This window comes from Pseudomonas sp. HP_12 (assembly GCF_055283955.1).
The window spans coordinates 1-53,686 of record NZ_JBTOQG010000022.1 but is presented as its reverse complement, the minus strand read 5'-3'; the positions used below and the strand labels follow the sequence as shown (position 1 = coordinate 53,686).

The following is a 53,686-nucleotide window of genomic DNA, read 5'->3' as shown; positions in this document are numbered from 1 at the left end:
CAGTTGTTAAAGAGCGGGTGGTTAAGATCTTTCGTCTCAACCGAGGCGCGCATTCTACAGCGTCTCTTGTTTCTGTCAAGCGGTTATTTTAAGAAGTTTTCAAAGTTTCCTCATCAACTTCAACCACTTGCGCTTCGTTCGACTTAACGTCTCACGTCAGCGGGAGGCGAATTCTACAGCGTTACAATCTGCTGTCAACTGCCTTTTTCACCGCTGTCGATTCAAGCATCTGAACCGAAGCATCCCTCGCTGCTTACTTCGTCCAACTCGTTGATTATCAAGGAGTTTTCCGTTTCGTCTGCGCCGGAAGTGGCGCAAATTATAGACAGATCCAGAGGGGCGTCAAGCACTTATTTCAACAGACAGAACAATCACTGATATTTGGCGCCTTTGCTGCTTAACAGACCGCTATCCATGGGTTCTTATAGGAGCGTTGCGCTTCTTTAACCGCTCTCTATAGGGATCCAGAAAGCAGCCGCTCGCACGGCCATCGGCGTGATACACGATGTCACTGGCATTTGTCTCACTATTGAGCGATGTTTAGCCGGCGCGCCTTGACATGGTGCCGCCCCTCCACATGGACGTGACCGTTGGTGGCAGCATGCGAATTCTGGATAGTCACTGACCGCAACGTGTTGGTCAGGTAAGGATATGAATGAAGTACTTTTTAATGGCACTGGCAGCATTGGCGGTCGCTGGATGCGCAGCGACGTCTAAACCGGTCATGGGTAAACGCGGCATCCACATCAATTGCTCGGGCCTGTCGTCCTCGTGGGAGCAGTGCTATGACATGGCGACCAACTCCTGCGTATCCAAGCAGTATCGTGTGATCGCCAAGTCCGGTGACGGCGCCGAAGACACGGGGGGCTATCCGCTCGGTCTGAATCCGGCTGGCTATACCAGCCGCAGCATGATCATCATCTGCAAGAAGCCGACTAACCCCTAGTCGGCTACCGACAGCGCATCCACCTGCTGACACAGCAGGTCATGGCTGGCGTCCACCACGCGTTGCTGGAGCTCGGGCGTCGCCATCATTCGCGCGACCGTCAGAGCACCAACGCACTGAGCAATGGCTGCCCACGCCAGATCTTCGTCCCCCAGCACTTCAGCCCATGCCTTTTGTAATTCGCACAACCAGTGCTCGGCGCGCAGACGAGCCGGTCCTTCTGCGCGGGCAATTTCGGCGCCCAATGCAGGAATGACACATCCACCCGCAGGATTCTGTACATGCGCCAGTGTCAGGTAATGCCGTAGACACTGCTTGATTCGGTCCCTGGTCAGCGACTCATCGCCACCGAGTAACGCCAGGCTGCGGGTCAACTCGCGCTCAACCACCGCCTGAAACAACGCATCCTTCGAAGAGAAGTGACTATAGAAAGCTCCTCCGGTGAGCCCGACGGCTTTCATCAGACTGTCCACCCCCATGGGCGCGAAGCCTTTCTCTTTCACCAGAGCGGCGCTGCTGTCGAGCATGGCGCGTCGGGTTTGCTCTTTATGGTCGACCGAGTAGCGCATTGTTCCCCCCCCCTTTTACTTAAGTAAGTGCCTTGACGCTCTCGCGACCCTAGCATAACGTCCGTTAAGTAAACGATCGTTTAATAAAGGTATCGTGATGACCATTACATTGAATAACAAGAAGGTCGTTCTGGTTGTGGGTGCAGGCGACGCGACAGGAGGCGCGATTGCCAGACGCTTCGCCCGGGAGGGTTACGTGGCGTGTGTCACTCGCAGGAGCGCCGACAAACTTCAGCCTCTGGTGGACTCGATTCGGCAGAGTGGCGGCGAAGCCCACGGGTTCGCCTCGGACGCGCGCAAGGAAGATGACGTGGTGGCGCTGATTGAGCGGATCGAGACTGAGATAGGCCCGATCGAGGCCTTCGTTTTCAATATCGGCGCCAACGTGCCCTGCAGCATTCTCGAAGAGACGGCGCGCAAGTACTTCAAGATTTGGGAGATGGCGTGCTTCTCCGGATTTCTGAACGCCCGGGAGGTCGCCCTTCGTATGGCCAAACGCAAACGCGGCACCCTTCTGTTCACCGGGGCGACTGCAGGCCTGCGCGGCGCTGCCAATTTCGCGGCCTTCGCCGGCGCCAAGCACGGGCTACGGGCATTGGCGCAAAGCATGGCCCGTGAACTGGGGCCGATGAACATCCACGTGGCTCATGTGGTGGTGGATGGCGCGATCGACACTGACTTCATCCGCACTCAGTTTCCCGAACGCTACGCGCTCAAGGATGAGGACGGCATTCTCGACCCTGAACACATCGCAGAAAATTACTGGTATCTGCACAGCCAGCCCCGGGACGCATGGACGTTCGAGCTGGACCTGCGCCCCTGGAACGAACGCTGGTAAGCCCCTGCGTCAGCGAATCACATGGGCGCACGCCCGCATCTATATAAGAAGAAGGAATGCAATGATGAGCCGAAGCGTGGAGTTTTACTTCGATGTGGGCAGCCCGACCAGTTACCTGGCCTACACCCAGTTGCGGAAGATCTGCGACGAGACGTCAGCGACCCTGATCTATCGGCCCATCTTGCTGGGCGCAGTGTTCAAGGCGACAGGCAATGCGTCGCCCAACGACGTGCCTGCCAAAGCGCGTTACTCCATCAAGGATCTGGCGCGCTTCGCCAAGCGCTATCAGGTTCCCCTCACCTTCAACCCTCACTTCCCGATCAACACGCTCAGCCTGATGCGCGCGTTGACTGCTGCGCAGATGCTCCAGCCACAACGGTTCATTGAATTGCTGGAAATCACTTTCAGGGCGATGTGGGTAGACGCGCTGGACTTGAACGACCCTGGGGTGTTGTCAGCGGCCCTCACAAGGTCTGGCTTTGATCCGGCAGAAATCCTTGGCTGGGTCAGCAACCCCAGCGTCAAAGACCAGCTGAAAGTCAATACCGAAGAAGCCGTTGCACGAGGCGTGTTTGGCGCCCCGAGCATGTTCGTCGACGACGAGCTCTATTTCGGTCAGGACCGACTCGATTTCGTCCGGGAAGCGCTAACCGAATAACCTGCCTGTAATGCCACCGCCAGAGGAGACGGTGGGGTTCAGGGTCAAACCGCCGCTGTCCGACCTTCCAGCCAAGCCAACGCGGCGCCCTCCACGAGTGGACTGAGGCGCTGCCTGACCTGGGCGTGGTATTCGTTCAGCCATTCACGCTCCTCTTGGGTCAGCAGGCCGATTTCCAGGCAGCGCGTGTCTATCGGACAAAGCGTGAGTGTCTCGAACTTGAGAAACTCGCCGAACTCGGTCTTGCCCGCCTCCTGATTGATCACCAGGTTTTCAATGCGCACGCCCCACTGCCCCGGCCGATACGTCCCCGGCTCGATCGACGTGATCATCCCCGGCTGCATCGCGGTTTGCGGCGTGGCGGCGGCTTGATAGGCAATCACCTGCGGGCCTTCGTGCACGTTCAGGAAATAGCCGACGCCGTGACCGGTGCCGTGCCCGTAATTGACGCCCTCGGCCCAGATCGGGGCGCGAGCGATGGAGTCGAGCAGCGGCGAAAGAATGCCCCGCGGAAAGTGCGCACGGGACAACGCGATGACGCCCTTCAAAACGCGCGTGCAGTCACGCTTCTGTTCAGCGGTCGGCGTGCCGATGGGCACCATGCGGGTGATATCGGTCGTGCCGCCCAGGTATTGGCCGCCGGAGTCGATCAGCAGCAAGCCGTCACCCTCAATTTGCGCGTGCTCTTCTTCGGTGGCGCGGTAGTGAGGCATCGCCCCGTTACCGTTGAAGCCGGCAATGGTGGCGAAACTCTGGGACACGTAGCCCGGCCGACGGGCCCGCGCCGCGCTGAGTTTCTCGTCGATGGTCAGCTCGCTGACGGGCTCTTTGCCCAGCGCTGAATCCAGCCAGGCGAAGAATTCGCACAGCGCCGCGCCATCCTGCTCCATCGCCTGACGGATGTGCCGGGTATCAGCAGCGCTTTTCTGCGATTTGAACAGGGTCGTCGGGTTCAAGCCTTCGACCAGCGTCACTTCGCTGTCGAGATAGTCCAGCAGGCCACAGGTGACCCGCGCCGGATCCACCAGCAACCGCGCGTCCTTGGGCACGTTGCGCAGCGCAGTGCCGATGCGGGTGTATTCATGCAGGGTGATGCCGTTTTGCTCCAGGGTGCTGCGCAGTCCGGCGTCGACTTTCTCTGATGCGACAAACAGGTTGATGCTGTTCGGGCCGATCAGGGCGAAGGAGATGAACACCGGGTTGTAGGAGACGTCGGCGCCACGCAGATTAAACAGCCAGGCGATGTCGTCCAGGGTGGCGAGAAAATGCCAATCCGCGCCGCGCTCGGCCATCACCGTGCGCAACCGAGTGAGTTTGTCCGTGCGGCTTTCGGTGGCGTGGGGCGCGGCGTGCTCATAGATTGCCTGGGCCGGCAACGCAGGGCGGTCGCTCCACAACTCCGTCAGAGGGTCGAGGTCGGTGCGAAGGCGCGCGCCTTTTTCGTACAGATTGGCAGCCAGCGTGCGCGACGACGCCACGGCCAACACCGCGCCATCCACCGCGACGACGGAATCCGCCTTGGCCTGCTCGGCGAGCCATTCAAGTGGGCCGTTCTGGCCGGGCTGCAGCTTGACCAACTCGATGCCGCTGCCTGCGAGCTCCTTACTCGCCTGCTCCCAGTAACGGCTGTCTGCCCAGAGGCCGGCGAAGTCCTGGGTGATGATCAAGGTGCCGACGGAACCGTGGAAGCCGGACAGCCACTGCCGCCCTTGCCAGTAACCCGGCAGATATTCAGAGAGATGAGGGTCGGCCGACGGCACCAGCCAGGCGTCGATGCCCTCACGGCTCATCAGGGCGCGCGCCTGCGCGAGGCGTTGCATCGCCACTCCAGTGGTTTTCGACTGCGTATTCATTGAATCTCCTGGTGACCCGAATTGTTTGCGTCGCAGACCCGGATAATGGAGCAGCGATCAAGGCTGAGCAACCGCAGCGCCGCATCCACCCTTGGCCGCAGTAATGACGCGCCGGGGCCACTGCATGGCGCACTGATGAAGTCTTCGGTCATATCAACCACCTCACCCACTTTGATGTATATATAACCGAACACAGTTCTATCTATAAAACCGCAACACCACCGTGATCGCTTAATTACAAACTTACCTCTCACTTGATTAGTTACCCCTCCGCATAAGTACGCGTATATGACGGGATTCAATAATCGAGCGCCATAAAACCGTTACCCCCCATCCGCGCCCAAGTTCTGACGTTGGAAAAACGTCTTCCCGGTAATTTTCGATAGCCAAACAGGGGGTCTCCGGCAGTGCCTAAAAAGCGTCGCGCACCACGACAGGGCAGTGATGTTTTATTGACTCTTTTTAAAATCAATCACTTACGCATGCCAACGATCCGCTTATCAAAAAATTAACAGAATGATGGCGAAATAATTTGACAGAAACTCTGCCTCCGCCGATATATAGGCACGTCCAATGTTTTCCTGTTTTTGCAGTGCGGCCCTAGAGCCGTGCGCCGAGAGCATTCCGACTTAATTACCCTAAGACTGCCCAAAAAGTTGACGATTCAAACGGTGTGAAATCAGCGCCCGTGGGCAGTTTTTGGTTCAAAGAAAGGTTTTTTCGAATTGCTGAATGTGCTCGGTGGGGCGGTAGCTTTGCCCAACGCTTTTGTCAGCCAGTGCTGAATGAAGTCACCGTTTGAATGCACGCCTAATTAGTACAACGGCAGGATCTGCAGATTCGGGCGGTAGCGTGCCTGAAGCGCAATTAACCCCCTGCCCTGCACTCCTCACTCTCAACGAGGGCCTGATGCAATGCCTTTATCTTTCGACATGGATGAGCAGCTGGTTCAGCGACTGGCTGACGAAATCGATACCAACGGCTTTGCAAAACTGAACGCGGCCGTGCCTGACACGGACCTGCAGCAGTTGCGGGCCTGGACTGACGAACAGGCGCAGAAACACCAGGGCGAATACTTTGCCTACCACGGTGAAGCGGCACTGAGCGAAAGCCTGCTGGCGAGTTACTGGTCCGACCCGCGCTTCAAGACGCTGCTCGGTCGCCTCTATAAGCATGCGGCCCGCCGCGACGCTGCCAGTGACCGCATTTTCCCGGTGCTGCGCTGCGTGCAGGGCAATCAGGGCAAGCGCGAATCCAACAGTTTCCACTACGACGCCAGCCTGGTGACCGCACTGATCCCGGTGTTCATCCCCAGTGAAGGCGAAGGACGCGGCGATCTGATGCTGTTTCCGAATATCCGCCGGGTGCGCTCATGGGTGCTGTTCAACGTGATCGAGAAGGCCCTGCTGCAGAACAAGATCACCCGCGGCTGGATCATCAAGGGCATGCAGCGCAACTGGCTCAAGCCGTATGTCCTGCGCCTGGAGCCGGGCAGCGTTTATTTCTTCTGGGGTTATCGCAGCCTGCACGCCAATCAGGCCTGCCGACCGGACGTGAAGCGCGCCACCGCCCTCTTCCACTTCGGCGACCCCCATGCAGGCAGCCTGGCCACCCGGTTGATCCTGAAAATCAATCAGGGCCGTGCGCGACGGATGAGCAGCAAGGCAGGCAGCCCGCCGCCGGCATCCACCCCCAATTGATTTCGCTCGAACCTGGCGTTGGCGGCCTGGCCTCAGACCGGCGCAACCGCATCACTGCCCAGAAAGCATTTTTTAAAAGCTTTGCATCTGAAATGGAGAATTCGATGATCAACGTCACCAAGACTTACCTGGGCGATATCGACAAGTTCAAGGGCTACGTCGAGGGCATTTATGCGCGCGGCTGGCTGACCAACCACGGGCCGCTGGTGTGCGAGCTCGAACAACGCCTCAAAGACTACCTGGGCGTCAAGCACGTCATTCTTACCAACAACGGCACCCTCGCCCTGCAGGTCGCCTATCGCGCACTGGGCCTGAGCGGCAGCGCAGTGACCACGCCGTTCAGCTTTGTCGCCACCAGCAGTTCGCTGCAGTGGGAAGGCATTCGCCCGATCTTCGCCGACATCGACGCGCAGACCTGGAACATTTCGCCCGACCACATCGAGAGCCGCATCGTCTCCGACACCACCGCCATTGTCGGCACCCACGTCTTCGGCAACCCGTGCGCCGTTGAACGCATCGAAGAAATCGCCCGTCGGCGCAATCTGAAAGTCGTGTACGACGGCGCCCATGCCTTCGCCGTGCGTCACGCCGGCCAGTCGGTGCTCAACTGGGGCGACGTCAGCACACTGAGTTTTCACGCCACCAAGCTGTTTCACACCATCGAAGGCGGCGCGATCATCACCAACGATGACGAAACGGCGCGCCGGGTTCACCTGCTGTGCAACTTCGGCATCGTTGACGTCGACAAGATCGACGGCATCGGCATCAACGCCAAGCTCAACGAATTCTCCGCCGCGATGGGCCTGTGCATTCTCGACGACATCGAGAACATTCTTCAGGAACGCGCTGAAATCGCTGACCGCTACACCACCCGTCTGGGCGATTACGTCGATCTGCAGCGGCCGGAAAGCAACAGCGAACTCAACCACAGCTATTACCCGATCGCCCTGCGCGACGAACAACAACTGCTGCGTTTGCGTTCGGCGCTGAACACCAATGGGATCAACCCGCGCCGCTACTTCTATCCGTCGCTGGACACCCTTGAATACCTGCAGCCGCAAGCGGCACAAACCGCCTCTCGTTCACTGAGCGAGCGCGTGTTGTGCCTGCCGATTTACCCGGGCCTGCTGCGCGACGATCAGGACCGCGTCATTCAGACGGTGATCGCTGAAACCCGCACCGCCCACTCGCCGTACCGTGTGCCGTCCCTCGCGCAGGTCATGTAACGCCATCACGCCATTCACCTAGATTCGCCGGAAGGACTTTCGATGCCAACCAAGCGCTCAGTCATACGCAACACTGCGTTGAGCTATGCAGGCCAGGCCTACACGCTGCTCGTAGGGATCCTGATCATGCCGTTCTACCTCGGCCACATGGGCGCCGAGGCATATGGGCTGATCGGGTTCTTCTCGGTGCTGCAAGCCTGGCTGCAATTGCTGGACGCAGGGTTGTCGCCGAGTCTGGTCAGGGCGGTGGCGCATCGACAAGGCAGCGACGGACTGGACCGCTACACCGGTCGCCTGCTGCGTTCGTTCGAGATCATCTTCCTGCCACTGGCGGGTTTCTGCTGCGTGGCGATGTATGCCGGCAGCGAGTGGATTGCCGTGCACTGGCTCAATGCCCAAGAGCTGTCGACGCAGACCGTGGTGCAGTGCATCGCGCTGATGGGCATCGTCATCGCCCTGCGCTTGTTTTCGACGCTCTATAAAAGCGGGATTCAAGGCCTTGAGCAGCATGCATGGCTGAACATCGCCAACGTGATCATCGCCACGCTGCGCTACTTCGGCGGGCTGCTGCTGGTGAGCACGATCTCCAACGACCCGGTGCACTTCTTCGAATTCCAGGCGCTGGTGGGCTTGATCGAAGCGTTGATCTTCGCCGCCCGTGCCTATCAGCAGATGCGGAGGCCGTCGCCGCTGACCGGTTTCGACTGGGATCTGGTCAAGCCGATCATCCCGTTCGCGGCCAGCATGTCCGGCACCGCGGTGCTGTGGATCGTGCTGACCCAGATCGACAAGGTGCTGCTGTCCGAGCTGCTGCCACTTAATGAATACGGTTATTTCTCGCTGGTGGCACTGATCACCACCGGGATCATGATGCTCTCCAACCCGCTGGCGCAGACGCTACTGCCGCGCCTCACGGTGTTGATGGCAGAAGGGCGCCGGGATGACATGCATCAGCTGTACCTGGCGGCCAACCGGTTTGTGTGCACGTTCCTGTTTCCCCTCGCGGCACTGATCGCGCTGCACGCCGACGAGATGGTGTTTGCCTGGTCGGGTGATCGCCCTGCCGCCGAGTGGAGCCGGACGATTCTGCCGTGGTACTCCCTGGGCAGCGCCATCATGGCGGTCAGCGCGTTCCAGTTTTATCTGCAATACGCCTACGGGCGCATGCACCTGCACGTCTGGTACAGCATTGTTTCGGCGCTGATCACCGTGCCGGTGATGTTTCTGGCGATTCGCGGCTATGGCGCTTACGGCGCGGCGATTGCCTGGTTCGTGTTACGGGTGGTGTCCTTCGCCATCTGGCCGGTCATCGTCCACCAACGTTTGGCTCCGGGCATTCACAGCCAATGGCTGCGCGACATCATCCGCATCAGCGTGATGACCGGCGTGGGTCTGGCGATCACCGAGCCGTTGCTGCGGCTGATCGCCACTGACAACCGCATCAGCGTCTTCCTGGGGCTGGCCGTCAGCGGCCTGCTCACGCTGCTGATTGTGGCCGCCAGCTACAAGCCGCTGGTGATGAAGATTTCCGTTCTGTTCAGCAAACCCAGTGTTTAACTCCGAGTACCCAAGCCATGGATGCTATTAGCAATAAGACGAGCTCTTCGCCGTCCGCCGCGCCCTTGGTCAGCATCGTCTGTCCAGCCTACAACCAGGAAGCCTACGTAGCGCAGACGCTGGAAGGCTTTCTGATGCAGCAAACCACGTTCGCCTTCGAAATCCTGGTGAACGACGATGCCTCCACGGACGGCACCGCTCGCATCATTGCCGATTACGTCAAACGCTTCCCGACGCTGATCCGCCCCTTCTATCACGAGACGAATCAGTACTCGCAGAACAACCCGCCGGTGCCGGGTCTGTTCGGCGAAGCCCGGGGCCGCTACATCGCCTACTGCGAGGGCGACGATTACTGGACTGACCCGCGCAAGCTGCAGATTCAGGTGGATTTTCTCGAGAACAATCCGGATTACGTGCTGACCTACCACGACGCGATCCCCTTCGACATCAGCGGCCAATACCCGATTCAGCTGCAAGGCAAGCTGCGCGGGGATGCCACGGCGCTAGAGCTGCAGAAAGCGCGGCCGGTGTCGACGCTGACCACGGTGTTCCGCAACGTCTTCGATTCGTTGCCGCCCGAGCTGCGCGCCGCGCCGCTCAACGATCTGGTCTGGTGGTCGCTGCTCGGTGCCTACGGCAAGGGCAAATTCATGGGTGAGGTCAAGCCGGCCATGTACCGGTTGCACCCAGGCGGCGTGTTTTCCATGCGCTCCAACAAACGCAAATTGCACATGGCGCTGCAGACCTCGGGCGCCCTGGCCAACTACTACAACCGGCTCGGTCATCAGGAACTCTATGAGCATTTCCTGATGGAGCTGGTCGAGTACTCGCTGTCGGCGATCACCCCGAAACGCAAGATGCAGACGCTCCTGGCGGTCGGGCAGAACTTCAGCTCCAACATCAGCAAGAGACTGATGACGACCCTCAGCAAAGGTCATGTTCAATAACGTACTGGTGGTCTGCGTCGGCAATATCTGTCGCAGCCCCATGGCCGAAGCCCTGTTCCGACAGCGCGTGCCGAACGCGCGCATCCAGATCTCGTCGGCCGGCACCCACGCCATGCTCAGCTCCACTATCGATCCGCTGGCCCAGGCCGTTCTGCAGGTCAACGGCGTCCTCGCCCACAAACATCGAAGCCGTCAGATCGATCGGCAGATGCTCCACGAAGCAGAGCTGATTCTGGTCATGGAGCATCGTCAGACCCAGAGCGTCCTCAAGCTGGCCCCCGAGGTACGCGGCAAGACGTTTCTGATTGGCAAATGGCAACAAGCGCTGGAAATCGCCGATCCCTATCGGCGCCCGAAACTAGCCTTTGAACAGACCTACGAGCAGCTTTCGCGTTGTGTCGACGACTGGCTTCCTTATCTTCAGTCAGGAGATCCAAGATAAATGACCGCTATGAACCGTACTTCTCTGGACGAGGTCCAGGACTCCCGGATCGATTTGGCGACTATCTTGCGCACACTTTTCGATCACAAAGGATTGATTGCGTCGATTGTCGGCATCTGCGTCCTGCTCGGCGCCACCTACGCCATTCTCGCCACGCCGATCTTCCAGGCCAACGCGATGATTCAGATCGAGCCGCGCAAAGTCGGCATCGAGGGCCGCACCGAAGTCTCCAGCAAGCCGCTGTCGGTTTCCCAGGCGACCACCGAAATCGAGCTGATCAAATCCCGCGCAGTGCTGGGCAAGGTCGTTGATCACCTCAAGCTGTACATCGTGCAGAAGCCCAAATACATCCCGGGGCTGGGCAGCTACATGGCGCGTCGGTTCAAGCCGGAGCGTGAAGGCGCGCTGGCCGATCCGATGTTCGGCCTGAACAGCTACGCCTGGGGCGGCGAGAAAATCGACATCTTCCAGCTGGAGGTGCCGGACGCGCTGCTGGGCGAAAAGATGACCATGGTGGCGGGCAAGCCTGGCACCTTTACCCTGTATGACGAAGACCGCAACAAACTGCTCAGCGGCCCAGTCGGTCAGACCGTCGAAGGCAGCGGCATCACCCTCCAGGTGGCTGCGCTCAATGCACGTCCGGGCACCGAGTTCACCGTCGTGCGTCAACGCACCCTGACCGCTGCGCTGGATTATCAGGACCGTCTGAAAATCATGGAAGCGGGCAAGGATTCCGGGATCGTCTACCTGTCGATTCAGGACCCGGACCCGGCACTGGCCAAGCGCATCCTCAACGAAGTCAGCCGCCTGTATGTGCGCCAGAACGTCGAGCGCAGTTCGGCTGAAGCCGCCCAGCGTCTGGAATTCCTGCGTTCGCAATTGCCTGCCGTGCGCAAGCAGCTGGAACAGTCGGAAATCGCGCTGAACAACTTCCAGATGGGCGCCAAGTCGGTTGACCTGAGCGTTGAAACCAAATCAGTTCTGGATCAGGTGGTCAAGCTGGAAGGCACCCTGTCGGACCTGAAAATGAAGCGCGTCGACGTCGAGCGTCTGTACACGCCGGAGCATCCGACCTACCGCGCCCTGATGACTCAGATCGGCCAGGTTGAATCCCAGAAAGCCGCGCTGCTGAAGAAGATCGAAGCCCTGCCGGCCACGCAACAAGAGTTGCTGCGTCTGAACCGTGACATGCAGGTCACCTCGCAGACCTACACCCTGTTGCTGGACAAGAGTCAGGAGCAGGACATTCTGCGCGCCGGCAGCATCGGCAACGTCCGCATCATCGACAACGCCGACGCCAACGTCGAAGAGCCGGTCAAGCCGATGCGCAAAATCATCGTGCTGGTCGCCGCCCTGATCGGCCTGCTGCTGGCCGTTGCCACCGTGTTTGTACGCCAGGCGTTCTATCGCGGCGTGGACAACCCGGAAGTCATCGAAAACCTCGGCATGCCAGTGTACGCCTCGCTGCCGTATTCGCGACTGCAGGAGCGCATGGAAAAGGCCGCCCAGAGCCGTTCGGCGAGCAGGGAGCCACGCCTGCTGAGCGTCAGCGCGCCGACGGAGCTGGCGATCGAAGCGTTGCGCAGCCTGCGCACCAGCCTGCACTTCGCCATGCTCGAAGCCCGCAACAACGTGCTGATGATTTCCAGCCCGACGCCGGGCGTGGGCAAGTCGTTCGTCTCCAGCAACCTGGCGGTGATCATTGCCCAGACCGGCAAACGCGTGTTGCTGATCGACGCCGACATGCGCAAAGGCTACCTGCACAAGATGTTCAACCTGACGCCCAAGCACGGTTTGTCGGACACCCTCGCTGCGCGTCTGGGCAGCAAAGAAGTCATCAACCACACCGAAGTGCGCAACCTGGATTTCATCTCCTGCGGTTACGCGGCGCCAAACCCGTCCGAGCTGTTGATGCACGACAACTTCAACAAAATGATCAGCGAGCTGTCGCCGCTGTATGACCTGGTGATCATCGACACCCCACCGATTCTGGCCGTGACCGATGCCACGCTGGTCGGCCGCCAGTCCGGCACCTGCCTGCTGGTGACCCGCTTCGGCCTGAGCACCGCCAAGGAAATCGAAGCGTGCAAACGCCGCCTGATGCACAACGGCATTCTGATCAAGGGTGCGATCTTCAACGGTGTCCTGCGCAAGGCGTCGACCGCCGACTACGACTGCGCCGCTTACGGTTACGACTACACCACGGTCCGCAAGTAAATCGACATGCACGCCAAGGAGACACACATGGCCAGGACCCTTGCAGTGATGCAGCCCTATCTGTTCCCGTACCTGGGTTACTTTCAGCTCATTGCTGCCGCAGACGTCTTCGTCCTGGGAGACGATCTGCAGTATGTTCGGTCCGGCTGGGTCAATCGCAACCGCATCCTGCACAACGACGAAGCGAAGCTGATCAGCTTTCCGTTGAAGAAAGACCGCTTTCAGTTGCAGATCAATCAGCGCCAACTGTGTGATCATTTCAGCGATGAAGCGCCGCGGCTGATCGATCTGCTGGCCGAGAGTTATCGAGAGGCGCCCTGTTTCGCGCAGGTCATGCCCTTGCTGGAGCGGTTGATCCGTTTCCCGCAGCAGAACATTGCGCTGTATGCCGAACACGCAATCCGTGAAATCTGTGCTTATCTGCACATCGTGACGCCGATCCTGCGCAGCTCGGACCTGATATTGGGTAGCGCTGCGGACAAGCAGGAGCGCATTATCCGCATCGCTCACACGTTCGAAGCCACGACGTTCATCACCCCGGAAGGCGGATCGGTCATCTATGACCGTGATCACTTCGCCCGTAACGGCTTGCTGGTGCGGTTCTTCCGGATGAACCCGGTGGTGTACCGGCAGTTCCGGCAACCTTTCGTCGCCAATCTGTCGATCATCGACGTGCTGATGTTCAACTGCGTCGAGCAGGTGCAGCAGATGTTGACCGAATACGGGCTGGACAAGAATCCACCCTCCGCGCGGCCAGGCATGATGCACGGGCTGGCGCAAAAACCTGACGTTGTCCTGACCGGGTCGCACCGGATCGCAGTGGAGTGAAGTGTATGTCTGAAGTCGTCAATAGCGCCTGTGGCTCCGCGCGCTGGTACCTGATCCAGACCAAACCCCGCCAGGAAGCCCGTGCGGCAGAGCACCTGCAACGTCAGCAGTTCGAGTGCTACCGCCCGGTCAAGCACGGTGAGAAAAAACGCGGCTCACGGGCACCGGCCGAAGAAGAGCTGTTCCCCGGTTACCTGTTCATCCACATGGACCAGGCCAGCGACAACTGGTACCCGATCCGCTCGACCCGAGGCGTGGCGCGCATCGTCACCTTCGGCGGCATGCCGGTTCCGGTGCAGGATGCGTTGATCGAGCAGATCCGTCAGCGCCTGCTGGCGCCGCCGGCCAGGGTCACCTTTCAAGAAGGGGAAACGGTGCGGATCACGGCGGAGGGCTTCAACGACGTCGAAGCGATCTTCCTCGCCGCCGACGGTGATGAACGCGCGGTGATTCTGCTCAACCTGCTGCAACGTGAGCAAAAGGTCACCCTGCCGGTCAGCAGCCTGTCGCGGATGCAAGCGCAGGCGTGAGGCGTGAGCCGTTAGCGTTTTCCGTACTGATCCCCACATTCTGACCCACACATCCTGATTCCCACGGGGCTGATGCTTTCAGCCTCTTGACCCCCCTTCGCCCGGAACTCGCCATGACCCAGAAAACCACACTGGTGACGCTCACCTATGGTGATCGTTTCAACTACCTGCACACGCTGGTCAGCCGCTCGCTGGAAAGCCCGCTGATCGATCGCGTGATCATCGTCAGCAACGCGTCCACCGCACCGCTGGATAACCTGCGCCGCACCTGGCCGAATCAGGTCAGCGTGATCTACATGCACGAGAACACCGGTTCCGCGCGGGGCTATTCGGTGGGGATTCAGGCCGCACTGGACGCCGGGGCCGAACACATCTGGCTGATGGACGACGACAACGCGCCGACCATCAACGCCATCGCCACGCTGCATCAGGTGCTCGAAGAACGTAAACGCGTCGACGGCGAAGACAAGGCCGCCGTGCTGGGCTTTCGTCCGACCCATCAGGCGGACATCGCCGCCGGCGTGCCGAACCGCTTCGCCATTCAGCGCCGTTCGAGTTTCTTCGGTTTTCACATCGCACAGCTGCCCTACAAGATCTGGCGCCGGCTGCCGTGGGGCGCGCCGCAAAGCCCGCACCGCAAACTGCCGATGGTGCAATTGCCGTTCGCCACGTACGGCGGCCTGCTCGCCCACCGCAATCTGTATCGCCGCATCGGCCTGCCGCTGGACGCGTTGATGCTCTACGCCGACGACAGCGAATACACCTTCCGCATCACCGCCGGTGGTGGCCGGATCTTTCTGGTGCCGGACGCCTTGCTCGACGACCTCGAAAGCTCGTGGAACATCAAGGCACGCACCAACAACATCTACGAGAGCTTCCTGCTCGGTGGCTCGGACTTGCGCGCCTACTACGGCGCGCGCAATCAGGCCTGGTTCGACAAAAACATCTGGGCCAATTCGTCGCTGCTGTACGGCCTCAACCGCTGGGTGTTCTTCCGCCTGCTGCGGCTGATCGCCAAGCGACGCGGTGCCGAGGAGCGCCTTGGCCTGATCGAACAAGCCATCCGTGACGGTGAGTCCGGGGTACTGGGTCTGAATCAGTCGTATCCACTATGAAAATACTGTTCATCAGCAGCCTGTATGCCCCCCACATTGGAGGCGGCGCGGAAATCATTCTTCAGCGTACCGTCGAAGGCCTGCAGCAGCGCGGCTGTGAAGTCAGCGTGCTGGTGACCGGTCCCGACGCGGGCCTGAACGTCGAAGCGGTGAACGGCGTCAAGGTCTACCGCGCCGGCCTGCGTAACTTCTACTGGCATTTCGGTGCGCAGCGGCCTGGCCGTCTGGCGCGCCTGGGCTGGCATCTGCGCGACCGCTACAACGGCGCGATGCGCAGCTACGTGAAACAGGTCATCGGCAGCGAGCAGCCGCAACTGGTGGTCTGCCACAACCTGGCCGGCTGGTCGGTGTCCGTCTGGGACGAGATCACCGCTGCAAAACTGCCGATCGTGCAGGTGCTGCATGACATGTACCTGATGTGCCCAAGCAGCAACATGTTCAAGCGCGGCCAGTGCTGCCAGCAGCAATGCGGCAGTTGCCAGACCTTTCGCAAGGGCCACGACGCGCGCTCGGCCCAGGTCGCGGCGGTGGTTGGGGTCAGCCGCTTCATTCTGGACAAGCTGCAGCAGCGCGGCTACTTCAGCGCCGCCAGCCCGTACGTCGTGCACAACGCCAGCCCGTTCACGCCGCCGACCGCCTCGCCCCATCAGCGGCGGCAAGCGGATCTGGCGACGAAAAAAGCGCCGTTGCGCTTCGGCTACATGGGCACGCTGTCCCATCAGAAAGGCGTGGCCTGGCTGATCGAGCAATTTCAGCGACTGCCCTTCGACGCCACGCTGCAGATTGCAGGGCGTGGCCAGACGGATGACGAAGCCACGTTCAAGGCGCTGGCGAACTCGTCGAAGATCAGCTTCGTCGGTTACCAGAAGCCTGAAGCGTTCTACCGCCAGATCGACGTCGCCGTGGTGCCTTCGCTGTGGAACGAGCCGTTCGGGATGGTCGCCGTTGAAGCCTGCGCTCACTCGGTGCCGGTGATTGCGAGCCGCATGGGCGGTTTGCCGGAAATCATTCAGGACCCGCTCAACGGTTTGCTGTGTGACCCGCAGGACCCCGACTCCCTGGGCCAGGCGATGTTGCGCTTGCACCAGAACCCGGAACTGCTGGCGCGTCTGAGCGGCCAGGCGCGGGTCAGCGTGGCGTCGTTACTGAACCTGGAGTTGATGCTCGACAGTTACCAAAGCATTTTTGCCCAGACGTTGCTGGACGACACCGCCCAGCGCAACCGGCATGCCCTGCCCCACCCGGTCTGAACACATCGGCATGCCTGCAAGCGATGCCGACATTACCACCGACGGCCCGAGACCTACCTGAGCAAGCGCTCCGGACCGTGCCTCTTCACTGAGACAAGCCATGCTCATCCCTTACCTGACCCGGTTACGACGACCCTCGGCGGTCCTGTTGCTGGGCTTGTTGATCAGCTGCATCACGCGAGCGGACGAAGCGTTCATCATCGGCGTCGACACGCACTTGATGAACAAACCCGGCACCTCCGTCCGCGCGTTCCAACTGCTGAAAGCGGCGGGAGTCGACTCGGTGCGCGACGATGCCTACTGGTCCAGCGCCGAGCCCCGACGAGGGTTATTGAAGATCGAGCCTTCGTGGCAGTCGTTCCTGAGCGCCGCCCAGGAACACCGATTGCGACCGCTGTTGGTGCTGGGCTACGGCAACCCGTTTTACGAGAACTACGCCAAACCGCGGAAACCCTCGGTGCGCGACGCTTACGGCAACTACGCCAGCTTCGTCACCCGCCAGCTCACCGACAGCGTGGACTTCTACGAGATCTGGAATGAGTGGGACAAGGAAAACCCGGTCGATCCGGGGTTCGCCAGGGACTACAGCTTGCTCATCGAACAAACCGCCCAGCGCATTCGCGCCAACCAGCGGCCGATGGTGATTCTGGCCGGCGCCGTCACCAGTCAGGGGATGGACCTGGGGTTTGCCGATCGGCTGGTGGAATCGGGCGTGCTCAACCATGTCGACGGGTTGTCGCTTCATCCGTATGTGTATTGCCGTTCGGATGAGCGCAACACCCCGGAAAACTGGATTGCCTGGCTGCGGCGGATCAGCGAGGACCTGAAGGACAAGAACCGCAACAACGGCCCGGTGCCGCTGTACCTCACCGAAATGGGCTGGCCCAGCAACGACGGGCGCTGCGGCGGTGATGAGAAGACCCAGGCGGCGTTTCTGGCACGCAGTTTCTTCCTGGCGCAGACGATGCCCAACGTCAAGGGCATGTGGTGGAACGGCCTGCTCAACGACGGCCCCGACGGCACTGATCCGGAGCAGAACTTCGGCCTGCTCAATCAGGACCTGAGCATCAAGCAGGCCTACCTGACGCTGAAGGCCATCAGCCCGACGCTGCATCAATTCCGTTACGACGCTGAAAAGAGTCGCGAAATCGACTCGCAATACCTGCTGCGGTTCGCCAAGGGCTCGGAGCAGATCATGGTCGCCTGGACCGCCGGGCTGCCGCGTTCGATCAAGGTCGACGCCAGCAGCGTGCTGCGCGGCAACGTGCAATACATCGACACCCGCCAGCCGCAACGCGGCCTGGTCGACAGCGGTATCCCGTGGAACTGCAACGACGGGCGTTGCTCGGCGCAAGTGCCGATCGATGACTTCCCGAAAATAATAAGCCTGGGCACACGCCCGGCACTGTTTGCCTTGCCCTGAATTCTGCCTTTTTTATTCCGGTCCGCCTTTAGAGCGCCCCTTCATTCAGGGCGCTGATGGCTCTTCACTGAGAGCGCTGATGCCCCTTTCACTCAGGGCGCTGATGGCTCCTGCGCACGACCCCTTTATCTCTTCTACAGGTCGACCACAATGATTGTGATCAATGCACGTTTTCTGACCCAGGAACTGCGGGGCGTTCAACGCTTCGCCGAACAGATCTGCCTGGCCCTCAAGCAACTGCGCGACGACGTGGTGTTTGTTGCCCCCCACGGCATTCAGATGTATGAGAGCGCCAAGGCCCTCGACGTGCAATGCATCGGCAGTCACAGCGGCCACCTGTGGGAACAACTGGACCTGCCCCTGTACCTGCGCCGTCAGGGCAACCCGTTGCTGATTTCCCTGTGCAGCACCGCGCCGCTGTTGTACGGCAATCAGATCGCGACCCACCACGACGTCACCTATGTGCGTCACCCGGAAAGCTACACGCGTACGTTTCGCCTCCTCTACCGGACCATGACGCCGATCATGCTGTCGCGGATCAAGTCGCTGCTGACGGTGAGCGCCTTCTCCAAGGGTGAAATCTCGCAGTTCTACACATTTCCGGAGAAGAAAATCTTCGTGGTGCCCAATGCCGTCAGCGGTGCGTTTCAACCGGGCCCGCCCCTTAAAGAGCAACAGGACTACCTGCTGGCGGTGTCTTCGCCCAGCGCGCACAAGAATTTCAGCCGGATGATTCAGGCGTTTCTGCTGCTGCGCGGCCACGATGATCTGCAACTGCGCATCGTCGGTGGCGCCAGCGGGATCTTCAGCGACGACAACCTGCAACGTCTGGCCAGTCGTGACCCGCGCATCCGCTTTCTGGGGCGCCTGAGCGATGACGAACTGATCAGCCAGTACCAGGGCGCCACGGCCTTTGTGTTTCCGTCGCTGTATGAAGGCTTCGGCATTCCGCCCCTGGAAGCCCAGGCCTGTGGTTGCCCGGTGCTGGCGGCGAACGCGGCGTCGATTCCCGAAGTGCTGCAGGCCAGCGCGCTGTATTTCGACCCGCTGGACATTGACCACATGGCCGCCGCCATGGAACGCATCCTGACGGACATGCCGCTGCGCCAGTCCCTGCGCCGACGGGGGCTGAACAACGTGGCGCGGTTCTCCTGGGAAGAGTCGGCACGACAGGTTTCCCAACGCATCGACGCGCTGCAGAGTCCGGCCAGAGACCGGCGCAGCAGCCAGGGCAGCGATGCCCTGGGTCGCGAATCTTCCAGCAACTGAGGCACTGCCATGAAACGCCTTGCCTATCTCGACGCATTGCGCGGCATCGCCGCCTTGATGGTGGTCTTCACCCATTTGTATGCACCGGTCATCGGTCACGTCTGGGTGCTGGATTACCTGATCGACCCCGGCAAATTGGGGGTGCTGTGGTTTTTCATGATCAGCGGCGTAGTAATTCCCTACAGCCTGAAGCCGGTGCCCGACGGCGCCCGACGCTTTCTGATCTCACGCTTCATGCGGCTGTATCCGGCTTACTGGCTGTCACTGGTGCTGTTTGTGCTGATGCTGCAGTTGACCGGCGCGCCGCTGCCGTCCTGGCCGCAGATCGTCGCCAACCTGACCATGGTGCAGGCGGCACTGGGCTTCGACGACGTGGTCGGCCTGTACTGGACGCTGTTCATCGAACTGGTGTTCTACGGCCTGTGCCTGGCGTTGTTCATCGCCGGCAAGCTGTACGACCTGGCCTTCCGGGCGCGCTGTTCGCTGGTGTTTCTGCTCGCCGCGCTGGCGATGAGCGTTGCCCGCGCGCTGACCGAACACAAACTGCCGGTGGCGCTGCCCCTGGCGTTGTCGCTGATGTTCTTCGGCTCGGTGTGGCGTCAGTGGTTGCTGGCTGAACACAGCCCGGCGCTGACGCGGAACCTGAAGATGCTGTTCGTGGCCTTCGCCGTGCTGTTGCCGCCGACGCTGATCATGGCGTACAGCAAGGACATGGGCACCGGCGAAACCTGGGGCCGTTACTGCTTCACCTACGCCGTGGCCATCGTCAGCTTCGTGCTGCTGACCCGCAGCGTGCGCCTGAACCACCCGGCGCTGGTCTGGCTGGGCGCAGTGAGTTACTCGCTGTACCTGCTGCACCCATCGATGGGCATGCTCAGCGAATTCCTGCTGCGCGGCACCGACGCACCCGGCCTGCTGGTGGCGCTGGTCGCGACGGTGCTGACCCTGGGCGCTGCCCATCTGTGCTTCCGCTACATCGAACACCCGTTCATCCAGCTCGGAAAACGCCTCAATAACCGCAAAGCCGAGACGCAGCCTGTCAGCGTCTGATTTAGCGCCTGCGCACATGGAAAGGCATGGGATGGCCCTCGCGAGCCTGGCTCGACGTGCCGGGCGTCCCTCAGCCGTTAATGCAGAGAATTCCAATGAAAATTGCAATCGTCCACGACTGGTTGGTGACATACGCCGGTGCCGAAAGGGTTTTGGCATCGCTGATCAACATCTGGCCCGAGGCGGATCTGTTCTCCGTCATCGATTTCCTCAGCGACGAGGACCGCGCCCGACTGAGCGGCAAGGTCGCGAAGACCACGTTCATCCAGCGCCTGCCCAAGGCCAAGACCAAATACCAGCGCTACCTGCCGCTGATGCCGATGGCCATCGAGCAACTGGACCTGTCCGGTTACGACCTGATCATCAGCAGCAGTCACGCCGTGGCCAAAGGCGTCCTGTGCGGGCCGGACCAACTGCACGTCAGCTACGTGCATTCGCCGATCCGTTACGCCTGGGACCTGCAGCATCAGTACCTCAAAGAGGCGAACCTGAGCACCGGCCTGAAAGGCAAAGTGGCGCGGATGATCCTGCATTACATGCGCATGTGGGATCAGCGCACGGCCGCGGGCGTCGATGACTTCATCGCCAACTCGCACTTCATCGGCGCGCGCATCACCAAGGCCTACCGTCGCGAATCCACGGTGATCTATCCGCCGGTGGACACCCTCGGTTTCGCGCTGCAGGAACAGAAGCAGGATTACTACTTCACCGCCTCGCGCATGGTCCCGTACAAGCGCATGCCGATGATCATCGAAGCCTTCGCGGCGATGCCGAACAAGCGTCTGGTGGTGATCGGCGACGGTCCGGAAATGGACAAGGCCAAGGCCGCCGCGGCCAACGCGCCAAACGTCACGCTGCTGGGCTATCAGCCGTTCGCGGTGCTGCAGGAACACATGAGCAACGCCAAGGCGTTCGTGTTTGCTGCCGAGGAAGATTTCGGCATCAGCCCGGTGGAGGCCCAAGCCTGCGGCACGCCGGTCATCGCATTCGCCAAAGGTGGCGTGGTGGAAACGGTCTGCGGTCTGGATCATCCGCAGCCGACCGGCGTGCTCTACCCGGAACAGAGTGTGGCGTCGCTGATGGCCGCCATCGAGACGTTCGAGATCAACGGTTCACGCATCACCGCGCAAGCCTGTCGGACCAACGCCGAGCGCTTCAGCGAAGCCCGCTTCGAACTGGAAATGCGCCAGTTCGTCGAGACCCGCCTGAGTGCTGCGCGTCAAAGCCGCCAGCCTGCGCACATCCGGCCGATGCAGATCGCGCCGACGCTGGTCAGCAGCGACCTCTCCGCCCGCGTTGTTCCGATCAAATCCGTCTGAGCGAGCCCAGCCTATGCGCACTCCATTAAGGGGCATCCTGCATGCCCACTCATCGTCGCTGTCCGTCGCTCACCGGCTGCTCGATCTGGCGGTCATCGCGGTCGGCGGTTACGGCGTCAACCTGCTCACCGGCACGCCAATGAGCTCCGAAGCCTGGATGCAGATTCTGCTGGCGGCGGTGGCTTTCCACTGGCTGGCCGAATACAACCAGTTGTACGGCTCGTGGCGTGGCGAGCGCATTGTGCGCGAGCTGCTGAAGGTCGCCAATTACTGGGGCCTGGCCTTCGTGCTGCTGCTGTTCGTCGATTACCTGCTGTTGCAGCCCGACGATCTGGCGGACGACAGCCAGATGGCCTGGTTTGCCGCCGTGCTGGTGGCGCTGTGTGGTTATCGTCTGGCGATTCGCAGCGTGCTGCACGCGTTGCGCGCCCAGGGTTTCAACACCCGGCGCGTGGCGATCGTCGGCACCGGCCATTGCGGCGAACGCCTGGCGATGTCCATCGAACGCGCGCCGTGGATGGGCCTGAACCTGCTGGGCTTCTATGACGAAGCGCCGCAGCAGATCGACCTGGCGCGCATCGGCCGACGCATTCCGGTGCTGGGCGATCTGGATCAACTGATCCAGGACGCCCGCGACGGCAAGATCGACAAGGTGTACATCACCCTCGAACTCGGCGCACAGGCGCGTTTGCAGGAACTGATCAAAGGCTTGAGCGACACCACCGCGTCGGTCTACGTGATCCCGGATGTGTTCATGTTCGAGTTGCTGCATGCCCGCAGCGAAAGCATCAACGGTTTGCCGAGCATCAGCATTTTCGATTCGCCCATGGATGGCGCCTGGAGCGTGGTCAAGCGTCTGGAAGACATCGTGCTGTCGAGCATCATCCTGACCATGATCGCCCTGCCGCTGATGCTCATCGCCCTGGCGATCAAGCTCACCTCCCCCGGCCCGGTGCTGTTCCGTCAACGCCGTTACGGCTTGGACGGGCGGCCGATCATGGTCTGGAAATTCCGCAGCATGAGCGTGCAGGAAAACGGCTCGGTGGTGACCCAGGCCACGCGCAACGACAGCCGCATCACGCCGCTGGGCGCGTTCCTGCGCCGTACCTCGCTGGACGAACTGCCGCAGTTCTTCAATGTGCTGCGCGGCGAGATGTCCGTCGTCGGCCCGCGCCCCCACGCTGTGGCCCACAACGAGCAATACCGCAAGCAGGTGTCGGGTTACATGCTGCGGCACAAGGTCAAGCCGGGCATCACCGGCTGGGCCCAGATCAACGGCTGGCGCGGCGAGACCGACACGCTGGACAAGATGCAGAAACGCGTTGAATTCGACCTGCAGTACATCGAGCACTGGTCGGTCTGGCTGGACCTGAAAATCATCCTGCTGACGCTCTTCAAAGGCTTCGTCAACAAGAACGCCTTCTAAAAAGAAAATCTGCCAAAAACAACAAACATGGCCAAGGGCTAGTAAGCTCGGGGGGAGGTGCACGGGTGCATGAGCGAATGTGATCCGATGTTCGGTGTAAGTAAGGGATGCAAAGAAATCACTGCGGTGCCAGTACGCACCTATTAGGATTAGAAGGAACATTCATATGAAAGTAACGTTAGCGGTCGTGCTGCTTTCCAGTCTGGTGTTGCAAGGCTGCGCATTCGCCCCCGGTCAGTACATGTCTTACAGCGATGTCACCGACAACGACCCCGACGGTCCCCAGGTCACGCTGATCAACATCACCCCTGCCACCCTTGCGCAGCAGCAGAAAACGGCGGACGCCGCGGCCAAACCGCTGCCCCCGGAACTGCTGAACTACAAGACCCCTGAATACGTCGTCGGCCCGGGCGACGCCTTGCTGGTGACCGTTTTCGAACACCCTGAACTGACCGCGCCGGGCTCCCAGGAACAACTGGACGCCAACAGCCGCGAAGTGCTGAACGATGGCACCGTGTTCTTCCCGTACGTGGGTCGTATTCAGGCGGCCGGCAAGACTGTTTCGCAGATCCGCGAGCAACTGCGCATGGGTCTGGCGCCGCAGTACACCGAAGTGAAAGTCGACGTCAAAGTGCTGCGCTACAACAGCCAGCGCGTCCTGCTGTCGGGTGCGTTCAAGACCCCTGGCCCGCAAGCGATCACCAACATTCCGCTGAGCCTGGTTCAGGCCATCAGCCAGGCCGGTCTTGATTTGACCGACGCCAACCTCGCCGGCCTGACCCTGCGTCGCGACGGCAAGGATTACGTGATCGACGTTGACTCGCTGAACCGCAAGGACTCGCAGATCAGCAAGATCTTCCTGAAAGACGGCGACTACCTGCACCTCAACAGCAACTCGAAAAACAAGATCTACGTGCTGGGCGAAGTTCAGCGCCCGCAAGTGATCTCGTTCAGCACCACCAGCGTGAGCTTGCTGGAAGCGCTCGGCACCTCTGGCGGCTTGAGCCCTGACGCGGCCGATGGCGATGCGGTGTATGTGATTCGTGCACAGGACGCCACCCACGGCGCGACGGTTTATCACCTCGCTGCGAAGAAGCCGACCAGTTATGCGCTGGCGAAAGGCTTCGAGCTGGCGGCCCAGGACGTGGTGTTTGTCGGCCCGGCCAACATCACCCGCTGGAGCCGTTACGTGAGCCAGTTGCTGGGTTCGAACAACATCATCCAGACCGGTGCGATGTTCAGGAATTGATGGTGCAGGCAGCTTCAAGCGGCACGTTTGGAGCTGCAAGCTGACAGCCGCGCAACAGAGCAACAGAGAAATCCTCGCAGTGGTCCGACTGCGGGGATTTTTTTTGGATTGAATTTGGCAGCGGCAAGTGTTGCTTAGGCAACACCGGATCAACAATTACGTGCGCCTGGATCAACAGTCTGGGGTGTCTGGCAGTATTGCAGCTGAGGCTGATCGCCGGATTCACGGGGGCAACGAACGATTGAGGGGGCTGGCACACATGCTGCTTCACTCCCTTCAAAGGGTCTTCACGCCCATTACTTCGCGTTGAACGCGGCCTGCACGGTGCCAAGCACCCCGGGTGACTGACCCCAAGGAAACAACACATGTTGGTAGTTTCGATTTCAGGTAGCCCTTCCACCCGATCGCGCTCGGGCGTGGTGCTGCACCATGCCGCGCACTGGCTCAAGGACCGTGGCGTGGAAGTGAACGGTGTGCGCATTCAGGATTTCGCCGCCGAGGATTTGCTCTACGCCCGATTCGACAGCCCACAGGTGGTGGCTTTCATCGACGCAGTGGCGAAGGCGGATGGCTTGCTGATCGGCACGCCGGTGTACAAGGCGTCGTTTTCGGGGGCGTTGAAGACGCTGCTCGACCTGCTCCCGGAGCGTTCATTGCACGGCAAAGTGGTCTTGCCGATCGCCACGGGTGGGAGCATTGCACACATGCTGGCGGTGGATTACGCGCTGAAACCGGTGCTGTCCGCGCTGAAATGCCAGGAAGTGCTGCACGGGGTGTTCGCCATCGACAGCCAGATCAGCTACGGCGAGAACGCGTTGGGCGGTGATCTGGATGAACTGCTGACCCAGCGACTGCATGACGGCCTGGATCACTTTTTACTGGGCCTCCAACACCGGACCCATGCGCGTCACAAGGAAGCGGGCGGGCATTTGAAGCTGGCGTTGTAAGCCTTTGAATCAACCCTGACGTGCTTTCGAAGCAACGCTGACTTCGGCATTGTATTCGCCACGGTTGTCGAACTCGTGGGCGCGTTGCAGTTGTGGCTGTTCCATCAGTTGCGCTTTGCGGGCCTGGAATTCGTCGTAGGACAAGCCGCGACGGTTGAGGTCTTCGAGGGCCAGCTGGTGGGTTTCTTCAGCGCTGTAAGGGCGCAGTTCGGGATGATTGCCAGCGGCACAACCGGCGAGAACGGAGGCGGAGAGTAACAGGGAGAGGGCAAGAAGACGGTTCATTGGGAGCCTCCATTCGGCTCGTTTCTGGAATGAAGCCAAGGCTACGCGCCGGGCCTTTCCAGCAGAAATCAGTCGTCTTGATAGTGGCTATCGGGTTTGGCGCGTATGCGGGGTTGCCCCGGTGCATCTGCCTGTATAGAACCTGCGGGCTCTGATCTTAATCACACCGAAGATGTATCTGACGACGCAGATCCTGTGGGAGCGAGCTTGCTCGCGAATGCATTCTGCCTGCGACGAATCAATCGCCTGACACGCCACCTTCGCGAGTAAGCTCGCTCCCACATTTACGTCGTTGGCACGACGGGGATCTTCCACAGACTTCAGCGTTGGCTCTGAGAAATCGTCAGACCAAAAAGTGCCACAACAGCGACGTGCCGATCAGCCCGACCACCGAGACAATCGTCTGCAGCACCGACCACACCCAAATCGTCTGCTTCAGTTGCAGGCCGAAGTACTCGCGGACCATCCAGAACCCTGCGTCGTTGACGTGGCAGAAGAACACCGAGCCCGCCCCGATCACCAACGCCACCAGTGAGGCTTCCACCGGCGCCAGCCCGGCCATCATCGGTGCAAGAATGCCCGCCGTGGTGGTGGTCGCGACGGTGGCCGAACCGGTGGCCTGACGCAGCGCGACCGCAATCAGCCACGCCAGCAGCAGGTACGGCATGTGCGCGCCTTCGGCCACTTTGCTGATGGTCTGGCTGACGCCGGCGTCCAGCAACGTTTGCTTCAGGCCGCCGCCCGCACCGATGGTCAACAGCAACACGGCAATCGGCGCCAGGCTTTTACGCAGCGTGCCGCCCACTTGTTCGCGGGAAATACCGTTGGCCCAGCCCAGACACACCGTCGCCGCCAGCACCGCAATCCCCAACGCCACCAGCGGCTCACCGAGGAATTTCAGCGTCAGCGCGATGTTGCTTTCCGGCTCCATGGCGATTTTCGCCAGGGTGCTGCCGAGCATCAGGATCACCGGCAGCAGAATGATCAGCAACGAGATACCGAAGCTCGGTTGGCGGGAGGCATTGGGTTTGGCCGAGAACAGCTCGCCCAGCTCTGCCGGTTCCTCGATGTGCATGCGCTTTGACAGCCAGTTGCCGTACAGAGGACCGGCCAGAATCACCGCCGGCACCGCCACGCAGAAACCCAGCAACATGGTCAGGCCCAGATCGGCGTGCAAGGCGCTGACGGCGATCAGCGGTCCCGGGTGCGGCGGCATCAGCGCATGCAGCGTGGTCATGCCGGCCAGCGCCGGAATCGCGATTTTCAGCAGCGGCTGATTCGACTGGCGTGCCATGACGAAAATGATCGGCACCATCATCACCAGACCCACTTCGAAGAACAGCGGCAGGCCGATGACCATGGCCACCAGGGCCATGACCCACGGCAGAGCCTTGCCCTTGCCCAGCCCCAGCAACGTCGAGGCAATGCGATCCGCCGCGCCGGACTCGGCCATCAACGCACCGAGCATGGCACCGAGGGCAATGATGATTCCGGCCTCACCGAGAATCCCGCCCGCGCCCTTGCTGAACGCCTTCGCCACTGCCTCCGCTGGCAACCCCGCACCTATCCCTGCGATGAATGTGCCCACCAGAATCGACAGAAACGGCGGGAGCTTGGTCGCGCTGATCAGCACGATGATGGTGGCAATGGCGATCAGGCAGCAGATGATCAGGCGAGTGTCATGAAACACCCAGGCAGCAGATGACAGATCCAACGCGGAACCCCTTATCGGTCGGTTTTTATTTCAGGACGGATTGAAACAATATGTTTCAGCCGGCCGAACCATACCGGATGCGGCATTGCGTCGCAGTTAAATTTTCACAGGATCTGGCCGTTTCGCCACCGGTCTCCCACCTGGAGCGCGATATCACCCTGTAGGAGCAAGCTTGCTCGCGAAGGCGGCATTTGAGTCACGTGCGCATTCGATCAGCACCTCGCGCAACCCCTGGGCAGCGGCTGACAATTGGTGGTCCGCCTGGGTCATCAAGCCAATACGACGCTCGATGCGCGGGCCTTCCAGGGCAATGCAGCGAGCGCCGAGCTCTTCCATCTGCGCGATGCACAGCGACGGCACCGCGCTGACGCCCAGGCCGTTGGCGACCATGCGGCCCACCGTCGACAGCTGATGGCTTTCGAACGCCACCGACAGTTTGCCGTGCTGGCTCTGCAGGTCCTGCTCCAGCAACAAACGCACAGCGGACGGGCGTTGCAGGGTGATGAAATCGTGACGCAGCAGCTCGTCCCAACTCACTTCGCTGCGCGCGGCCAATGGCGAATCCTTCGGCACCACGGCGACGAAGCGATCCATGTAGAACGGCGTAAAAATCAGGTGGGTGCCAGATTCAGGTTCGAAACCAATGCCCAGCTCCACGCGCCGATGCCCGACCATTTCCACCACCTGCTCGTTGATCACGTCGTGCACCGCCACATTTACCCGTGGGTAGCGCTCGCGAAACACCTTCAGCGCGATCGGCAGCAAGTTGCCCGCGTAGGACGGCATCGCCGCCACCGAGACTTTGCCCATTTGCAGGGTGAAACGCTGTCGCAGCAGCTCTTCGGTGTTGTCCCAGTCAGCGAGCAACTGCCGGGCCAGCGGCAGCAAGGCCTCGCCCTCGGGCGTCAGGCTGACATTGCGCGTGGTGCGGGTCAGCAATTGCCCGCCCAGGTCCTCCTCCAGCGCCTTGATGGTCAGGCTCAACGCCGGTTGCGATAGATGCAGTCGTTCACCGGCCTGAGCGAAACTCAAGCACTGCGCCACTGCCAGAAACGCCCGAAGCTGTTTCACGTTCATATATTTGGATTACTTATCAATCGATCAAAAAAACAAAATTAACAAATCAGTGCTTGCGAGAGAAGATGCGGCCAACGCTCTCCGATGCTTAGATTGTCGGACACAACTACAAATAAGGCGGGATCTCACCATGGCTGGACTCGACAAACGCGTGGCAACCTACGCTGAAGCCCTTGCCGGGCTGACTGACAACATGACTGTGCTGTCCGGCGGCTTCGGACTCTGCGGCATTCCCGAAAACCTCATCGCTGAAATCAAACGCATGGGCGTGAAGGGCCTGACAGTGGTTTCCAACAACTGCGGCGTCGACGGCTTTGGCCTGGGCATCCTCCTTGAGGACCGGCAGATCCGCAAAATGGTCGCGTCCTACGTCGGTGAAAACGCCCTGTTCGAGCGCCAGTTGCTCAGCGGCGAACTGGAAGTCGAACTCACCCCCCAGGGCACCCTGGCCGAAAAAATGCGCGCTGGCGGTGCCGGCATTCCCGCGTTCTATACCGCCACCGGCTACGGCACCCCCGTCGCGGAAGGCAAGGAAACCCGCCAGTTCAACGGCCGCAACGTGATTCTCGAAGAAGCCATCACCGGCGACTTCGCCATCGTCAAAGGCTGGAAGGCTGACCACTTCGGCAACGTGGTCTACCGTCACACCGCGCAGAACTTCAATCCGGTGGTGGCCACGGCCGGCAAGATCACCGTGGTGGAGGTCGAAGAAATCGTCGAGCCCGGCGTGCTGTTGCCCACCGAAATCCACACCCCCGGCATCTATGTCGATCGCGTGATCCTGGGCACGTTCGAGAAGCGCATCGAGCAGCGAACCGTCCGAAAAGCCTGACATCAGCGTCGTCCTCGAACCGCTTTCCCCCTTTGTATTTCCGGCGCTGGGGCTTCCCACAGGCCGGACAGAATAAAAGAGACCCAAGACCATGGCACTCTCCCGCGAACAAATGGCACAGCGCGTTGCGCGCGAACTGCAAGACGGCTTCTACGTAAACCTGGGCATCGGCATTCCGACCCTGGTCGCCAACTACGTCCCGGACGGCATCGACGTGATGCTGCAATCGGAAAACGGCCTGCTCGGCATGGGCGCCTTTCCCACCGAAGAGACCATCGACGCTGACATGATCAACGCCGGCAAACAGACCGTGACGGCGCGCAAGGGCGCGTCGATTTTCTCGTCGGCCGAGTCCTTCGCCATGATCCGTGGCGGCCACGTTGACCTGACCGTGCTGGGCGCGTTTGAAGTGGACGTCGAAGGCAACATTGCCTCGTGGATGATCCCCGGCAAGCTGGTCAAAGGCATGGGCGGCGCGATGGATCTGGTGGCCGGCGCCGACAACATCATCGTCACCATGACCCACGCGTCCAAGGACGGCGAATCCAAGTTGCTGTCGCGCTGCAGCCTGCCGCTGACCGGCGCCGGCTGCATCAAGAAAGTGCTGACCGACCTCGCGTACCTGGAGATCGAAAACGGCGCCTTCGTGCTGCGCGAAACCGCACCGGGCGTGACCGTCGATGAAATCATCGCCAAGACCGCCGGCAAATTGATCGTGCCGGATGACGTGGTCGAAATGACGTTCTGATGGACCCGGCAATGGCGCGGTTCTGCAGGATCCGCGTCATGCCCCACGTTTTCGCCACACCCTAAGCATTTGCTGCACCCGCACCTTTGGTCAGACCGCCCTGCCCCTTCAGCGATGAAGGGGCTTTGCTGTATCTGAGCCGGTGCTTTTTTCGCGTCACCGCCAACACTTGAAACTGCCGTCCAAAAAACCTGAACAATAACTCCAAGAGGTAATAAACGTGGCCGCCGACATCGAAGAAAGCCGCTCCGCCCGCTTTGCCCTGCGTTGCGCCAAATGGGCGGAACGCTGGTTCCCGGACTCGTGGGTGTTCGCCGCCCTGGCCGTGGTCATCGTCACGCTTGCCACGCTGGTCATCGGCGCCAAACCCGCCGACACCGCCAAAGCCTTCGGTGACGGTTTCTGGAGCCTGATCCCCTTCACGATGCAAATGGCCTTCGTGGTCATTGGCGGTTACGTCGTCGCCAGTTCGCCACCGGCGGTCAAACTGATCGACCGCCTGGCGCGCATCCCGAAAAACGGCCGCTCGGCCGTGGCCTGGGTCGCGCTGATCAGCATGGTGGCCTCCTTGCTCAACTGGGGACTGTCGCTGGTTTTCGGTGGTTTGCTGGTGCGGGCCCTCGCCCGGCGTACCGATCTGAGAATGGATTACCGCGCCGCCGGTGCCGCGGCTTATCTGGGCCTGGGCGCGGTGTGGGCCTTGGGCCTGTCGTCGTCCGCCGCGCAGTTGCAAGCCAACCCGGCCAGCCTGCCGCCGTCGATCCTGGCGATCACCGGGGTGATTCCGTTCACCCAGACGATCTTCCTCTGGCAGTCCGGCGTGATGCTGCTGGCCCTGGTGGTGGTCTCGATCATCGTCGCCTACGCCACAGCGCCCGGCCCGGCCAACGCCCGCGATGCCAAGGAATGCGGCATTGACCCGAGCTTTAGCCTGCCACCGCTGCCGCCGCGAACCCGCCCGGGCGAATGGCTGGAATACAGCCCGCTGCTGATCATTCTGATGGTCGCACTGGCGTCCGGCTGGTTGTACAACGAGTTCAGCACCAAGCCCGCGATCACCGCGATCTCCGGCCTGAACACCTACAACTTCCTGTTCATCATGGTCGGCGCGCTGCTGCACTGGCGTCCGCGCAGTTTCCTCGATGCCGTGGCTCGCGCCGTGCCGACCACCACCGGCGTGCTGATCCAGTTTCCGTTGTACGGCTCGATTGCCGCGCTGCTGACAACCGTCAAGGGCGGGGACGCGCAAACGGTCGCGCACCACATCTCGACGTTCTTCACCAGCATCGCCTCCCACGACACCTATGCGCTGCTGATGGGCGTGTACTCGGCGATTCTCGGGTTCTTCATTCCGTCCGGCGGCGGCAAGTGGATCATCGAAGCGCCGTACGTGATGCAGGTCGCCAACGATCTCAAATACCACCTCGGCTGGGCGGTGCAGATATACAACGCCGCCGAAGCCCTGCCGAACCTGATCAACCCGTTTTACATGCTGCCGCTGCTGGGCGTGCTCGGCCTGAAGGCACGGGATTTGATCGGCTTCTCGTTCGTGCAGCTGTTGGTGCATACGCCGCTGGTGCTGTTTCTGCTGTGGGTGCTCGGCACGACGCTGGCGTATATCCCGCCGGTCATGCCTTGATTGAATAAATAACGCGGGAGGGTAAATGTCGCCCACAGAGGTGACTCGCGCACAGAGGGGACTGATTTATTTACAACGCTTCACCGTAAATTAATCTGTCCCCGGTTGCAGGTTGCAGGTTGCAGGTTGCAAAACGTCACCCCCCGACACTGTATTCCCGCTCCACCTGGGAAACCCGCGTAGTGCATCGCCGATACCAGGTGGACCGGCCGCGCTCGCGGATTTCCCGGTGTTCCGGATGTTCCTTCCAGGCCAGGATTGCTGCTTCGTCCGTCCAGTAAGACACGGTGATCCCCAGCCCATCGTCGGTGCGTGCCGATTCCACGCCGAGGAACCCCGGCTGCTGACGAACGAGCTCAAGCATCCGCCGGGCCGCGTCGTCATATTCCTGAGCGTCGAGCTCAGTGCGGATTGAAGTGAAAATCACCGCGTAATACGGCACGCCAAAGGTGTTTGCCATCATCATGTCAAATCAACTCCGCCGCGCAGGCCAGCACAAACGCCTTCACCAGCGGCGGGGTGCTGCCCTCCAGCGCGGCGCGTTCCGGTTGAAACAGCGTCGCGACGAAGAACGGATGACTGTCGAGCTCCATGGCGCGCACCTCGTCGTCTTCGTCATAGCCGGATACTTTCAGCGGGCCGGCAAACACGTCGGCCTCCAGTTCCTTGCGCAAACCATAGCGGCAGCGGTAGCGCTCGTGGGTTTCCAGTGCGTCGTACGCGGCGGCAATTCGCGAACCTGGGCGCAGGCGAATCGGTGCGAAGGCCTCGACCAGCGAGCAACTCAAGGGCGTGATGATTGCGTTCTCCGATTCCGGCGCGGTCTCGGCATGCTCGGCATCGGCCCAGCCCAGCTGATTGCGCGCGTACTCCAGCAACGCATGCTGAAAGCCGCCGCACGTCCCGAGAAAGGGAACCTGCCGCTTCCGGGCGAAGCGAATCGCCGTCAGCGCGCCGTCCATGTCGCGATAAGGGCTGGCCGGCACGCACCAAATGCCATCGAAGCCCTGCAAGCTCGCGCCATCCCCGATGTGCGTCGTCGGCACCCACGTTGCCTGCACGCTGAGCCCCGTTTCGTTCGCCACCCTGTCCAGCGCCACGGGTATGGCCTGATGTGCCGGCACGCTTGGGTCGTAGTCACCTACCAATGCGATCCGGATTTTCTGCCGCTGAGTCATGTGTGCTCCCTGATATCAAAACGCTTTGCGTGGGGTCCGGAGGCGACTATAAGCTTGTGGCCCTGCAATCAGAATGGGCGTCCGGGCAAGTGATCAATGCAGCTGCGCACTATCGAATCAACCATGCCGACCTCACCCTCATCCTCGCGCTGGTGCGGGGGCGGACCCTGGCCAAGGCCGCCGATCTGCTGAAGGTCGATGTCTCGACGGTGTTTCGCGCGGTGCGGCGGATGGAAAAGTCGATGGGCACAACGCTCTTCGACAAGAGCCGCGCCGGCTACGTACCGACCAGCGCAGCACTGGCGCTCGCCCAACAGGCGGAGAGTGCCGAAAACGCGCTGGCCCTCGCGCAGTTGAGCCTCGAGCAGGGCCGGCAAGTCGTCAGCGGCACCGTGCGCCTGACCTGCACCGAAGCCGTCCTGCAAAGCCTGTTGCTTCCCGCCTTGAGCCGCTTCATGCCGGACTACCCGGGCCTGCGCCTGGAACTGAACACGTCCAGCACCTTTGCCAACCTGAGCCGCCGCGATGCCGACATTGCCCTGCGTCTGACCAACACGCCGCCCGAGCATCTGGTCGGCACTCGCCTGGGCACGGTCGGATATCGGGTCTGCTCGAGCGAGGCCTACGCGCGACGCTGCGGTGATCGGGCCCTCGACGACATGGACTGGATCGCCCCCGACGATTTCCTGCCCGACCACCCCACCGTGATGTGGCGTCGGCAGCATCTGCCCGGCGTGAACCTCGCCTACCGCTGCAGCTCCATGCTTGCCGTCGCCCAACTGGTGCGCGCAGGCATGGGCGTAGCAGCGCTGCCGGATTTCATGGCTCGGGACAGCGAGGTTCAGCCTTTGAGCGAGGCAATCGAAGGGCATGCCACCGGGCTGTGGCTGCTGACGCGCCCGGACTGCCGAGCCTTGCGCTCGGTGTCGGCGTTGTTCAGCGAGCTGACCAAGGCGATTCAGCTGTAGGCCGACAGCACCGGAATGATGCCAGCTGTGCCGACGCCTTCCCGGCTGAAGCCGGTCCCACTAAGTACGCGCTGTTCTTGAAGCCTGCGTTCAGCCAGGAAAGAAGCCAGCACATTGAGATTGATCGGGCACGACGCTTTCAGTGGGACCGGCTTCAGCCGGGAAGAGGCCGGTTCAGTCGCTATCACTTTCTCGCTAAAACGGGGACAGATTAATTTACGGTGAAGCGCTGTAAATAAATCAGTCCCCTTTAAAAGCCACTTTAAAAGCCGTTTAACCACCCCGCCGCTCCCGGCGAAACTGGCCCGGCGGCATGCCGTGGGCTTTACGAAAGCGCCGTGAAAAATACGCTTCGTCGGTAAACCCGCAGATCTCGGCGATGTGGCTCAAGGGTTTGCTGCTGTTCATCAAATGCGTGCGCGCCAGCCGCATGCGCCGCTCCAGGACCAGTTCGGAAAAGCTGTTGCCGGTTTCCTTGCGCAGCAGGTGGGTCAGGTAATTGGGCGACAGAAAGGCCGCCGCCGCGGCATCGGTGAGGGTCATGGCAGGATCGGCAATGTGCGCGCGAATATAGTCGATCACCCGACTCATCGCATCGCGCCGTCCCCGCCGCTCGGCCTTGTTCGCCGACAGCGCCAGCAACTGCGCTTCGTAGCGATTGCACACCGTGCCAATCAGCTGCAACAGGCAGCCCCGCAGAATGGCGCCGGAGCCCAACTGCCTGCCGCGATCCATGTCGCGCATCTGCCCCAGCAGCGCGGTCACCTCAGCGAAGTCGGCGTCATCAAGGGTGAAATCCAGATGTTCCTGAAACCGGAACGGCGCCAGCTCAGGCGCCTCGGCGACGGGCACGTCTTCAAGGTCCATCGGATCGCACTGCAGATGCTGCAGGAGAAAGTCCTGAGAAAAGTTGATGACGACAAAATTGCCGTCTTCCGGGTGCGGAATCACATGCAGGCGATGGGGCAGGATGAACGCCAGGGTATTGCGCGGAAACGGCCTGACCGCGCCACCGATGTGCTGCACGGTGTCGCCGCCGAGGTTGATCTGGATCTGGAAATAGTCATGACGATGGGGCGCCGTCAGCGCGGGTCGGGCGGACTTGTCACGGATGTAGAAATCCATGCGGTCGCTGCGCTGCTGCATGCCATAGGTCTGGATGCGGGAGGGATGGGCCATCGCTGAAACACCTGAAATCGCGGGTTCGGACTGCCCCATGGTAGGGCAACGGCGGCAGCCGAACCAAAGGATTCTCAGGCGGGCGTAACGTGGGATCAGCCGATTGTCACATTCAGCTCGGCAATGCCTTCGATCCCGGCGGTGACCACATCACCGCGCTGCAAAGCGCCTACCCCGGCCGGCGTGCCGGTGTAGAGCAGGTCGCCCGCCTTGACTCCGACCGACTGCGACAGGTGCGCGATCACGTCCCTGACCGCCCAGATCTGGTCAGACAGATCGCCCTCCTGACGGCGCTCGCCATTGACGTCCAGCCAGATCGCGCCGGCTTCCGGATGGCCGATCTCGCTGACCGGGCGCAGCGGTGTGGCGGGCGCGGAGGCGTCGAAGGCTTTGGCCCACTCCCACGGCCGGCCCATTTTCTTGGCCTGCGCCTGCAAGTCGCGGCGTGTGAGGTCCAGGCCGACGCCGTAGCCCCATACATGGGTCAAGGCGTCCTGCGGGTCAATATTCACGCCGTCCTTGCCGATCGCCACGACCAGTTCGATCTCGTGATGCAGGTCCTCGGTGAGCGGCGGGTAAGCAATCTGGCCTTCAGCGGGCACCACGGCGTCAGCGGGCTTCATGAAGAAGAAAGGCGGCTCGCGGTCGGGGTCGTGGCCCATTTCTCGGGCGTGATCGGAGTAATTGCGGCCGACGCAGAACACCCGGCGAATCGGAAAACGGCTAGCCGTCCCGGCAACGGCCAGGGAGGGTGTGGCAACGGGGGCGATAACGAACTCGGTCATGGCAGTGTCCTTGATTAAAGGTGGCTCGGCATGGGGTTGAGTGTGGCGGTTGATCGCTCAGCCGGGTTGGACAGATCCCATCTGGTTTTGGACAAAACAACGCAGCTCAACGCAACGAGCCGAGCCGAGCCGAGCCGACAGATCAGCCACGCCCCACAAACGGCATACCACTGGCCATGACGGTCATGTTCAGCACGTTGGCCGACAAAGGCAGCCCGGCCATGTAACTCACCGCTTCGGCGACGTGCTGCACGTTCATGGTTGGCTCGACCTGCAGCTCACCGTTGGGCTGCAAAACGCCTTTGGTCATGCGATCGGTCATTTCGGTGAGGGCATTGCCGATGTCGATCTGACCGCAGGCAATATTGAACTGCCGACCGTCCAGTGCAGTACTTTTGGTCAGGCCCAATACCGCATGCTTGCTCGATGTATAAGGCGAGCTGAACAGCCGTGGCGTGTGCGCCGAAATCGAGCCGTTGTTGATGATTCGTCCGCCCTGAGGCACCTGGCGGCGCATCAGTCCGAAGGCGGCGCGCACACACAAAAACATCCCGGTGACGTTGGTGTCGATGACGTTCTTCCACTGCTCCACCGACAGCTCATCCATCGGCACCGCCGGTGCGCCGATGCCAGCGTTATTGAACGAAACGTCCAGTCGACCGAATGTGCGTTCAATGGTCGCGAACAACGCTTCGACGCTGGCCGGATCGCGCACATCCGTCGGCACCGCCAGCGCCTGCTGCCCGGCAGCCTCGGCCTGATCGACCAGCGCCTGCAACGGCTCGGGCCGACGTCCGGCCAGCACCACGGCAAAGCCGTCAGCCAGCAGTTGCAGCGCCACGGCGCGACCAATACCGCTGCCGGCGCCTGTGACCAGAGCGACTTTCAATACAGAAGATGAAGACATGGGCGATTCCTTTGGTGTCAGAGAGCGTTCTGCGGTCAATATCGCGGCACCCACCGCGTATCAGCTGTGAACAGGCGTCAGCACCGGCTTGCCCGCGTAGAACGCCAGCAGGTTGTCGGCGACCATTTGCACCGTGTCGCGCGATGCCTCCGGCGACAACCCTGCCAGATGCGCGGTAAGGACCACGTTGTTCAAGGCTTTCAGGGCATCGGGGACATGGGGCTCGTCGTCAAATACGTCCAGCGCCGCACCGGCCAGGCGGCCGTGCTGAAGCGCGTCGATCAGCGCATCGGTGTCGACGACGCTGGCCCTGGCGATATTGACGAGGAAGCCCTCGGCGCCCAACGCATCGATGGCCGCCTTGTCGATCAGGTGCCGCGTCGCCCCGCCGCCCGGCGTCGCGACCACCAGAAAGTCCGACGCTTCGGCCAGCGCCAGCGGGGTCGCGCAATAGTTGAAATCCACGCCCGCCCGGGGTGAGCGGCTGTGATAGTGGATGACCATGTCAAACCCCAGCGCGCGTTTGGCGATGGCCATCCCGACCGAGCCAAGGCCGAGAATGCCCAGGCGTTTGCCGGCGAACGAGGGCCGTGTGACCTTGCGCCATTCGCTGCGGCGCACCGACGCGTCGGCCTGGGGAATGTCGCGAACCGCCGCCAGCAGCAAGGCCATCGCGTGGTCCGCCACCGTCGGGGCGTTCACCCCTGCGCCGTTGGTCACCACGATGCCCCGCGCCTCGGCGGCTTCGAGGTCGACACGCTCGTAGCCCGCGCCAATCACACAGATGATCCCAAGGTTCGGCAGCGCCGCCATTTCCTCGGCAGTGAACCCCAGCGGCCCACGGGTCAGCACCGCATCAATCTCCTCACCGCCATTCGCCACCGCCTCGGCACGCATCGCCGGCGTCGGCGCCAGAATCAGGCGAAAGCCGCTGCTTTCCAGAATCGGTAAATACATGTTCACGCTTTCAACCAGCACCAACACCGTTTTCATCATCCCTCCGCCAAGCGAAATTCGTGGTGCTGACAGTAGCGCGAGTGAGAGCGGTTGGGCAGGGGCGAACATGGAAATCCATAGTTATGACGCTGCGCATTAGCCCGGCAGCCCCATTAACGTCACACGGAACGCCGACACTTTAAGGCACCCAATACCGGATCAACGGACCAGCTGTGGCCTCAACTGTTTCCATCAAACCGACAGCCATTCCCCCCAAAACGACAACCCCCGTTGCCCGCCATGCCCGTTGCTGTTTAAGGTTTGAGCCCTGCGACACCTGATTTTTCACAACAAAACGATGTGCCACGCGGTGCGGCAACGGCTGCGCCATGAACGGACTTGCACAAAAAGGAACGTCAGAACCATGTTGAAAGGATTATCCAGAACGTTGAGCGGCGCCGCGATCGCCGGTGTGTTGTTGTCATCCGCCGTGGCCCTGGCGGCCACTGACACAGGCAAGGAACCGGGTCGGGCGCTGGCGGCGAAGATCGGCGTGCCATGGCCGGCGGTCATTGCCCATCGCGGTGCATCGTTCAATGCGCCCGAGGAGACCGTCCCGTCCTACACGCTGGCCCGCGAACTGGGTGCTGACTACCTGGAGATGGACATCCAGCGCACCAGGGATGGCGTGCTCATCGCCCTGCATGACAACACGCTGGAGCGCACCACCAACATCGCCGAGGTTTACCCGCAACGGGCCAAGGACCCGCTGAACACCTTCACGCTGGAAGAAATCAAGCGTCTGGACGCCGGCTCGTGGTTCAACAAGGCCTACCCCGATCGCGCCCGCGCCACCTACGCCGGGCTGAAGATTCTGACGCTGGACGAGGTCATCGACATCGCCGAAGGCGGCAAGAACAAGCCCGGTCTGTACATCGAAACCAAGGTGCCGGCGCAGTTTCCGGGCATTGAAGAGGATTTGAAGAAGAAGCTCGATCAGCGTGGGTGGCTGAGCCAGCGTCCTGCCGCCGAGAAAGGCTATGTCAACGTCGCCCACATGCCGGGCCGCGTGGTGCTGCAGACCTTTGAAAAACCAAGCCTGGAATTGCTGCAGAAGAGCATGCCCGACACGCCGAAAGTCCTGCTGCTGTGGCTGGGTGATGGCTCCATCGAAACGGCGTCGGGCAAGACCTTCAAGGACTCGGGGGCCAAGGACAAGGCCAGCTTCTACGCCAGCCAGCAGGTGAAATCGAAAGAGGAATTTGCCGCCTGGATGGACTGGGCCAAAGCCCACGGCGCGGTGGGGACCGGGCCGTCGGCAGCGCTGAAGAACGGCGGGGACCAGAGCTACAGTGATCTGGTGCAGCCGTGGATGAACAAGATGGCCCATGATCGCGGGATGATCGTTCACCCGTACACCGTGGATGACGCCGTGGATTTCAAGGCGATCAGCGAACAAGGCGTGGACGGGTTCTTCACCAACCGGGCTTCGGAACTGCTGAAGTTCTACGGCCGACCATCGAAGGAAAGCATGGACTCAATCCTGAAACGCAGCGGTTTTTGAGCCAGAACCGCCGGCATTTGCCGGCGATTCAACTGCAAGAGCGGATCAAGCCAGCTCTGCAACCACCGCCGCCAACGCTTTCGCCGGATCGGCCGCCTGGCTGATCGGGCGGCCGATGACCAGGTAATCAGAACCCGCATCCAGCGCCTGACGCGGCGTCAGAATGCGACGCTGATCGTCCACTGCGCTGCCGGCCGGACGAATGCCCGGGGTCACCAGTTGCAGTGACGGGTGCGCCGCTTTCAGCGCCTGGGCTTCCAGCGCGGAACACACCAGACCGTCCATCCCGGCTTTCTCAGCCAGCGCCGCCAACCGCAGCACTTGCTCCTGGGGCTCGATGTCCAGACCGATCCCGGCCAGATCCTCGCGCTCCATGCTGGTCAGCACGGTCACGCCGATCAACAGCGGCTTGGGGCCAGTGCGCTGATCCAGCACGTCGCGGCAAGCCGCCATCATGCGCAGGCCGCCGGAGCAGTGCACATTGACCATCCACACGCCCATTTCAGCGGCGGCCTTGACCGCCATCGCCGTGGTGTTGGGAATGTCATGGAATTTGAGGTCCAGGAACACTTCGAAGCCCTTGGCGTTGAGGGTTTCGACGATGTCCGATGCGCAGCTGGTGAACAGCTCCTTGCCCACTTTGACCCGGCACAGCTTAGGGTCCAGCTGATCAGCCAGATTCAACGCGGCTTCGCGGGTCGGGAAATCCAGGGCGACGATGATGGGGGTCTGGCAGGCGGACATGGGCGGGTTCTCTGGCAATTCGAAATCGGCGCGCATTGTAGCCGAACATCCCGCAGGGCGGGACCCGGCAATCGGTAAATGCCTGCCCGACCCGCGCCTGGCGTCGTGCATCTCCTACAATTGAACCACTGGACAGCGCCGCTGCTCCAAGCCTTATCACAAGAAGGAGTGCGTTATGCCCTGGTATGCCTGGTTAATTCTGGTCGTTGCAATCGGCTCGATCGTCGGCGGTCTGCTGATGCTCAAGGATTCAGCGAAGAAACTGCCCCTGACCGATGAACAGCTCAAGCGCGTTCACGAGCGCAATGCCGAGATGGACGCAAAAGAAGCGCGAGACCGCTGAACCACCCTGCCCGCCGATGCCGCTGAAGCACGTTGCGGGAGCGCGTTTTCAGCGCTCCCCCATCGCACCAACCTTATCACCCGCTGCGCGTTCCCGGCAGGTAATAGATGCCTTCGTCAGTCGCTCTTCGCACCTTCGCCCTGAGCCACCGCGTGGTGAGTGGCCTGCGGCGTCACAGCGATACGAAACGGCTGAAAGATCTTGAACATCTCCCCGTTCTCTCGGAGTTTCTTCAGCAGTTCGCTGAAGCGTTCGCCGCTGATGGGTGCGTCCGGGCGCAACAGCGCGTAGTGCCGATACACCTGATCCACGCGGTCCGACACCAGAAACTGATCGGCGTCCTGCGGGTTGTTCGACATGAACGTGCTGAGGTAGGAGCGCGTAACCAGTGCAATGTCCGCGCGGTCACGCAGCACCATCAGCAGGTTGCTGTCGTGGGAATAGGTCAGCGTGGCGTTGTAATTGTCGGCAAGAAATTTAGGGTCGGCGTCGAAACCCGCGAACGCATAGTGATAGCCGCTGAACAGTGCAAGGCGCTTGCCGTGCAACTCCTCGAAATACGTCTGGGTCCTGCCCTGCAAGCGGTGCGCCACGAAAACCTCGGCGTCTTCCAGTCCCATGTCGACATCTTCGTGGGGAATGCCTTTCCAGCCCCAGTCGGGGTTTTCGAAAATGGCCATGTCAAAGCGCGCCTGCTGGAAATCGCGAAATCGGCGCGGGATGGACGTGGGCACCGCTTCAAAGCGGTAGTCGTTCTGCATCGCGTTCAGTGCGCTGATCATCTGCGGCAAGAGCCCGGTGTCTTCACCGCGCTCGGGGCGGATCGTGTACGGCGGGAAATGCGCCGCGCCAATTCGCACGATCTGGGTCGCACCGGCCTGCCAGGCCCACAGCGTTGTGGTCGTGAACAGCAGGGTTTTAAAAGCCATCCGCATCGGCGTGGACATCAAGACAAGGACCTCAGGCGAAACGGAGTACGTAAGCTATGCGTTCGCGATCAATTAGACAACGGTCAAACGGAAGCTAAATCGCCTCTGTCGTTCCAACTCTCGCCCTCCTTGCGCCTTGCTGCCCCCTTTCCCTTTTGGCCCACATCCCGGCTGAGTGCGCGCGATGTCTTTGCAGGACCGGCTTTAGCCGGGAAGAACCCCGACTGAGTGCCACCCGCTTTGTGGGGTGTCGCCCGACGCTTTCCCGGCTAATGCCGGTCCCACCCTAAAGCGCTGAAGCTGTCCTTGTCCTTTGCGTTATCGACCGCGCTGCGCTTTATATGAGGAGCGGGTCCGCATGCAATTTATGCCGAGGCGCGTCAGCCAGGCAAGGGCTGTCCCGGCCATTTGCCAGTCAGGCGCTACAAAAGAAGAGGGCACTGCAAACCTTCCCGCCTGCCGCGAGTCCCAATCATGGATCATCCGCGCCGGGCAATTGGACGTGACGGCCGTGATGTGGCTACGCTCCATGGCGCTGCCGCAGGTTATGAAACAGGAGTTCGAGATGCCCTACTGGCTGGTGATAGACCTGGAGGCCACCACTGAAGAGGGCGGATGGCCGGTGGCGGAAATGGAAATCATTGAAATCGGTGCGTCGCTGGTCAATCAGGACGGGCGCGAAATCGACCATTTCGAACGCTTCGTGCGGCCCGTGCGCCGACCGTTGCTCACGCCCTTCTGCCGGGAGCTGACGCACATCCAGCAGAGCTTTATCGACAGTGCCTTGACGCTGCCGGCGGTATGGCCACAGTTCGAACGCTGGATTGCTCAACACCGCGAGCGACTGGTCGCCTGGTCCAGTTGGGGCGATTACGATCGGCAGCAGCTGCAACAGGACTGGCGCCAGCACCAGCTCACCAGCGAACTCGCCACCCTGCCCCACATCAACCTGAAACAACGCTTCGCCAAAGCCCGTCACCTGCAAAAACCCTGCGGCCTGAACACTGCGCTGCAACTGGCGGGAATGCATTTCAACGGCCAGCAACACCGGGCACTGTCGGACGCGCGCAATACCGCACGTTTGTTACCGCTGGTGATTCCCGGCTGAAGCGTGACGCATCTCTCAAAGCGGATGACGGCCTTTTGTACGTTCGGCATACTGTCCGGCCTTTTCCAGCCCTTCCCAAGGAGATCAGCCATGTTCAAGGTCAACGAGTATTTCGACGGTACCGTCAAATCCATCGCCTTCAAGCAAGCAGCGGGCGACGCGACCATCGGCGTCATGGCTTCCGGAAAATACAACTTCGGCACCAGCGATCGCGAAATCATGCATGTGATCTCGGGCTCCCTGAAAGTGCTGCTGCCGGGCGCCAATGACTGGGAAACCTTCAACGCCGGCGAGAGCTTCAAAATCCCGGCCAACGTCAAATTCGATGTCGAAGCGACCGAAGAAACCGCTTACCTCTGCGAATACCGCAAAGACTGATGCGCAGATTCAGGTCGGCACTCAGCCGACCTGCTCCACCCCGGCATTGAATTGCAAGGCCGCCAGCCGCGCGTACAGCGGGTTGCTGGCAATCAGCTCGCGGTGGGTTCCTACCGCGACCAATCTCCCCTGATCCATGACCGCAATCCGGTCTGCGTTCTGCACCGTCGCCAGTCGGTGGGCGATCACCAGGGTCGTGCGCCCCTTCATCAACGTCGGCAATGCCTGCTGAATCAGATACTCACTCTGGGCATCCAGTGCGCTAGTGGCTTCGTCGAGCAACAGAATCGGCGCATCGGCCAGCAAAGCTCGCGCGATGGCCAGCCGCTGACGCTGCCCGCCCGACAAGCCCATGCCGCCGCCGCCCAAGTGGGTTTGATAGCCTTGGGGCAGCAGCTGAATGAATTCATGGGCATGGGCAATCCGCGCCGCCGCCTCCACTTGCTCGACGCTGGCCGCCGGGTTGCCGTAGCGAATGTTGTCCTCCACCGAGCCGAAAAACAGCGCAGGGGTTTGCGACACCCAGGCGAAGCAGCGGCGCAAGTCCAGCGGGTCCAGGCGTTCGGCGGGGATGCCTTCGATCAGCACGCGTCCCTGCTGCGGGTCGTAAAAACGCAGCAGCAGGTCAAACAGCGTCGACTTGCCCGCGCCGGAAGGCCCGACCAGCGCCAGGGTTTCACCCGCTTCGACGGTCAGGCTCAAGCCGTCCAACGCAGTGCGCTCCGGGCGTGAGGGGTAGGCGAAACTCAGGTTTTCCAGCGCCAGGCGACCGCTGATGCGTGCGGGCAGCGTGAGCAGATCACTGGCAGGCGCAGTGATTTCGCTGCGCGCCTGCAGTAATTCGGTGATGCGCTCTGCCGCGCCCGCTGCCCGTTGCATCTCACCGATGACCTCGCTGAGGGTGCCGAATGCGCTGCCGACGATCAGGCTGTAGAACACGAACGCCGCCAGCTCGCCGCCGGAGATGCGGCCGGCAATCACGTCCATGCCGCCGACCCAGAGCATCACGCCGACCGCGCCCAGCACCAGCACGATCACCAGGGTGATCAGCCACGAGCGCTGCAGAATCCGCTTGCGTGCCGTCTCGAAGGCGCCTTCGGCGGTCTGCGCGAAACGCTGCCGATCCTGCTCCTGATGGTTGTAGGCCTGAACGGTTTTGATCTGCCCCAGGGCCTCGGACACGTAGCTGCCGACATCCGCCACGCGGTCCTGACTCTCCCGCGACAGACTGCGCACGCGCCGCCCGAAAATGAGGATCGGCGCGATCACCAGGGGCAACGCCACGACCACAATGCTGGTGAGCTTGGGGTTGGTGAAGAACAGCAGGATGATCCCGCCGATGACCATCAGCGCATTGCGCAGGAACATCGACAGCGACGAGCCGATCACCGATTGCAGCAGCGTGGTGTCGGCGGTCAGGCGCGACTGGATTTCCGAGCTGCGGTTGTTCTCGTAGAAACCGGGGTGCAGGCTGACCAAATGGTCGAACACCTGCTTGCGCAGATCGGCGACCACCCGTTCGCCGATCCAGGAAACCAGATAAAAACGCGAGAAGGTGCCGATGGCGAGGGCGACCACCAGCCCCATGAACAGGCCAATGGTTTCGTTGAGCAGCGTCGGCGAACGGGTCATGAAACCCTGATCGACCATCAGCCGGATGCCCTGCCCCATCGACAGGGTGATGGCGGCGGTGACCACCAGCGCGAGCAACGCACCGATGGCTTGCTTGCGGTACGGCGCGATCATGCGCAGGGCAAGACGAATGGCATGCCGCTGACGGCCGGAGAAGACTGAAGCCATGGAGGACACCCGGAAGACGAATCAGCCGCAGAGCCTACACCTCCCTCCCCGCGCACGCTCGTCAGCTTTCGCTGAACTCCGCGGGCCGTCGTCAGTCAAGGAATGCTGTCACGGCGCGGTCATGCCGGCGTGATTACCATCGATGCGCACTTACCTGATGAGGAGACAGGCCATGAGCTTGCAAAGCAGCAGCAATCAAGAACCCGTGTTCCGCCCTCAACCCGAGCTGCAACTGGGCGGCGCGATTCTCGACAGAAACGGGCAGGAAATCCTGATCACTGAAGAAATGGTTCAGGCGGCCTGTCAGGAATGCGAGAAGTACTGGGTACAGCCCGAAAAACAAGACTGATGTGCAGGTTTGATTCCAACCCGGCCATGGCGCCGGTTTTTTTATGGGCGCCGATCAGTCACCCACAATCGTCGCACCCAAGGCCTCGACGATCTGACGCAAGGCCGCCGACTCGCCGTTGATGCGCACCTGCAGGCTGTCGATTTCCCGGCGGGGCGGGTAATGCTTGCGCAAGGCGTCGAAGGCCAGGCGTTGGCTCTGGGCATCGCCCACCAGACTGCGGCGAAAATCCGCGTCGTCGCGGCGTGGATCGTAAACGCCGCGACACAGCGCGTTCAGTGCCCAGACCGGATCGGTGGCAGCGTCCAGCGTGACTTGCGCCAGCCAGGGCTTGGGCAGCAGGTCTTCAAGACGGATGCTCGCGGGCTGGTCAAGGTGCACACACAGGGCGTGATAGATCTGCGCCGTGCCGCGCTGCCGGCCGTCGAGGCTGTAGCCAGCGATGTGCGGGGTGCCGATGACGCACAGCTCGGCCAGTTCGACGTCGACCGCCGGTTCTTTCTCCCAGACGTCCAACACCGCTTGCAGGTCTTCACGTTCCAGCAGCACTTGGCGCAGGACGGCGTTGTCGACCACCGGGCCGCGCGCTGCGTTGATCAGCCAGGCGCCCGGCTTGAGCTGCTGCAGCCGGGCGCGGTCGAACAGGTGCCAGGTGGGTGTATCGCCGGTTTTATCCAGCGGTGTGTGCAGGCTGATCACATCGCAGCGAGCGATGATTTCGTCGAGGCTGACGTAATCGCCGCCTTCGGTGGCCTGACGCGGCGGGTCGCAGACCAGAACATTCCAGCCCAGGCCGCGCAAAACCTTGATCAAGCGACTGCCGACCTGCCCCGCCCCCACGACGCCGTAGGTGCGGCTGGCAAGCTCGACGCCCTCGATTTCCGCCAGAGTGAGCAGGCTGCCCAGCACGTAGTCCACCACGCCACGGGCGTTGCAGCCAGGGGCGCTGGACCATTGAATGCCGGCTTCCTTGAAGTAATCGAGGTCGAGGTGATCGGTACCGATGGTGCAGGTGCCAACAAAGCGCACCGGCGTGCCTTCGAGCAAGGCGCGGTCAACCCGGGTCACCGAGCGCACCAGCAGAATATCGGCGTCGGCGACGGCAGCGCGGTCGAGCGTGCGGCCCGGATAACGCTGGATGTCTCCGATGCCTGCGAAGAAGGCGTCGAGCAGGGGAATGTTTTCGTCGGCAACTATGCGCATGTCAGGGCTCCTGGAGTGGCCGCAGTGTAGGCGCCAGCGCCCTGCCGAGCCAGCGCGATGCGAAAAGCGTCAGCCGGTACGCAACCAATCAGTCGAGCTTCTTGCGGATCCAGTAGAGGAACTCGCCGTCGCCCGCCTGTTTGTCCACCAGCTCGTGGCCGAGGAAGACACAGAATTTGGGGATATCACGCTGGGTGGACGGATCGGTGGCGATCACCTTGAGCAGGCCGCCAGGGGGCAGGTCACGCACCTTCTGGTGCAGCATCATGACCGGCTCGGGACAATTGAGGCCGGTGGCGTCGAGCACGGCATCGACGGCGGGGCTTTCAATGGAATCAGACATGGGGGCAATGGAATCAGACATGGGGGCGCTCCGGAAACAGGCCGGCATTGTCGCTTAATTGATGAGGCACGCCAAATCAGGCGTCGGATGTGCGGTGCAATCCTGTCTGTCAATAGCCATGGACTACGCTGCTGCCTACAAACTTTGTAGGATTCTGCGACATCTTGGCGTTTGGTCATCCCCGGACCCGGCACGTATGATCCTTGACATTTCTCCGCAGATTAGAAACCTATGTCCCTGATAGTTCTACTGCTTCTGCCCTTCGTCGGCAGCTGTCTGGCGGCGCTTTTGCCGCACAATGCACGCAACAGTGAATCCATCCTCGCCGGCCTGATCGCCTTGATCGGCGCGGTGCAGGTGGCATTGTGGTATCCACAGATCGCCCACGGCGGGGTCATCAGAGAGGAGTTTTTCTGGCTGCCCAGTCTGGGCCTGAATTTCGTCCTGCGCCTGGACGGCTTTGCCTGGCTGTTCTCGATGCTGGTGCTGGGGATCGGCGCCCTGGTGTCGCTGTATGCGCGTTACTACATGTCGCCGGACGACCCGGTGCCGCGCTTCTTCTCGTTCTTTCTGGCGTTCATGGGCGCCATGCTCGGGCTGGTCATGTCCGGCAACCTCATTCAGATCGTGTTCTTCTGGGAGCTGACCAGCGTCTTCTCGTTCCTGCTGATCGGCTACTGGCACCACCGCGCCGACGCCCGGCGCGGCGCTTACATGGCGCTGATGGTCACCGGCGCCGGCGGCCTCGCGCTGCTGGTCGGGATGATGCTGCTCGGGCACGTCGTCGGCAGTTATGACCTGGATCGCGTGCTGGCCTCGGGCGATGCGATTCGCGCCCACGCGCTGTACCCCGTGCTGCTGACGCTGATTCTGATCGGCGCGCTGAGCAAGAGCGCGCAATTCCCTTTCCATTTCTGGCTGCCCCACGCCATGGCGGCACCGACGCCGGTGTCGGCGTATCTGCACTCGGCGACCATGGTCAAGGCCGGCGTGTTCCTGCTCGCCCGCCTGTGGCCATCGCTGTCGGGGAGCGAACAATGGTTCTGGATCGTCAGCGGCGCAGGGGCCGCCACGCTGGTAATCGGCGCCTATTCGGCCATGTTTCAAAACGACCTCAAGGGCCTGCTGGCCTACTCCACTATCAGTCACTTGGGGCTGATCACCCTGCTGCTGGGCCTGAACAGCCCGCTGGCCGCCGTCGCGGCGGTGTTTCACATCCTCAACCACGCCACCTTCAAGGCGTCGCTGTTCATGGCGGCGGGGATCATCGACCACGAAAGCGGCACCCGCGACATCCGCAAGCTCAGCGGGCTGATCAAGCTGATGCCCTACACCGCGACACTGGCGATGGTCGCCAGCGCGTCAATGGCCGGGGTGCCGCTGCTGAACGGCTTCCTGTCCAAGGAAATGTTCTTCGCGGAAACGGTGTTCATCACCTCGACCGACTGGGTCGAGATCGCCCTGCCGGTGATCGCCACGATCGCCGGGATTTTCAGCGTGGCCTATTCCCTGCGCTTCACCGTCGATGTGTTCTTCGGCCCGAAAGCCACGCGCCTGCCCCACACGCCCCACGAGCCACCGCGCTGGATGCGCTTGCCGGTGGAGTTGCTGGTGCTGGCCTGCCTGATCGTCGGCATTTTTCCCACGCACTCCGTCGGCCCGTTGCTGGCCGCCGCAGCACAGCCAGTGGTCGGGGGGGAACTGCCCGAATACAGCCTGGCGATCTGGCACGGGCTGAACGCGCCGATGATCATGAGCCTGATCGCCATGGCCGGCGGTATCGTTCTCTATCTGCTGCTGCGCGGGCCGATCAAGCGCAAGCAAGTGAATGGGCCGCCGCTGATCTGGCGCCTGAACGGCAAGCGCATGTTCGAGCGCGTGCTGGTGCTGAAGATGCGCGGCGCCCGCCGACTGGTGGGGCTGTTGACCACGCGTCGCTTGCAGGCGCAGCTGTTTCTGATGGTGCTGGCCGCGCTGGTCGCCGGCTTTGTGCCGATGTACGAGAGCGGGCTGAGCTGGGGCGATCGACCGAAGATTCCGGGTTCCGGCGTGTTCGTGATGCTCTGGCTGATCGCCATTGCCTGCGCCATCGGTGCTGCGTGGCAAGCCAAGTATCACCGGCTGGCGGCCGTGACCATGGTCAGCGTCTGCGGGCTGATGACCTGCGTGACCTTCGTCTGGTTTTCCGCGCCGGACTTGGCACTGACCCAACTGGCGGTGGAAGTCGTCACCACGGTGTTGATCCTGCTGGGCCTGCGCTGGCTGCCGCGACGCAACGAAAACGTGCCGCCACCTTCCCAGGCGCGACGCCGGGCCAAGGTGCGGCGGATCCGCGATTTCGTCCTCGCCGTCGGAGTGGGTGGCGGCATGGCGGTGTTGTCCTACGCCATGCTGACGCGGCCGACGCCGAACGCCATTTCCGAGTTTTACCTGAGCCGCGCCCTGGCCCAGGGCGGCGGTACCAATGCCGTCAACGTCATGCTCGTGGACTTCCGTGGCTTCGACACCTTTGGCGAAATCACCGTGCTGGCCGTGGTGGCGCTGACGGTCTTTGCGCTGCTGCGTCGCTTCCGCCCGCCGAAAGAAAGCATCGCCCTGCCAGCCCAACAGCGTTTGCTGGCCCGTGACGTGGTCACCGATCTGGTGAATCCGCGTCACGCTGCCGACACGGCACTGGGCTTCATGATGGTGCCGGCGGTGCTGGTGCGCCTGCTCTTGCCGGTGGCCTTCGTGGTGTCGATGTACCTGTTCATGCGCGGGCATAACCAGCCGGGTGGCGGTTTCGTCGCCGGGCTGGTGATGTCGGTGGCGTTCATCCTGCAATACATGGTCGCCGGCACCCAGTGGGTCGAGGCCAACATGAGCCTGCGGCCGTTGCGCTGGATGGGCACCGGGCTGTTCTTCGCGCTGGCCACAGGGCTGGGTTCGATGGCCCTGGGTTATCCGTTCATGACCACCCACACCGCACACGTGGTCCTGCCGATACTGGGCGATCTGCACATCGCCAGCGCGCTGTTTTTCGACATCGGCGTGTATGCGGTGGTGGTTGGCTCGACCCTGCTGATCCTCACGGCGCTGGCTCACCAGTCGGTGCGCAGCCATCGCCCGACCTCACTGCCGCAGCCCATTGAACCGGTCCCGACCGACAGCCCGATTTCACAAGGAGCCATCTGATGGAAGAAGTCATTGCCATTGCCATCGGCGTGCTCGCCGCCTCCGGCGTGTGGCTGATCCTGCGTCCACGGACCTTTCAGGTCGTCATGGGCCTGTGCCTGCTGTCCTACGGCGTCAATCTGTTCATCTTCAGCATGGGCAGTCTGTTCATCGGCAAGGAGCCGATCATCAAGGACGGCGTGCCCCAGGATTTGCTCAATTACACCGATCCCCTGCCCCAGGCGCTGGTGCTGACGGCCATCGTCATCAGTTTCGCCATGACCGCGCTGTTTCTGGTGGTGCTGCTGGCGTCGCGCGGTCTGACCGGCAACGACCACGTCGACGGCCGGGAGCTGGGTGAATGAGTGTGATGAACCAACTGATCGTCGCACCGATCCTGCTGCCGGTGCTGACCGCTGCGCTGATGCTGTGGCTCGGCGAGAAACACCGCCCGCTGAAAGCGCGGATCAACCTGTTCTCCACCGGACTCGGCCTGGCCATCGCCATCACGCTGATGATGTGGGTGCAGAAAACCGGCACCACCGGTTCCATCGGTGTGTACCTGCCGGGCAACTGGGAGGCGCCATTCGGCATCGTGCTGGTGGTCGATCACCTGTCGGCGCTGATGCTGGTGCTGACCGGCATCGTCGCCTTCTGCGCCCTGCTCTTCGCCCTGGCCCGCTGGGATCGCGCGGGGGCGAGTTTTCACGCGCTGTTTCAGATTCAACTGATGGGGTTGTATGGCGCCTTTCTCACCGCCGACCTGTTCAACCTGTTCGTGTTCTTCGAAGTGCTGCTGGCGGCGTCCTACGGCCTGATGCTGCACGGTTCGGGACGGGCGCGGGTGTCAGCGGGCCTGCATTACATCACCATCAACCTGCTGGCCTCGTCGCTCTTCCTGATCGGCGCGGCGTTGATCTATGGCGTGACCGGCACGCTGAACCTGGCGGATCTGGCGATAAAAATCCCTCAGGTGCCGGAGGGCGATCTGGGCTTGCTGCACGCGGGCGCGGCCATTCTGGCGGTCGCGTTTCTGGCCAAGGCCGGCATGTGGCCGCTGAATTTCTGGCTGGTGCCGGCCTATTCCGCCGCCAGCGCACCGGTGGCGGCGCTGTTCGCGATCATGACCAAGGTCGGCTTCTACACCCTGCTGCGGTTGTGGACGCTGCTGTTTTCCGGTCAGGCCGGCGCGTCGGCGTTCTTCGGCGGGGACTGGCTGATCTGGGGCGGCATGGCCACCGTCAGCGTGGCGGCGATTTCCGTGGTCGCCGCCCAGCGCCTGGAGCGCATGGCCAGTCTGAGCATTCTGGTGTCGGCGGGGATTCTGCTTTCGGCGGTCGGTTTCGCGCAGCCTAGCCTCACGGCGGGGGCATTGTTCTATCTGGTCAGCTCAACCCTGGCGCTGAGTGCGCTGTTTCTGCTGGCGGAGTTGATCGAACGCTCGCGCTCGGCCAACGACATCGCCCTCGACGAAGACGCCGACCAGTTGCCCAAGGCGCTGGAGTCGTTGCACCCGGTGCCGGGGACCAATCTGGATGACGAGCAGAAAGCCGTGGTCGGCCATGTCATCCCCTGGACCATGGCGTTTCTGGGCTTGAGTTTCATTGCCTGCGCGCTGCTCATCATCGGCATGCCGCCGCTGTCGGGCTTTCTTGGCAAGCTGACGCTGATCAGCGCCCTGCTCAATCCTCTGGGCCTTGATGTGGCGAAGGCCGAAGCCATTCGAGCTGACAGCTGGACGCTGGTGGCGCTGTTGATTATTTCCGGGCTGACGTCGCTGTTTGCCTTCGTGCGTGTCGGCATCAAGCGCTTCTGGACGCCCCAGGAACATGCGGCGCCCCTGCTGCGGCTCAACGAATGCCTGCCGATCGCCTTGCTGGTGGGCTGCGCGGTCGTACTGACGTTCAAGGCCCAGGCGCTGTTGCATTACACCCAGGACACCGCCCAGGCGCTGCATGACCCGCAGCAATACGTGCTGTCGGTCAAGGCAGCCAGGCCGATACCGGGGCCGGCCTTGGCAACGCCGGAGGTGCAGCCATGAAGCGTCTGTTTCCAGCGCCGCTGTTGTCGCTGTCGTTGTGGGGTTTGTGGCTGTTGCTCAACCTGTCCCTCAGTCCGGGCAATCTGCTGCTGGGCGCTCTGCTTGGCTTTTTCGCGCCGTACATCTTCGCGCCGTTGCGACCCTCACCGGCGCGGATCCGCAAACCCGGCGTCGCCCTGGGCTTGTTCCTGCTGGTGGGTCGCGATGTGGTGGTGTCCAATCTGGCGGTCGCGTGGGGGGTGCTGCGCGCGGGTCGCCGTCCGCCACGCTCGGCGTTCGTCAAAGTCCCGCTGGACCTGCACGACGCCCATGGACTCGCCGCGCTGGCGATGATCTGCACGGTGGTGCCGGGAACGGTCTGGTCCGAACTGGCGCTGGATCGCAGCGTGCTGCTGATGCATGTGTTCGATCTGGACGACGAAGCGGCCTTCATCGAGCACTTCAAAAGCACGTACGAACGGCCACTGATGGAGATTTTCCAATGAGCGCCCTGCTCACAAACGCGATCCTTTTTACGCTGTCGGTGTTCGCCATCGCCATGGTCCTGACCCTGATTCGCCTGTTCAAAGGCCCGTCGGCGCAGGACCGGGTATTGGCGCTGGATTACCTGTACATCCTGGCGATGCTGATGATGCTGGTGCTGGGGATTCGCTACGCCAGTGATACCTATTTCGAAGCGGCGCTGCTGATCGCGCTGTTCGGCTTCGTCGGCTCATTCGCGCTGGCCAAATTTCTGTTGCGCGGTGAGGTGATCGAATGAATTCGTTGCAGGTTCTGCCGTTCTGGGTCGAAGTCCTGACCGCCGCGCTGCTGGTGCTGAGCAGCCTGTTCGGCCTGATCGGCGCGCTGGGTCTGCTGCGCATGAAGGACTTTTTTCAGCGCATGCACCCGCCCGCACTGGCCTCGACCCTCGGCGCATGGTGTGTGGCGCTGGCCTCGATCATCTACTTCTCGGCGCTGAAGGAAGGCCCCGTGTTGCACGCGTGGCTGATCCCGATCCTGCTGGCGATTACCGTTCCTGTGACCACTTTGCTGCTGGCACGCACCGGGCTGTTCCGCAAGCGCATGGCCGGCGACGACGTGCCACCCGAGGTCAGCGACGGCAGACAGCAGGGGCATTGAGCCTGGACTAAAGGTTTTTTCCGGGCGCAGACGGGCCCGCTACCCATCGCTTGGGCGTGGGGGATGTGGGCGCGATCCGTGTGCAGGCGTATTGAAGCGCTGTGCTTACTCGCTGGCTTTGAACGTCAGTTCGCCCTTGCGCCATTTTGCGGCTTTGGCGGTGGCGGCTTTGAGGACTTTGCTCAGGCCGGTTTGAATCTGTTCGTGGGCGGCGAACACCATGAAAATGCTGTGGGACTCTTTGAAGACGATGCCGTGGCCTTCAGGCACTTCGACAAACGAGTATTCGCCCAGACCGTAGATGGTCATCTTGATGTCCCGGAAGCGGATTTCGAACTTGCCGCCTTCACGGCTGGGCAATACGGCGGCTCGGAAGTGGTCACCCACTTTGAGTTCCAGCCCGGGCTTATCATCGACCACCAGTGCGGTTTCGGTGTCGATCTCCGACATGTAAATGCCTTCAGGGGATTGTTCGATGACATAAACGAATCGCGCCTGGAACAGCTTTACCAACTTCGCGCGCACGTCTCCGAGCACGAATAATGCGTGGGTATCCAGATTACCTACTGCCAATGTACAAACTCCCAACCAGATAGGAACCCGCCCGGACAGCGGACCGGGCGGGAAAGAAACGAGAAATGGTGCGTCCTGAAGCCGGACGCTGGCGTTAGCATGGATTCTACCGGCAGTGAGTCTATACGGGATATATCCCTTTCGTCCGGTGTGAAGTGGTTTTTGTCAGACGATGTTCAGTGGGACTGGCTTTAGCCCGGAGGAAGCCTGTTTGATCACCCTCAATTCTGCGGTGTGACACCTGACGCTTTCCCGGCTGAAGCCGGTCCCACTAAAAGCACGCAGGGTGTCCGTAGGACTGGCTTTAGCCGGGAAGAGGCCTGTTTGATCACCCTCAATTCTGCGGTGTGACACCTGACGCTTTCCCGGCTGAAGCCGGTCCCACTAAAAGCACGCAGGGTGTCCGTAGGACTGGCTTTAGCCGGGAAG

Annotated in this window: 53 protein-coding genes; 35 read left to right on the top strand and 18 right to left on the bottom strand. The window is 61.6% G+C overall.

Annotated features, from left to right (window positions below; all coding sequences use genetic code 11):
* Positions 1-655: 655 nt before the first annotated feature.
* Complete coding sequence (locus ACYASU_RS15250) at positions 656-946, top strand: hypothetical protein (RefSeq protein ID WP_192173997.1); 291 nt, start codon at positions 656-658, stop codon at positions 944-946.
* Here the strand turns inward: ACYASU_RS15250 and ACYASU_RS15245 are convergent.
* Positions 943-1,515, bottom strand: coding sequence for a TetR/AcrR family transcriptional regulator (locus ACYASU_RS15245; protein ID WP_282372462.1), 573 nt, complete (start codon positions 1,513-1,515; stop codon positions 943-945). The two genes, ACYASU_RS15250 and ACYASU_RS15245, sit on opposite strands and share 4 nt — an antisense overlap.
* A 97-nt stretch (positions 1,516-1,612) precedes the next feature.
* Here ACYASU_RS15245 and ACYASU_RS15240 point away from each other — a divergent pair, with 97 nt between their 5' ends.
* Both ACYASU_RS15240 and ACYASU_RS15235 read left to right on the top strand, forming a co-directional pair.
* On the top strand, positions 1,613-2,353 hold the full coding sequence (locus ACYASU_RS15240; protein WP_463583275.1) for an SDR family oxidoreductase: 741 nt from the start codon (positions 1,613-1,615) through the stop codon (positions 2,351-2,353).
* A 64-nt stretch (positions 2,354-2,417) separates the two neighbouring features.
* Entirely contained in the window at positions 2,418-3,011 is a 594-nt protein-coding gene (locus ACYASU_RS15235) for a DsbA family protein (protein WP_463583274.1), read from the top strand.
* 44 nt (positions 3,012-3,055) lie between these two features.
* Here ACYASU_RS15235 and ACYASU_RS15230 read toward each other — a convergent pair whose 3' ends face one another.
* Positions 3,056-4,864 (bottom strand): aminopeptidase P family protein, encoded by a 1,809-nt coding sequence (locus ACYASU_RS15230; RefSeq protein ID WP_463583273.1) that lies wholly within the window; start codon positions 4,862-4,864, stop codon positions 3,056-3,058.
* Between the two features lie 914 nt (positions 4,865-5,778).
* Here ACYASU_RS15230 and ACYASU_RS15225 point away from each other — a divergent pair.
* The 17 genes from ACYASU_RS15225 (at position 5,779) to ssuE (ending at position 25,359) form a co-directional block, all read left to right on the top strand.
* Positions 5,779-6,564: a hypothetical protein gene (locus ACYASU_RS15225; protein ID WP_282372458.1), complete on the top strand. Its 786-nt coding sequence runs from the start codon at positions 5,779-5,781 to the stop codon at positions 6,562-6,564.
* Positions 6,565-6,668: 104 nt separating this feature from the next.
* Complete coding sequence (locus tag ACYASU_RS15220; protein WP_282372457.1) at positions 6,669-7,790, top strand: DegT/DnrJ/EryC1/StrS family aminotransferase; 1,122 nt, start codon at positions 6,669-6,671, stop codon at positions 7,788-7,790.
* A 42-nt stretch (positions 7,791-7,832) separates the two neighbouring features.
* On the top strand, positions 7,833-9,347 hold the full coding sequence (locus ACYASU_RS15215) for a lipopolysaccharide biosynthesis protein (RefSeq protein ID WP_463583272.1): 1,515 nt from the start codon (positions 7,833-7,835) through the stop codon (positions 9,345-9,347).
* Positions 9,348-9,364: 17 nt separating this feature from the next.
* Positions 9,365-10,294, top strand: coding sequence for a glycosyltransferase family 2 protein (locus ACYASU_RS15210; RefSeq protein WP_192174005.1), 930 nt, complete (start codon positions 9,365-9,367; stop codon positions 10,292-10,294).
* Positions 10,284-10,736, top strand: coding sequence for a low molecular weight protein-tyrosine-phosphatase (locus ACYASU_RS15205; RefSeq protein WP_192174006.1), 453 nt, complete (start codon positions 10,284-10,286; stop codon positions 10,734-10,736). Before ACYASU_RS15210 ends, ACYASU_RS15205 begins: the two co-directional genes overlap by 11 nt.
* A complete protein-coding gene (locus tag ACYASU_RS15200) occupies positions 10,737-12,953 on the top strand; it encodes a polysaccharide biosynthesis tyrosine autokinase (RefSeq protein ID WP_463583271.1) in 2,217 nt (738 codons plus the stop codon).
* Between the two features lie 27 nt (positions 12,954-12,980).
* On the top strand, positions 12,981-13,781 hold the full coding sequence (locus ACYASU_RS15195; protein WP_192174008.1) for a WbqC family protein: 801 nt from the start codon (positions 12,981-12,983) through the stop codon (positions 13,779-13,781).
* A 5-nt stretch (positions 13,782-13,786) separates the two neighbouring features.
* Complete coding sequence (rfaH, locus tag ACYASU_RS15190; protein WP_192174009.1) at positions 13,787-14,311, top strand: transcription/translation regulatory transformer protein RfaH; 525 nt, start codon at positions 13,787-13,789, stop codon at positions 14,309-14,311.
* 113 nt (positions 14,312-14,424) lie between these two features.
* Positions 14,425-15,426, top strand: coding sequence for a glycosyltransferase (locus ACYASU_RS15185; RefSeq protein ID WP_192174010.1), 1,002 nt, complete (start codon positions 14,425-14,427; stop codon positions 15,424-15,426).
* The gene (locus ACYASU_RS15180; protein WP_463583270.1) at positions 15,423-16,676 is read left to right on the top strand and encodes a glycosyltransferase family 4 protein; all 1,254 of its coding nucleotides are present in this window, start codon (positions 15,423-15,425) and stop codon (positions 16,674-16,676) included. Before ACYASU_RS15185 ends, ACYASU_RS15180 begins: the two co-directional genes overlap by 4 nt.
* A 100-nt stretch (positions 16,677-16,776) precedes the next feature.
* Positions 16,777-18,099: a hypothetical protein gene (locus ACYASU_RS15175; protein WP_192174012.1), complete on the top strand. Its 1,323-nt coding sequence runs from the start codon at positions 16,777-16,779 to the stop codon at positions 18,097-18,099.
* A 150-nt stretch (positions 18,100-18,249) separates the two neighbouring features.
* Positions 18,250-19,368: a glycosyltransferase family 4 protein gene (locus tag ACYASU_RS15170; protein ID WP_463583269.1), complete on the top strand. Its 1,119-nt coding sequence runs from the start codon at positions 18,250-18,252 to the stop codon at positions 19,366-19,368.
* Between the two features lie 9 nt (positions 19,369-19,377).
* Positions 19,378-20,418: an acyltransferase family protein gene (locus tag ACYASU_RS15165; protein ID WP_463583268.1), complete on the top strand. Its 1,041-nt coding sequence runs from the start codon at positions 19,378-19,380 to the stop codon at positions 20,416-20,418.
* 95 nt (positions 20,419-20,513) lie between these two features.
* The gene (locus ACYASU_RS15160) at positions 20,514-21,737 is read left to right on the top strand and encodes a glycosyltransferase family 4 protein (protein WP_463583267.1); all 1,224 of its coding nucleotides are present in this window, start codon (positions 20,514-20,516) and stop codon (positions 21,735-21,737) included.
* 13 nt (positions 21,738-21,750) lie between these two features.
* Complete coding sequence (locus tag ACYASU_RS15155; RefSeq protein WP_346631530.1) at positions 21,751-23,163, top strand: undecaprenyl-phosphate glucose phosphotransferase; 1,413 nt, start codon at positions 21,751-21,753, stop codon at positions 23,161-23,163.
* Between the two features lie 166 nt (positions 23,164-23,329).
* The gene (locus tag ACYASU_RS15150) at positions 23,330-24,412 is read left to right on the top strand and encodes a polysaccharide biosynthesis/export family protein (RefSeq protein ID WP_463583266.1); all 1,083 of its coding nucleotides are present in this window, start codon (positions 23,330-23,332) and stop codon (positions 24,410-24,412) included.
* A 365-nt stretch (positions 24,413-24,777) separates the two neighbouring features.
* Positions 24,778-25,359 (top strand): NADPH-dependent FMN reductase, encoded by a 582-nt coding sequence (gene ssuE / locus ACYASU_RS15145; protein ID WP_463583265.1) that lies wholly within the window; start codon positions 24,778-24,780, stop codon positions 25,357-25,359.
* 9 nt (positions 25,360-25,368) lie between these two features.
* Here ssuE and ACYASU_RS15140 read toward each other — a convergent pair whose 3' ends face one another.
* The 3 genes from ACYASU_RS15140 to ACYASU_RS15130 form a co-directional block, all read right to left on the bottom strand.
* Complete coding sequence (locus ACYASU_RS15140) at positions 25,369-25,644, bottom strand: hypothetical protein (RefSeq protein WP_463583264.1); 276 nt, start codon at positions 25,642-25,644, stop codon at positions 25,369-25,371.
* 343 nt (positions 25,645-25,987) lie between these two features.
* Positions 25,988-27,358 (bottom strand): GntT/GntP/DsdX family permease, encoded by a 1,371-nt coding sequence (locus ACYASU_RS15135; protein WP_463583263.1) that lies wholly within the window; start codon positions 27,356-27,358, stop codon positions 25,988-25,990.
* 153 nt (positions 27,359-27,511) lie between these two features.
* On the bottom strand, positions 27,512-28,435 hold the full coding sequence (locus tag ACYASU_RS15130) for a LysR family transcriptional regulator (protein ID WP_463583262.1): 924 nt from the start codon (positions 28,433-28,435) through the stop codon (positions 27,512-27,514).
* 130 nt (positions 28,436-28,565) lie between these two features.
* Between ACYASU_RS15130 and ACYASU_RS15125 the strand changes: the two genes are divergently transcribed.
* From ACYASU_RS15125 to ACYASU_RS15115, 3 genes are all read left to right on the top strand, one after another.
* Positions 28,566-29,267, top strand: a complete 702-nt coding sequence (locus ACYASU_RS15125) for a CoA transferase subunit A (protein ID WP_037013408.1) — start codon at positions 28,566-28,568, stop codon at positions 29,265-29,267.
* A gap of 91 nt (positions 29,268-29,358) precedes the next feature.
* Complete coding sequence (locus tag ACYASU_RS15120; RefSeq protein ID WP_192174022.1) at positions 29,359-30,015, top strand: CoA transferase subunit B; 657 nt, start codon at positions 29,359-29,361, stop codon at positions 30,013-30,015.
* Positions 30,016-30,235: 220 nt separating this feature from the next.
* Positions 30,236-31,654, top strand: a complete 1,419-nt coding sequence (locus tag ACYASU_RS15115) for a short-chain fatty acid transporter (protein ID WP_463583261.1) — start codon at positions 30,236-30,238, stop codon at positions 31,652-31,654.
* A gap of 136 nt (positions 31,655-31,790) precedes the next feature.
* On the opposite strand, the gene ACYASU_RS15110 is transcribed toward ACYASU_RS15115, so the two are convergent.
* Together ACYASU_RS15110 and ACYASU_RS15105 are read right to left on the bottom strand one after the other, a co-directional pair.
* The gene (locus tag ACYASU_RS15110; protein WP_463583277.1) at positions 31,791-32,117 is read right to left on the bottom strand and encodes an antibiotic biosynthesis monooxygenase family protein; all 327 of its coding nucleotides are present in this window, start codon (positions 32,115-32,117) and stop codon (positions 31,791-31,793) included.
* A gap of 4 nt (positions 32,118-32,121) precedes the next feature.
* The gene (locus tag ACYASU_RS15105; RefSeq protein WP_463583260.1) at positions 32,122-32,832 is read right to left on the bottom strand and encodes a CTP synthase C-terminal region-related (seleno)protein; all 711 of its coding nucleotides are present in this window, start codon (positions 32,830-32,832) and stop codon (positions 32,122-32,124) included.
* Positions 32,833-32,921: 89 nt separating this feature from the next.
* Between ACYASU_RS15105 and ACYASU_RS15100 the strand changes: the two genes are divergently transcribed.
* Positions 32,922-33,800 carry a LysR family transcriptional regulator gene (locus tag ACYASU_RS15100; RefSeq protein ID WP_463583276.1) on the top strand — a complete coding sequence of 293 codons (879 nt, stop codon included), beginning with the start codon at positions 32,922-32,924 and terminating at the stop codon, positions 33,798-33,800.
* On the opposite strand, the gene ACYASU_RS15095 is transcribed toward ACYASU_RS15100, so the two are convergent.
* The 5 genes from ACYASU_RS15095 to ACYASU_RS15075 all read right to left on the bottom strand — a co-directional run bounded on the left by ACYASU_RS15095 (position 33,791) and on the right by ACYASU_RS15075 (position 37,664).
* Positions 33,791-34,081, bottom strand: a complete 291-nt coding sequence (locus ACYASU_RS15095) for a hypothetical protein (RefSeq protein WP_463583259.1) — start codon at positions 34,079-34,081, stop codon at positions 33,791-33,793. The genes ACYASU_RS15100 and ACYASU_RS15095 overlap by 10 nt on opposite strands.
* Positions 34,074-34,979: a helix-turn-helix transcriptional regulator gene (locus ACYASU_RS15090; RefSeq protein ID WP_346631034.1), complete on the bottom strand. Its 906-nt coding sequence runs from the start codon at positions 34,977-34,979 to the stop codon at positions 34,074-34,076. The genes ACYASU_RS15095 and ACYASU_RS15090 overlap by 8 nt, the downstream gene beginning before the upstream one ends.
* A 95-nt stretch (positions 34,980-35,074) precedes the next feature.
* Positions 35,075-35,764 (bottom strand): fumarylacetoacetate hydrolase family protein, encoded by a 690-nt coding sequence (locus ACYASU_RS15085; RefSeq protein ID WP_463583258.1) that lies wholly within the window; start codon positions 35,762-35,764, stop codon positions 35,075-35,077.
* A 142-nt stretch (positions 35,765-35,906) separates the two neighbouring features.
* Positions 35,907-36,671, bottom strand: coding sequence for an SDR family oxidoreductase (locus ACYASU_RS15080; RefSeq protein WP_346625334.1), 765 nt, complete (start codon positions 36,669-36,671; stop codon positions 35,907-35,909).
* Positions 36,672-36,731: 60 nt separating this feature from the next.
* Positions 36,732-37,664, bottom strand: a complete 933-nt coding sequence (locus ACYASU_RS15075) for a 2-hydroxyacid dehydrogenase (protein ID WP_463583257.1) — start codon at positions 37,662-37,664, stop codon at positions 36,732-36,734.
* 367 nt (positions 37,665-38,031) lie between these two features.
* On the opposite strand from ACYASU_RS15075, the gene ACYASU_RS15070 reads away from it, so the two are divergent.
* Complete coding sequence (locus ACYASU_RS15070) at positions 38,032-39,171, top strand: glycerophosphodiester phosphodiesterase (protein ID WP_463583256.1); 1,140 nt, start codon at positions 38,032-38,034, stop codon at positions 39,169-39,171.
* A 45-nt stretch (positions 39,172-39,216) separates the two neighbouring features.
* Here ACYASU_RS15070 and pyrF read toward each other — a convergent pair whose 3' ends face one another.
* Positions 39,217-39,915 carry an orotidine-5'-phosphate decarboxylase gene (gene pyrF, locus ACYASU_RS15065; RefSeq protein ID WP_282372423.1) on the bottom strand — a complete coding sequence of 233 codons (699 nt, stop codon included), beginning with the start codon at positions 39,913-39,915 and terminating at the stop codon, positions 39,217-39,219.
* Between the two features lie 175 nt (positions 39,916-40,090).
* Between pyrF and ACYASU_RS15060 the strand changes: the two genes are divergently transcribed.
* The gene (locus tag ACYASU_RS15060) at positions 40,091-40,258 is read left to right on the top strand and encodes a DUF2897 family protein (RefSeq protein WP_065986232.1); all 168 of its coding nucleotides are present in this window, start codon (positions 40,091-40,093) and stop codon (positions 40,256-40,258) included.
* A 116-nt stretch (positions 40,259-40,374) separates the two neighbouring features.
* On the opposite strand, the gene ACYASU_RS15055 is transcribed toward ACYASU_RS15060, so the two are convergent.
* Positions 40,375-41,205, bottom strand: a complete 831-nt coding sequence (locus ACYASU_RS15055; protein WP_192174031.1) for a substrate-binding periplasmic protein — start codon at positions 41,203-41,205, stop codon at positions 40,375-40,377.
* Between the two features lie 547 nt (positions 41,206-41,752).
* On the opposite strand from ACYASU_RS15055, the gene ACYASU_RS15050 reads away from it, so the two are divergent.
* Positions 41,753-42,295 (top strand): 3'-5' exonuclease, encoded by a 543-nt coding sequence (locus ACYASU_RS15050; RefSeq protein ID WP_282372406.1) that lies wholly within the window; start codon positions 41,753-41,755, stop codon positions 42,293-42,295.
* 90 nt (positions 42,296-42,385) lie between these two features.
* Positions 42,386-42,673: a pyrimidine/purine nucleoside phosphorylase gene (gene ppnP / locus ACYASU_RS15045; protein WP_192174033.1), complete on the top strand. Its 288-nt coding sequence runs from the start codon at positions 42,386-42,388 to the stop codon at positions 42,671-42,673.
* A 21-nt stretch (positions 42,674-42,694) separates the two neighbouring features.
* Here ppnP and ACYASU_RS15040 read toward each other — a convergent pair whose 3' ends face one another.
* Entirely contained in the window at positions 42,695-44,473 is a 1,779-nt protein-coding gene (locus ACYASU_RS15040; RefSeq protein ID WP_463583255.1) for an ABC transporter transmembrane domain-containing protein, read from the bottom strand.
* Positions 44,474-44,645: 172 nt separating this feature from the next.
* Here ACYASU_RS15040 and ACYASU_RS15035 point away from each other — a divergent pair, with 172 nt between their 5' ends.
* A complete protein-coding gene (locus tag ACYASU_RS15035) occupies positions 44,646-44,822 on the top strand; it encodes a PA1571 family protein (RefSeq protein ID WP_166650608.1) in 177 nt (58 codons plus the stop codon).
* Between the two features lie 54 nt (positions 44,823-44,876).
* Here the strand turns inward: ACYASU_RS15035 and pdxB are convergent, their stop codons facing one another.
* Complete coding sequence (gene pdxB / locus ACYASU_RS15030; RefSeq protein ID WP_463583254.1) at positions 44,877-46,025, bottom strand: 4-phosphoerythronate dehydrogenase PdxB; 1,149 nt, start codon at positions 46,023-46,025, stop codon at positions 44,877-44,879.
* Between the two features lie 88 nt (positions 46,026-46,113).
* Entirely contained in the window at positions 46,114-46,368 is a 255-nt protein-coding gene (gene tusA, locus ACYASU_RS15025) for a sulfurtransferase TusA (RefSeq protein WP_282372422.1), read from the bottom strand.
* Between the two features lie 231 nt (positions 46,369-46,599).
* Between tusA and ACYASU_RS15020 the strand changes: the two genes are divergently transcribed.
* From ACYASU_RS15020 to ACYASU_RS14995, 6 genes are read left to right on the top strand one after another with little or no spacing between them, the layout of a single operon-like run.
* The gene (locus ACYASU_RS15020) at positions 46,600-49,542 is read left to right on the top strand and encodes a monovalent cation/H+ antiporter subunit A (RefSeq protein WP_463583253.1); all 2,943 of its coding nucleotides are present in this window, start codon (positions 46,600-46,602) and stop codon (positions 49,540-49,542) included.
* Entirely contained in the window at positions 49,542-49,886 is a 345-nt protein-coding gene (locus ACYASU_RS15015; RefSeq protein WP_065986226.1) for a Na+/H+ antiporter subunit C, read from the top strand. The genes ACYASU_RS15020 and ACYASU_RS15015 overlap by 1 nt, the downstream gene beginning before the upstream one ends.
* Entirely contained in the window at positions 49,883-51,562 is a 1,680-nt protein-coding gene (locus tag ACYASU_RS15010; protein WP_463583252.1) for a monovalent cation/H+ antiporter subunit D, read from the top strand. The genes ACYASU_RS15015 and ACYASU_RS15010 overlap by 4 nt, the downstream gene beginning before the upstream one ends.
* Positions 51,559-52,047: a Na+/H+ antiporter subunit E gene (locus ACYASU_RS15005; RefSeq protein WP_282372397.1), complete on the top strand. Its 489-nt coding sequence runs from the start codon at positions 51,559-51,561 to the stop codon at positions 52,045-52,047. The genes ACYASU_RS15010 and ACYASU_RS15005 overlap by 4 nt, the downstream gene beginning before the upstream one ends.
* Positions 52,044-52,322: a K+/H+ antiporter subunit F gene (locus tag ACYASU_RS15000; RefSeq protein ID WP_192174041.1), complete on the top strand. Its 279-nt coding sequence runs from the start codon at positions 52,044-52,046 to the stop codon at positions 52,320-52,322. The genes ACYASU_RS15005 and ACYASU_RS15000 overlap by 4 nt, the downstream gene beginning before the upstream one ends.
* Positions 52,319-52,684 carry a Na+/H+ antiporter subunit G gene (locus ACYASU_RS14995; protein ID WP_463583251.1) on the top strand — a complete coding sequence of 122 codons (366 nt, stop codon included), beginning with the start codon at positions 52,319-52,321 and terminating at the stop codon, positions 52,682-52,684. The genes ACYASU_RS15000 and ACYASU_RS14995 overlap by 4 nt, the downstream gene beginning before the upstream one ends.
* A gap of 105 nt (positions 52,685-52,789) precedes the next feature.
* Here the strand turns inward: ACYASU_RS14995 and ACYASU_RS14990 are convergent, their stop codons facing one another.
* Positions 52,790-53,257: a hypothetical protein gene (locus ACYASU_RS14990; RefSeq protein ID WP_463583250.1), complete on the bottom strand. Its 468-nt coding sequence runs from the start codon at positions 53,255-53,257 to the stop codon at positions 52,790-52,792.
* Between the last annotated feature and the right edge of the window lie 429 nt (positions 53,258-53,686).

Coding starts and splice junctions, on each gene's coding strand:
- ACYASU_RS15000 (WP_192174041.1), top strand. CDS start 52,044: ATGAGCGCCCTGCTCACAAACGCGATCCTTTTTACGCTGTCGGTGTTC.
- ACYASU_RS15170 (WP_463583269.1), top strand. CDS start 18,250: ATGATTGTGATCAATGCACGTTTTCTGACCCAGGAACTGCGGGGCGTT.
- ACYASU_RS15180 (WP_463583270.1), top strand. CDS start 15,423: ATGAAAATACTGTTCATCAGCAGCCTGTATGCCCCCCACATTGGAGGC.
- ACYASU_RS15240 (WP_463583275.1), top strand. CDS start 1,613: ATGACCATTACATTGAATAACAAGAAGGTCGTTCTGGTTGTGGGTGCA.
- ACYASU_RS15040 (WP_463583255.1), bottom strand. CDS start 44,473: ATGGCTTCAGTCTTCTCCGGCCGTCAGCGGCATGCCATTCGTCTTGCC.
- ACYASU_RS15090 (WP_346631034.1), bottom strand. CDS start 34,979: ATGGCCCATCCCTCCCGCATCCAGACCTATGGCATGCAGCAGCGCAGC.
- ACYASU_RS15140 (WP_463583264.1), bottom strand. CDS start 25,644: ATGAACCGTCTTCTTGCCCTCTCCCTGTTACTCTCCGCCTCCGTTCTC.
- ACYASU_RS15225 (WP_282372458.1), top strand. CDS start 5,779: ATGCCTTTATCTTTCGACATGGATGAGCAGCTGGTTCAGCGACTGGCT.
- ACYASU_RS15150 (WP_463583266.1), top strand. CDS start 23,330: ATGAAAGTAACGTTAGCGGTCGTGCTGCTTTCCAGTCTGGTGTTGCAA.
- ACYASU_RS15185 (WP_192174010.1), top strand. CDS start 14,425: ATGACCCAGAAAACCACACTGGTGACGCTCACCTATGGTGATCGTTTC.
- ACYASU_RS15205 (WP_192174006.1), top strand. CDS start 10,284: ATGTTCAATAACGTACTGGTGGTCTGCGTCGGCAATATCTGTCGCAGC.
- ACYASU_RS15010 (WP_463583252.1), top strand. CDS start 49,883: ATGAGTGTGATGAACCAACTGATCGTCGCACCGATCCTGCTGCCGGTG.
- ACYASU_RS15175 (WP_192174012.1), top strand. CDS start 16,777: ATGCTCATCCCTTACCTGACCCGGTTACGACGACCCTCGGCGGTCCTG.
- ACYASU_RS15050 (WP_282372406.1), top strand. CDS start 41,753: ATGCCCTACTGGCTGGTGATAGACCTGGAGGCCACCACTGAAGAGGGC.
- ACYASU_RS15130 (WP_463583262.1), bottom strand. CDS start 28,435: ATGAACGTGAAACAGCTTCGGGCGTTTCTGGCAGTGGCGCAGTGCTTG.
- ACYASU_RS15160 (WP_463583267.1), top strand. CDS start 20,514: ATGAAAATTGCAATCGTCCACGACTGGTTGGTGACATACGCCGGTGCC.
- ACYASU_RS15245 (WP_282372462.1), bottom strand. CDS start 1,515: ATGCGCTACTCGGTCGACCATAAAGAGCAAACCCGACGCGCCATGCTC.
- ACYASU_RS15165 (WP_463583268.1), top strand. CDS start 19,378: ATGAAACGCCTTGCCTATCTCGACGCATTGCGCGGCATCGCCGCCTTG.
- pdxB (WP_463583254.1), bottom strand. CDS start 46,025: ATGCGCATAGTTGCCGACGAAAACATTCCCCTGCTCGACGCCTTCTTC.
- ACYASU_RS14995 (WP_463583251.1), top strand. CDS start 52,319: ATGAATTCGTTGCAGGTTCTGCCGTTCTGGGTCGAAGTCCTGACCGCC.
- ACYASU_RS15105 (WP_463583260.1), bottom strand. CDS start 32,832: ATGACTCAGCGGCAGAAAATCCGGATCGCATTGGTAGGTGACTACGAC.
- ACYASU_RS15215 (WP_463583272.1), top strand. CDS start 7,833: ATGCCAACCAAGCGCTCAGTCATACGCAACACTGCGTTGAGCTATGCA.
- pyrF (WP_282372423.1), bottom strand. CDS start 39,915: ATGTCCGCCTGCCAGACCCCCATCATCGTCGCCCTGGATTTCCCGACC.
- ACYASU_RS15250 (WP_192173997.1), top strand. CDS start 656: ATGAAGTACTTTTTAATGGCACTGGCAGCATTGGCGGTCGCTGGATGC.
- ACYASU_RS15035 (WP_166650608.1), top strand. CDS start 44,646: ATGAGCTTGCAAAGCAGCAGCAATCAAGAACCCGTGTTCCGCCCTCAA.
- ACYASU_RS15235 (WP_463583274.1), top strand. CDS start 2,418: ATGAGCCGAAGCGTGGAGTTTTACTTCGATGTGGGCAGCCCGACCAGT.
- ACYASU_RS15195 (WP_192174008.1), top strand. CDS start 12,981: ATGGCCAGGACCCTTGCAGTGATGCAGCCCTATCTGTTCCCGTACCTG.
- ACYASU_RS15200 (WP_463583271.1), top strand. CDS start 10,737: ATGACCGCTATGAACCGTACTTCTCTGGACGAGGTCCAGGACTCCCGG.
- ACYASU_RS15015 (WP_065986226.1), top strand. CDS start 49,542: ATGGAAGAAGTCATTGCCATTGCCATCGGCGTGCTCGCCGCCTCCGGC.
- ACYASU_RS15005 (WP_282372397.1), top strand. CDS start 51,559: ATGAAGCGTCTGTTTCCAGCGCCGCTGTTGTCGCTGTCGTTGTGGGGT.
- ACYASU_RS15070 (WP_463583256.1), top strand. CDS start 38,032: ATGTTGAAAGGATTATCCAGAACGTTGAGCGGCGCCGCGATCGCCGGT.
- ACYASU_RS15125 (WP_037013408.1), top strand. CDS start 28,566: ATGGCTGGACTCGACAAACGCGTGGCAACCTACGCTGAAGCCCTTGCC.
- ppnP (WP_192174033.1), top strand. CDS start 42,386: ATGTTCAAGGTCAACGAGTATTTCGACGGTACCGTCAAATCCATCGCC.
- ACYASU_RS15120 (WP_192174022.1), top strand. CDS start 29,359: ATGGCACTCTCCCGCGAACAAATGGCACAGCGCGTTGCGCGCGAACTG.
- ACYASU_RS15080 (WP_346625334.1), bottom strand. CDS start 36,671: ATGTCTTCATCTTCTGTATTGAAAGTCGCTCTGGTCACAGGCGCCGGC.
- ACYASU_RS15230 (WP_463583273.1), bottom strand. CDS start 4,864: ATGAATACGCAGTCGAAAACCACTGGAGTGGCGATGCAACGCCTCGCG.
- ACYASU_RS15110 (WP_463583277.1), bottom strand. CDS start 32,117: ATGATGGCAAACACCTTTGGCGTGCCGTATTACGCGGTGATTTTCACT.
- ssuE (WP_463583265.1), top strand. CDS start 24,778: ATGTTGGTAGTTTCGATTTCAGGTAGCCCTTCCACCCGATCGCGCTCG.
- ACYASU_RS15220 (WP_282372457.1), top strand. CDS start 6,669: ATGATCAACGTCACCAAGACTTACCTGGGCGATATCGACAAGTTCAAG.
- ACYASU_RS15055 (WP_192174031.1), bottom strand. CDS start 41,205: ATGTCCACGCCGATGCGGATGGCTTTTAAAACCCTGCTGTTCACGACC.
- rfaH (WP_192174009.1), top strand. CDS start 13,787: ATGTCTGAAGTCGTCAATAGCGCCTGTGGCTCCGCGCGCTGGTACCTG.
- ACYASU_RS15085 (WP_463583258.1), bottom strand. CDS start 35,764: ATGACCGAGTTCGTTATCGCCCCCGTTGCCACACCCTCCCTGGCCGTT.
- ACYASU_RS15155 (WP_346631530.1), top strand. CDS start 21,751: ATGCGCACTCCATTAAGGGGCATCCTGCATGCCCACTCATCGTCGCTG.
- ACYASU_RS15210 (WP_192174005.1), top strand. CDS start 9,365: ATGGATGCTATTAGCAATAAGACGAGCTCTTCGCCGTCCGCCGCGCCC.
- ACYASU_RS15075 (WP_463583257.1), bottom strand. CDS start 37,664: ATGAAAACGGTGTTGGTGCTGGTTGAAAGCGTGAACATGTATTTACCG.
- ACYASU_RS15060 (WP_065986232.1), top strand. CDS start 40,091: ATGCCCTGGTATGCCTGGTTAATTCTGGTCGTTGCAATCGGCTCGATC.
- ACYASU_RS15020 (WP_463583253.1), top strand. CDS start 46,600: ATGTCCCTGATAGTTCTACTGCTTCTGCCCTTCGTCGGCAGCTGTCTG.
- tusA (WP_282372422.1), bottom strand. CDS start 46,368: ATGTCTGATTCCATTGAAAGCCCCGCCGTCGATGCCGTGCTCGACGCC.